The sequence below is a fragment of the Kitasatospora sp. NPDC032757 genome (genome assembly GCF_055579305.1).
This window is the reverse complement of the sequence record NZ_JBVINN010000048.1, coordinates 1-56,035: the sequence shown is the minus strand read 5'-3', so window position 1 is coordinate 56,035 and position 56,035 is coordinate 1. Positions and strand designations below refer to the sequence as shown.

The following is a 56,035-nucleotide window of genomic DNA, read 5'->3' as shown; positions in this document are numbered from 1 at the left end:
CGTCCTCGACCGCCTCCAGATCGCCGTTCTCCAGCGCCTCGTACAACGCCCGGTTGGCCTCCAGTACGGCCTCCCGGTCCGCCTCTCCGGCTCGTTGACCCGCGGTCTCGCCACTCACCCTGCCGTCACCTGCCACAGACCCTCCCGTTTCACCCGCCCTCCGTGCCCGTCGTCGGGCAGGAGGGGCCCAACCGGGCCGCGCGCTGCCAGGCCGCGACCACCCGGACGGCATCCGCCGTGCCGGCAACGTCGTGCACCCGCACCGCCCAGGCGCCGGCCCGGGCCGACAGCACCGACACCGCAGCGGTCGCGTCGTCGCGCTCCCGGGCCGGGCGCAGCTCCCCGGTTTCCGGGTCGGCGAGCAGCGTACCCAGGAACCGCTTGCGCGATGCGGCGACGAGGACGGGACGGCCGAGCCCGGTGAGCGCGTCGAGCCGGCCGAGCAGTGCCCAGTTGTGCTCGGCGGTCTTGGCGAACCCCAGGCCCGGGTCCAGGATCAGCTGCTCCTCCTTGACGCCGGCCGCCAGCAGCGCGTCCACCCGGGCGGTCAGCTCGCCGACCACGTCGGCCACCACGTCGCCGTAGACCGCCAGCTCGTCCATGGCGGCGGACTGCCCGCGCCAGTGCATCACCACGAACGGGGCGCCGGTCTCGGCCACCACCCGGGCCATCGCCGGGTCGGCCAGGCCGCCGGAGACGTCGTTGATGATCCGGGCGCCGGCCGCCACGGCCTGCTCGGCGACGGAGGCGCGCATGGTGTCGACGGAGACCACCAGCCCGGCGTCGGCCAGTTCGCGGACCACCGGCAGCACCCGGCCGAGCTCCTCCTCCTCGGGCACCCGCTCCGAGCCCGGGCGGGTGGACTCGCCGCCGACGTCCACCAGGTCCGCGCCGCGGGCCCGCAGCGCGAGGCCGTGCGCGATGGCGCGGGCGGGGTCGTGCCACATCCCGCCGTCGGAGAAGGAGTCGGGGGTCACGTTGACCACGCCCATCACGGCGCAGCGGTCGAGCCGCGGTAGTCCGGCCGGCAGGGAGAAGGACAGCGAATCGCTCATACTCCCCATTATCGAACCGGCCATTATCGAACCGGGCCCCCACCGGATGTTTCCCGGTGGGGGCCCGATCAGTGGTGCGGCGCGGCTCAGGCGGCCTCGGTGACCTCCGGGCGCGGCGGCGGCATCAGGCCGTGCCGCTGCGGCTTGCGGCCGAAGCGCGGCATCCCGAGCGTGATGAAGGCCTCGGCCTGCATCGCGGCGAAGCCGATCCGGGGCAGGTCGCGGGTGTTCGGGAAGACCAGGAAGCGCGGCTCCCACTCGGGCTGGAACTTGGCGTTGAACTTGTACAGCGACTCGATCTGGAACCAGCGCGAGAGGAAGACCAGCAGCCCGCGCCAGGCCCGCAGCACCGGCCCGGCACCGATCCGCTCACCGCGGGCCAGCGCCGAGCGGAACATCGCGAAGTTGAGCGAGACCCGGCGGATGCCCATCGCCGGCACGGCCTGCAGCGCGGCCACGATCAGCAGCTCGTTCAGGCCCGGGTCGGCGGCGCGGTCACGGCGCATCAGCTCCAGCGAGATGCCGTCCGGCCCCCACGGCACGAAGTGCAGCACGGCCTTCAGGTCGTCGCCGCTCTCGCCCTCCTCCGGCGCCTTGTGGGCGGTGACCACCACGCAGGCGTCGTCGCCCGGGTCGCCGAAGCGGCCCAGCGCCATCGAGAAGCCGCGCTCGGTGTCGGTACCGCGCCAGCGGGCGGCGGCGTCGGCGATCCGGTACCTCTCGTCCGCGGTGAGGTCGGCGACCTTGCGCACCTGGCAGGAGTAGCCGTTGCGCTCGATCCGCTTGACCATCTGCCGGACGTTGCGCATGGCCCGGCCGGAGAGCGAGAAGGTGCTCGTGTCGACGATCGCCTCGTCGCCGAGCTCCAGCGCGTCCAGCCCCGCCTCGCGGGTCCAGACCTCGCCGCCGACCTCGCTGCAGCCCATCACGGCCGGCACCCAGGCGTGCTCGCGGGCCTCGGCCATGAAGACCTTGATCGCGCCCGGCCAGGCCTCGACGTCGCCGACCGGGTCACCGGAGGCGAGCATCACGCCGGAGACCACCCGGTACGAGATCGCCGCCTTGCCGGTGGGCGAGAACAGCACGCTCTTGTCGCGGCGCAGCGCGAAGTAGCCGAGCGAGTCCCGCTCGCCGTGCCGGTCGAGCAGCCCGCGGACCTTCTCCTCGTCCTCGGCGGTCAGCTCCGGCTTGGGCTTCTCCGGCCGCAGCGCCAGGTACGCGGTGGTGAAGGCGGTGATCAGGCCCATCCCGCCGAGCAGGTAGGCGACGAGGTCGGAGACCCTGTCCGAGGTGTAGCCGACCGGGCCTTCGAAACCGAACAGCCCGTACCCGACGTGCTCCAGGCGGTGGAACAGACCCGGGTGGCCGATCTCGTACTTGGTCCGGGTGGAGACGATCAGCAGGCCGATCAGCACGCTGATGGTGCCCATCACGGCAAGGTTGACCACGGCCCGCCAGCGGGTGCGCGGGTCGGCCTTGGCGTAGAACTCGCGCCGGTGGACCAGCATCACCGCGAACAGCACCAGCGAGACGACCGCCGGGCCGATCTGGTGCCAGCGCAGGATGTGCAGCGCCGCGCCGACCGGCAGCAGCACGCAGACCGCGCGCCAGGCCCGCTTCTTGCGGCGGCGCAGAGCGTGGGCGAGCAGCACCAGCAGCAGGCCGACCATGAGCGTGCCGGCCGTGGCCAGGGTGGTGGTGCCGCCGGGCAGCTGCCCGGTGAAGTCGTGCACCCTGGTGTGCCGAAGCCTGGGGAACACCGCGCTGGCGATGTCCACCAGCCCGATCAGGAGGCACGCGTAGCCGACCGCACCGGGGAGCCAGGCCCTCGGGACGGCGGCCGCTTGGGTACGAAGCGTCTGCAGGCCGCGGCGGCGGGGCGGCTGCTCGGGGCTCGGCTCAACGGACACGGGAACGCTCATGGAAGCTCAGCGTAGAGGCTGCGGAGCGCAGTCCTGTCACTCCGGGGGAGGAGTTGTGATGGACCTTCATGCCTTTTCCTTCATCGGGCAATGCGCACACCAAAAATCCGGAAACAGAAGGTAAACCGGTGTTCGGCGTGCGCTGCGATTGAGCCGAGGGTGGGAGCCGGGGCCCCGCACCGCGTGGCGCGACGAGCCCCCGCATACGCGGTACGTACGGTGGACGCCGCATTCTAGGGCGCCGGTTGCGTGGGATCACCCCCGGCCTCCTGGCCTGCCCCGACGTCCGGACAGCCTAGCCGCGATGGCCGGAACTGACGGGCCGCCAGACGATGAAGCCTGCCCGACAGTGTCCCAGCGGAAGGCCGACGGCATGGAACTGACCAGCGACGCGTTGGTGAACTCGCTGCTCGCACTCGGCGCGGCGGCCCTGCTCGCCACGCTCTGGCTCTGGCCCCGGCTGGCCCGCCAGCGCCCCTTGCCGGTGATCGGCCGGGTCGGTCTGATGACCGTCACTCAGGTCTCGGTGCTGGCGGTGCTGGCGCTCTCGGTCAACAACTCCTTCGGCTTCTACACCTCCTGGGACGACCTGCTCAGCCCCGGCGGTGCCAAGCTGGCGCTCACCAGCAACGAGAACCACCACGGCGGCACCCCGGTCTCCGACGCGCTGGTCCAGCCCAGCAACGAGGGCGGCATGGAGGAGATCACCGACCTGCCCAAGGGTCCGCAAGAGGAGGTCGGCAAGGTCGAATCCGTCCAGGTCACCGGCAAGGAGACCGGCCTCTCCGACCAGATGTTCGTCTACCTCCCGCCGGAGTACTTCGACCCGAAGCTCGCCATGGTGCGCTTCCCTGTCCTGCTGGGCATCTCCGGCTTCCCCGGCACCAGCCTGAACCTGATGAAGGAGCTCCCCGTCCCGCAGACCGCCTGGGAGCTGCGCAAGGCCGGCAAGATGGCGCCCGCGATCATCGTGATGGCCCGGCCGACCGTCGCCCCGCCGCGCAACACCGAGTGCGTGGACGTCCCCGGCGGGGCGCGCACCGAGTCCTGGTTCGCCAACGACGTGCCCGAGGCACTGCGCGCCACCTACCGGGTCAGCCATTCCGCCTCGTCCTGGGGCGTGCTCGGCTTCTCCACCGGCGGCAGCTGCGCGATGCGGCTGGCGATGCGCTATCCGGAGGTCTTCGGCAACGGGGTGGGCATGCACGGCGACTTCAAGGTGGCCGAGGACCAGTTCACCGGCGGCAACCTCTTCGGCGGGGACAAGGGGCTGGCCGACCAGAGCGACCTCAACTGGCGGCTGCAGAACCTCCCCGCGCCGAACCTCTCGCTGATGGTGATCAGCAGCCGCAAGGAGGCCGACTACCCGGAGACGGTGAAGTTCGTCGAGCTGGCCCAGCAGGTGTCGGCGGCCAACCCGCAGTTCAAGGTCGAATCGCTCTACCTGGACGACGGGGGCCACAACTTCGACAGCTGGCGCCGCGAGCTGCCCGCCGCCCTGGAGTGGATGGGCGCCCGGCTCACATGGACCTGACCCCCGCCCGGCACCTCGCCGCCGGGTGAGTGATTACCGGCCGGTCGGGTGAGGCGTCCGGCGCCCCGCGGGAACGTATCGCGGCCGCCCGGCCGCCCGGCCGGCGCCGGCCCGGATCCGAGCAGGAGGCTCCATTGCTCAGCACCCGATCGCTCTTCAACGAGATCTATCGGAACGACGAGGCCTACCAGTTGTTCTGCAGCATCGCGGCCGGTGGCGAGGACCAGGGCGGCTGGGAGAACGAACGGATCACCGCACTCACCCGGGACCCGGTCCTCGCCTCCAAGATCGCCCGGCACGGCGCCGACGAACGCAAGCACGGCAGGATCTTCACCCAGCTGCTGAACAAGCGCGGCCTGCCCAGGGTGGACGTCCCCGCCGAGGCCGACTACTGCATGCTGCTGGAGCGCCAGGGCGTCGGCCTCTCGCACGAGCGGCTGAACAGCGACGTCCCGCTCGCCGAACGCGAGATCATCACCTACCTGGTGCACAGCCGGGTGACCGAGCAGCGCGCGGCCGAGCAGATGCACCAGCTGGTCAAGGTGTACGGGGACAACCCCGACCTCGGCCGGGCGATGCGGATGATCTCCGCCGACGAGGACAACCACCTCGCCTACTGCCACGAGGAGCTGATCCGGCTGGCCGCCGAGGGCCACGGCCCGTACATCCGGCACACCCTGGAGACCAGTGCGCGCGGCGAGATCCGAACCCACCGGGACGTCGGCCTCGCGGTGACCGTCCGGATGGCGAAGATCCTCCGCTGGCCGCGCTGGCAGCTGGCCGTGGTCACGGCCGGCGTCCACGCGCTCTACCTCTACGACCTGGCGTTCGGCTGGCGGCGGATGGTGAGGCTGCGGATGCCCGAACGCCGCAACGCCCTGGGCACCCCGGCCCCGCCGCACGCCGGGCAGGGGGCGCTCTGAGCCTGCCCTGCCCCTGCCCCTGCCCGTGCCCTGCTGCTACCGCCCGATGATGAGACTCATCGCCTCGGCCCGGGTGGCCGGGTCACGGAGCTGGCCGCGCACGCAGGACGTGATGGTCTTGGCGCCGGGCTTGCGGATGCCGCGCATCGACATGCACATGTGCTCGCACTCGACCACGACGATCGCCCCGCGCGGTTCGAGGATCCGCATCAGCGCGTCGGCGACCTGGCTGGTGAGCCGCTCCTGCACCTGCGGGCGGCGGGCGTAGACGTCCACCAGCCGGGCCAGCTTGGACAGACCGGTGATCTTCCCGCTGGCCGAGGGGATGTACCCGACGTGCGCCACGCCCCGGAACGGCACCAGGTGGTGCTCGCAGACCGACGTCAGCTCGATGTCCTTGACCAGCACCATCTCGTCGTGGCCGAGGTCGAAGGTGGTGGTGAGGACGTCCTCGGGCTCCTGCCAGAGGCCCGCGAATATCTCCTTGTAGGCCCGGGCGACCCGGGCCGGCGTCTCCAGCAGGCCCTCGCGGTCCGGGTCCTCCCCCACGGCGAGCAGGAGCTCGCGAATGGCGTTCTCGGCCCGCTTCTGGTCGAAGGTCCCGACGGCGGGCGGACCGTCGAACGTCACCGGGTCGATCATGCGGGCCTCGCTAACTAGTGGGAACGACTGGCTGAACAGCACGGATGCCGCGCCTCCAGGGTACAAACCCCGGTGACGCGGCATCCATTCCGTACTGTCCAGGCGCTGGATCAGCCCTCCGTGGGCGGCTCCGCCGGCAGCGGCGGGAGCTTCACCACGTCCACCGGAGAGGTGTCGGTGGCGGCGGCGCCGTTGGTGAGCGCCAGCTCCTTCGGCGACTGCACCGGCGGCCGGGTGGACGGCGTCCGACGGGACGAGCCCGTCCAGGCCGGCCGGGCCGGGCGCTTGACGATGGTCGAGAAGATCTCGGCGATCTGCTCCTTGTTGAGGGTCTCCTTCTCCAGGAGCTCCAGGACCAGGTTGTCGAGCACGTCGCGGTTCTCGACCAGGATCTCCCAGGCCTCGTTGTGCGCGTTCTCGATGAGCTTCTTGACCTCTTCGTCGACCAGCCCGGCGACCTCTTCCGAGTAGTCGCGCTGGTGTCCCATCTCACGACCGAGGAACGGCTCCGAGTTGTCCGAGCCGAACTTGATCGCGCCGAGGCGCTCGGTCATGCCGTACTGGGTGACCATGGCCCGCGCCGTGGCGGTGGCCTTCTCGATGTCGTTCGAGGCGCCGGTGGTCGGGTCGTGGAAGACCAGCTCCTCCGCCGCACGCCCGCCCAGCATGTAGGCCAGCTGGTCGAGCATCTCGTTGCGGGTGGTGGAGTACTTGTCCTCGTCCGGCAGCACCATGGTGTAGCCGAGGGCCCGGCCGCGGGACAGGATCGTGATCTTGTGCACCGGGTCGCTGTTGGGGCACGCCGCCGCCACCAGGGCGTGGCCGCCCTCGTGGTACGCGGTGATCTTCTTCTCCTTGTCGGACATGATCCGCGTGCGCTTCTGCGGACCGGCCACGACGCGGTCGATCGCCTCGTCCAGGATGTTGTTGTCGATCAGCTTCTTGTCCGAGCGGGCGGTCAGCAGAGCGGCCTCGTTGAGGACGTTCGACAGGTCCGCGCCGGTGAAGCCGGGGGTGCGCTTGGCGACGGCCGAGAGGTCGACGTCGGGCGCGATCGGCTTGCCCTTCTGGTGCACCTTGAGGATGTCCAGCCGGCCCTGGAGGTCGGGGCGCTCGACCGCGATCTGACGGTCGAAGCGGCCCGGGCGCAGCAGCGCCGGGTCCAGGATGTCGGGGCGGTTGGTCGCGGCGATCAGGATCACGCCGCCCTTGACGTCGAAGCCGTCCATCTCGACCAGCAGCTGGTTGAGGGTCTGCTCGCGCTCGTCATGGCCGCCGCCGAGGCCCGCACCGCGGTGCCGGCCGACGGCGTCGATCTCGTCGACGAAGACGATCGCCGGGGCGTTCGCCTTGGCCTGCTCGAAGAGGTCGCGGACACGGCTGGCGCCGACACCCACGAACATCTCGACGAAGTCGGAGCCGGAGATCGAGTAGAACGGCACCCCGGCCTCGCCCGCGACGGCGCGCGCCAGCAGGGTCTTACCGGTACCGGGCGGGCCGTACAGCAGCACACCCTTGGGGATCTTGGCACCGACCGCCTGGAACTTGGCCGGCTCCTGCAGGAACTCCTTGATCTCGTGGAGCTCCTCGACCGCCTCGTCCGCACCTGCGACATCCGAGAACGTGGTCTTCGGGGTGTCCTTGGTGAGCAGCTTGGCCTTCGACTTGCCGAACTGCATGACGCGCGAGCCGCCGCCCTGCATCTGGTTCATCAGGAACAGGAAGACGAGCACGATGATCACGATGGGCAGCATCGACAGCAGGAGGCTGACGAAGGTGCTCTGCTTCTCCGGGCTGACGGTGTAGCCGTCGGAGAGCGTGCTCTGGTCGTTGTCGTTGATCTGGGCCTGGAGCTTCTCGGCGAGATTGACACCCTGGTCGCCGATGTACGAGGCCTGGAACTTGCTGCCGGACGGGGGCTTGCCCGTGCCGGCGTCGGACAGCTTGGCGCCGTCCTTCAGCTGGATCTTGATCGTGTTCGAGTCACCGGTGGTGATCTGCGCCGACTTGACCTGCTTGGCATCGATCGCTGCGACGACCTGCCCGGTGTCCACCGTCTTGTAGCCGTTCGAGTCAGAAACGACCTGCATCAGCACGATGACGGCGAGGACGGCCAGCACGATCCACATGATCGGCGCACGGAAGTATCGCTTGACGTCCATCCATGCGGGGCGTTGCCGCCCCGTCCCTCCTGCCACTCAACGGCGCCGCGGGGCTCGAGGGCCGCCGGCGCATCCGGTCTGTGCTCATGTGAAGAGCGGTTTTATTGGACCGTACCGCAGTCCGACCCACCCGTGGCGGGAGCACAGCGACACGACGTATTTCTATTTCCCCTCGATCCAACGGGCGGGAACGGCGTACTGTTCCCGCCCGTAGCCCGAACGGGGCCCCGGGACCGTTTTTTCTCAGCCGCCGTAGACGTGCGGGGCGAGGGTCCCGATGAAGGGGAGGTTACGCAGCTTCTCCGCGTAGTCGAGGCCGTAGCCGACCACGAACTCGTTGGGGATGTCGAAGCCGACGTACTTGACGTCGATCTCGACCTTGGCCGCGTCCGGCTTGCGCAGCAGGGTGCAGACCTCCAGCGAGGCCGGGCCGCGCGAGCCCAGGTTGCCGAGCAGCCAGGACAGGGTCAGGCCCGAGTCGATGATGTCCTCGACGATCAGGACGTCCCGGCCGGCGATGTCGGTGTCGAGGTCCTTGAGGATCCGCACCACGCCGGAGGACTTGGTGCCCATCCCGTACGAGGAGACCGCCATCCAGTCCATGGTGACCTGCGAGTGCAGGGCACGGGCGAGGTCCGCCATGACCATCACGGCCCCCTTGAGGACGCCGACGATCAGCAGGTCCTTGCCTGCGTAGTCCCGGTCGATGCGCTCGGCCAGCTCCAGGAGCTTGGCGTCGATCTCGTCCTTGCTGATGAGCACCTTCGCGAGGTCAGCGCCCATGTCGTTCTGGTCCACCGGGGATACGTCCTCAAACGTTCGGGGTCTGGATGGCCGGCGGCCCGGCGCCCCGGGAGCATGCCTGCCCGTCAGTCGCCCTGCCGCCGAAAGACCAGCGTGCCACACCTGCGGGTGGCTTCGACGCCCCCGGGTAGGTGCAGCGGCCCCTGGCCGCGCCAACCGGTGACCAGCAGGTCGATCGTTTCGAGGTGGCGCGCGAAGAGGTCCCCCGCCGGGCAGCCCGCCCGCAGCGCGGCCCGGCGCAGCACCCGGCGGCGTACCGCGGGCGGCAGTTCGGCCAGCTTGGCGGCGTCCAGCGTGCCTTCGCCCGTCCGGAGGTCGCGCTCGGCGAGCGCGGCCCACTGGTCCAGCGCGTCGGCGTCGTCCCGGAACAGCCGGGCGGTGCGGGCCAGCGCCTCGACCACGCCGCCGCCGAGGTGCTTCTCCAGCACCGGCAGCACCTCGTGGCGCACCCGGGAGCGGGTGTAGGCGGGGTCGCAGTTGTGCGGGTCGTCCCAGACCGGGATCGCCTGGGCGGAGCAGGCCTGGCGGGTGGCGGCCCGGTCCAGCTCCAGCAGCGGGCGGCGGTAGCGGCCCTTCTGGGCCGGCATCCCGGCCAGCGAGCGGGAGCCGGAGCCGCGGGCCAGGCCCAGCAGCACCGTCTCGGCCTGGTCGTCGCGGGTGTGGCCGAGCAGGACGGCGACCGCTCCGTGGCGCTCGGCGGCCTCGTCCAGGGCCGCGTAGCGGGCGTCCCGGGCGGCGGCCTCGGGGCCGCCGGCGCGGCCGACCCGGACCGGGACGGCCTCGACCGGGTCGAGGCCGAGCGAGCGGAGCCGCTCGGCGACCTGGGCGGCGCGGTCGGCGGAGCCGGTCTGGAGGCCGTGGTCGACGGTGACGGCGCCGACCCGCAGGCCGATCTTGGGGGCTTCGAAGGCGGCCGCGATGGCCAGCGCCATGGAGTCCGCGCCGCCGCTGACGGCGACCAGGACCAGCGGCGAACCGGGCGCGGCCGGGGTGCGCGGAAGCCCGGAGGGGTGGCGGTGGGCGTTGCCGATCAGGGTGGTCCCGACGGCGGCGCCGACCAGCGGTGCCCCGCTCGGGCGCTCGCGGGGCTCGCGCACGGGCGCGGTGAAGGTGGTGCCGGCCTCGGCGGCGAGGTCGGTGAGCGTGCGGCGTACGGCCAGGCGTATCGCGGCGACAGCGGGGTGTGGGCCCACGGCGGGCGGCTCCTTGGCGGAGGGGGGACAGGACGGCGGTGGGCGCGGCGGGGACCGCGCATCCGTGAGCACCCTGTTACCGGGCGCTCACAGATGGTGGCAGAAAGGAGGCACCCGCTACGCCACCCGCGCCACCGGTACGACCACCGTCCCACGTTCGGGTGAATGGAGAAACGTATCTTCACCCGCCATCTGCACGACTGGACCACTCGTGCGAACGGGTTTGACCGCCCTCGACCGCCCTCGGCGTGTCCCGCGCGATGTGGCTCGCCGCGATGGGGCTCGCCGCGCCGCGCGCGTCAGCGGGCGACGCGGGCCACCCAGGCCGCCGGGTCGTGGATCTCGTCCTTGGTCGGCAGCGTGTTCGGCGACGTCCAGACCCGGTTGAAGCCGTCCATACCGACCTCGTCCACCACGCCGCGCACGAAGACCGCGCCGTCCTGGTACTGGCGGAGCTTGGCGTCCATGCCGAGCAGCCGGCGCAGCACCAGGTCCAGCCGGTTGGCGCCCCGGTCCCGGCGCTGCTGGAACTTCTCCCGGATCTCCGCGACGCTCGGCACCACCGCCGGGCCGACGCCGTCCATCACCACGTCCGCGTGACCCTCCAGCAGCGACATCACGGCCGTCAACCGGCCCAGGATCTCGCGCTGTGCGGGCGACTGGACGATCTCCAGCAGACCGGTGGAGGCCTGTCCGGCGTCTCCGCGGCCGCCGAGGCCCGGCAGGCCGCCGCCGAGCGAGCCGGCCGCGTCCCGCAGCCGGTCCAGCAGCGCACCCGGGTCGACGTCCGTCTCGGACAGGAAGGACTGCACCTCGGACTGGATGTGGTCGCGCAGCCACGGCACCGCCGTGAACTGGGTGCGGTGGGTCTCCTCGTGCAGGCAGACCCAGAGCCGGAAGTCGGCCGGGTCGACGTCCAGCTCCCGCTCGACGTGCACGATGTTCGGCGCCACCAGCAGCAGCCGGCCAGGGCCGGGGCCGTCGGGTCCCAGCCGGGGCTTGTCGAACAGCGCGGCCGGGCTGTCCGGCGCCTCCAGCGAGGGCTCGGCCGGGGCGAAGGTCTCGTACTGGCCGAGCACCTTGGTGGACAGGAAGGCCAGCAGGGCGCCGACCTCGATCCCGGTGGCCTTCTCCCCCACCGTGCCGAGGACACCCGCGGCCGTGCTGCCCGCCCGGCGGGCCTGGAGCTTCTCCACCAGCGGCTGGACGATCGTGCGGAAGCCCGCCACGTTGGCCCGCACCCAGCCGGGGCGGTCCACGATCAGCACCGGGGTCGCGGCGGCCTCCGCGAGGCTGCTGGAGCGCATGCCGGTGAACGCCCGGACGTGCTCCTCGGCCTCCAGGGCGTGCCGGCGCAGCTCGGCCACGACGGCCGCCGCCTCGGCGCGGCTCACCTCCGGCCCGGGCCGCACCAGCCTGGTCGCGGTTGCGACCGCGAGATTCCAGTCGACCATGTCAGCACCGCCGCTCGCGCTCGTCATGCCCTCACCGTACGTGCTCCCGCCCATCGGGGGGAGCCACAGGTACCGACGGCCTGCGGGGCGGCACCGGACGAGGACCGCGCGAACGGCGCCCGGCCGCCGGGATCGCGCCCGGCGGCGACCTGCCGGGCCGTCAGTGGCAGCCGCAGGCGGCGAGGCGGGCGACGATGCGGTCCATGGCCGCGCGGGCGGTGTCGGCGGGGGCGGTGGTCCTGGTCATCACGGCGAAGGAGAGCAGCCGGCCCTCGGCGTCCACCACCGTGCCGGCCAGGGTGTTGACGCCGTTGAGAGTGCCGGTCTTGGCGTGGACCAGGCCGGCCGCCTCGGCCGCGCCGGAGCCGGAGCCGAAGCGCTTGCCGAGGGTGCCGGTGAAGCCCGCGACGGGCAGGCCGGTGAGCACCGGACGCAGCGTCGGGTGCTGGTCCGAGGCGGCCAGCGAGAGCAGTTGGACCAGGACGGCCGGCGGGATCGCGTTGCCCGTGTGCAGTCCGCTGCCGTCGTTGAGGGACACCCCGGTCATCGGCACGCCGAGCCGGGCGAGTTCCTGGGTGACGGCGGTGGCGGCGCCCTCGAAGCTGGCCGGCTGGTGGGCGGCGAGCGCGGCCTGACGGGCGATCGCCTCGGCGAGGGTGTTGTCGGAGGTGGTCAGCAGCCGTTCGACCAGGCGGGCGACGGTCGGCGAGTCCACCCGGCCGAGGACGGGCGCGGTGGCGGCCGCGGGGGCGGCGGCGGGCTTGGCCCTGCCCTCGACGGTGACGCCCTGGGCCTTCAGCGCGGCCGCGAAGGCCTCGGCGGCCGCGCCTGCCGGGTCGGCGACGCGGGCGGGCGCGTCCTCCCTGCTCTTCGGGTCGACCTTGCCCTCGTCCACCATCAGCGAGGTGACGAGCGCGATGTTGGTGGCGTCGTGGTTCTTGTGCTGCGGGCTGCCGGAGTACAGCGAGAGGTCGTAGTCGAGCTTGACCGTGGTGGTGCCGGTGGCCTTGAGGGCGGCGGCGGTCTGCCGGGCCAGCGCGTCCAGCGAGGCGGGGGCGGTGTCCGCGTCGGCGGGCAGACCGGCGATCTGCACCTGGTCGGCGGGCAGCGCGGTGAGGGTGGGGTCGCCGCCACCCACGAGGGTGATCGTGCCGGGGTCCGCGCCCTTGACGACCCGGGTGGTCAGCCGGGTGTCGCCCGGGATCAGCGAGAGCGCGGCGATCGTGGTCGCCAGCTTGGTGGTGGAGGCGGGCGTGGCGGGGGTGTTCTCCCCCGAGCCGTAGAGGAGCCGGCCGCCGGCGGTGTCCGCGACGGCGAGGCTGACGGTGCCGAGGTTGCGGTCGCCGAGCACGGTGGCGAGCGCCTGCTGGAGGCCCTGGCCGGTGGGCAGCCCGGCGGTCGGCCCGGCCTCGGCGGAGGCCAGCACGGCCCCGGCGGCGGCGGGGGCCGGGTGGCCGGTGGCCGGCGAGGCGGGGGCACCGGTGGCGGTGGTGGGGTCGGCGGCGGGGGCCACCGGCCCGTTGCCGGCGCCGGTTCCGGCCGGGCGGGGCGTCTCGGTGGCACCGGTGCGCCCCTTGCCCTTGCCCCCGTTGCTGCCCTTGTCGCCCTTGTCGCCGCTGCTTCCGCCGCCGCCCTTGTCGCCGTGTCCGCCGTCCCGGTCGTCGCCCTCGCCCCGGCCGGTGGCGCTCTGCCCGCCGGGCGGCGGGGACGGCTGCGCGTACGCTCCACCGCCCGAGGTGAGGACCGCCCCGGCGACCAGCAGTGCCACCCCGAACAGCCCCGCGGCCGTCCCCCTGCGGCGGTACCCCGCCCCGACCCCTGCGCCCACCGACCGGCCCCTTTCCTGAGCACTCACTCCCGTAGGAGACACTTGGATTCTGTCAGTCCCTACCTTGGAGGAACCGTTGGAATTCGACGTCCTTATCGAAATCCCTAAGGGCTCTCGCAACAAGTACGAGGTCGACCACGAGACCGGTCGCCTTCGTCTTGACCGGATGCTGTTCACCTCGACCCGGTACCCCGCCGACTACGGCTACGTCGAGGGCACCCTCGCGGACGACGGCGACCCGCTGGACGCCCTGGTCATCCTCGAGGAGCCGACCTTCCCCGGCTGCCTGATCAAGTGCCGCGTCATCGGCATGTTCAAGATGACGGACGAGGCCGGCGGCGACGACAAGCTGCTCTGCGTCCCGGCGACGGACCCGCGCTGGGAGCACCTGCAGGACATCCACCACGTGTCGGAGTTCGACCGCCTGGAGATCCAGCACTTCTTCGAGGTCTACAAGGACCTGGAGCCGGGCAAGTCGGTCGAGGGTGCCAACTGGGTCGGCCGCGCCGAGGCCGAGGCCGAGGTCACCGCGTCGATCAAGCGACTGGCGGAGCAGGGCGGTCACTGAGCCGACGTACCGATCTCGTTCGCCCAGGGCAGTTCGAGGTAGGTCGAGGCAGTCGGAGGCCGGGGTGCGCGGAATGGTCCGCGGGCCCCGGCCTTCGCCGTGTCCGTGTCCGGGACCGGGGCCGGGGTGTGGGTCCGGGGCTGAGTCCGGAGCGTGCGTCCCGGTCCGGGTCTGGGGTCCGGCCTGTGCCCGGCGTTGCCGACACCCTGTCGGCATGATGGGGACTTAGGTCAGGCTAACCGTAAATTAGTCGGGCCGATTTCGATCCCTTGAGGCCGCATGCCCACGCCCGAGCAGCCCGTCCCGTTCTCCGCCGTGCTCCGTACCGCCAGCAGCGAGGAGCACGAAGCCGCGGAGCAGTCCTCGTTCTGAGCCAACTGCTCGGCGGGCGCCTCGGGATCGAGGCCTACGCCGGACTCACGGGCCAGCTCTGGTTTGTCTACCGGGCCCTGGAGGGCCGGGCCGCCGAGCTGGCGGAGCACCCGGTGGCCGGGCCGTTCATCGACCGGGCAGAGGACCTGGGGCTTCGAGCGCAGGGGCGACGGCGTGCGGTTCTACGCCTTCGAGGAGGTCGACAACCCGGCCGCCTGCAAGCGGGACTACCGGGCCAAGCTGGACGCTGCCGGGCTGGCGCTGGACGAGGTCGGGCGCCGCCCGGGTGGTCGAGGAGTGCAAGCGGGCCTTCGAGCTCAACGGTGCGATCTTCCGCGACCTGGATGCGCGTTACCCGCTGACTGCATAAACGTTTCGTGCTGCGGGTGGCCCGGGCCCGCGCGGCCGCCGGGGACGCCGTGGTCGTGGTGCTGCACGACCTCTCGCCGGCGGCGGCCTACGCGGACCGGGTGGTGCTGCTGAGCGGCGGCGCCACGGTCGCGGCCGGTCCGGTGGGCGAGGTGCTGCGCGCACCGCTGCTCAGCGAGGTGTACGGCCACCCGGTCGAGGTACTGCCGCACCCGCGCACGGGCGTCCCGCTGGTGCTGCCGGAGCGGGGCTGAGGCCACGCCCCCACCGGCACGGCCCCCGCCGGCTCAGCCTTCGTCGTCCAGCCGGAAGCCGATCTTCAGGCCGACCTGGTAGTGCTTGATCCGGCCGTCCTCCAGGTGGCCCCGGACCTGCGTCACCTCGAACCAGTCGAGGTTGCGCAGCGTCCGGGACGCCCGCTCGACCCCGTTGCTGATGGCGGCGTCGATGGACTCGGTCGAGGACCCGACGATCTCGGTCACCCGGTACACGTGCTCACTCATGGCGGACTCCCTCTCTGCGACGGCCCCCGGTCCACCGTGCACCGCCTCCGGTCGCTCCGCACCCCGGCGGCCGCCACAGGGAGTCCGCCGGGCGCGCCCGGGTCCTAGAACGCCGCCCGGACCTCGCCCACCGGCACGCCGCCGCCGAGCAGCGGGGCCGCGCCGATCCGGTCGATGGAGTCGTCCGCCGCCACCACGCCGAGCCGGCCCAGTGCGGCCGCGAGGACCGGCCCGCGGGCCCGCTCGGCACCGTCGTCGATCTTGAAGGCGAGCGCCCGGCCGTCCGGCAGCGCCACCACCTGGACCGCCTCGGCGCCCATCTTGGAGAGCGCACCCGGCACCGCACGCATCAGCCAGGTGTCGGCCCGGCGGGTGCCGGCCACGTACTCGGGGTGGGCACGCATCGCGTCGGCCACCCGGCGCTGCGGGGTGCCCTCCTCGGCGAGCACCAGCGCGCGGTAGCCGCGGGCCAGGCCGGTCAGGCTGACGGCCAGCAGCGGCGCGCCGCAGCCGTCCACCCCGGCGTGTGCCGGCGTCTCGCCGGTGGCCTCCTGGAGGGCTTCGCGGGCGAGCTGCTGGACCGGGTGCGCCGGGTCGAGGTAGCTCGCGGTCGGCCAGCCGTTGGCGGCGCAGGCGGCCAGCCAGCCGGCGTGCTTGCCGGAGCAGTCCATCAGGATCGGCGCGCGCTCGCCGCCGGACTTCAGGAGCAGTTCCGCCTCGGTCTCGTCCAGCGGCAGGTCCGCCGGGGTCTGCAGGGCGGACTCGTCCAGCCCGGCACCGGCCAGGATCCGCCTCACGCCGTCGCGGTGAAACGATTCTGCCGAGTGGCTGGACGCGGCCAGCGCCAGCAGCTCACCGCCGATCGCCAGCCCCGCCTTCAGCGTGGCCACCGCCTGGAACGGCTTGGCGCACGACCGCGGGAAGACCGGGGCTTCGGGAGCGCCCAGGGCGAACTCGACCGAGCCGTCGGCGGCGAGCAGCACCAGCGATCCGTGGTGCCGGCCCTCGGTGAAGCCCGAGCGTATGACCTCGGCGAGGACGGGCAGGGCGGCGGAGTGGGACATGGCGGAAGCCTTCCGGGGGCGAGGGTGAGCCGGGGCGAGCCGGGCCGCCCCACCCCCGGACGCCCTCACCCGGTCAGAGCGGGCCGCCCGCGAGCAGGTCCTCGACCCGCGCTTCCCCATCACGGTACCTGCGGGTGATCTCGGCACTGCAGCCGTCCGCCGTCCGCAGCAGCCGCTGCCGCCGGCCGGACACCTCGCGCTCGTGTGCCCGCAGCCGGTCCAGCGCGGCCAGCAGCTCCGCCTCCGGGTGGGCCGCCAGGTCGGCCAGCTGGACATCGCCCATCAGCTCGTCCGCCTCCAGCTGGGACTGCTGGCCGCGCGGCGGCCCCAGCGTGACGTGCCGGGCGGAGCGCCGCACCGTGGACGGCGCGTCGGTGAGGATGGCCGGCAGCCGGTCCAGCAGGGCTCCGCCCACCGGGATCTCGCCCCCCGCCGCCGTGCGGACGGCGGTGCCCGGCCGGCGGTCCAGCTCGGCCCGGAGGATGTCCATCCGCCCGTGCAGCAGCCGCCGCAGATAGGAGAGGTCGGCCTCCTGTTCCAGGGTCTCCCGGCGCAGGGTCCGCAGCTGCGCCAGGCCCAGCCGCTCCAGCTCGGGCTCGCCCACCTTGCCCGCCGCCGGGCGGGAGGTGTCCCCCGCCGGCTCCGTGCCCCCGGGCACCCGCCCGGACCGGTCCTGCGCCGCGCTGCTCGCGTCCATCAACCAACCACCTGCCGTCGTCCGATCCCGCCCGCTCGCGGCACCCCGTCGCCTGCCGCAGGTCCGGCCCGTTCCCCCGGCGGGCCGTCGCGCGCACCCGCCGCGCGTACCCGTCCGTTGGCACGCCGGGGCGCCCCCGAAGGTTCCCGCCCCCGGGTGGCGCCACCCGCCGGGGCGACACCACCAGAACGCCTGACCTATCGACTCGACCGCCCGGCCGAACCGGGCCCGGTGCGGCGGACCTCTGGCGCCCCGGACCCCTCGTACGGTTCCCCAGCGTGCCACCCCGCCCACCGCCGGTGCACCGCCCGTGCACCCGAACGGCCCCCTGGCGAACGGGGGTGGCTGATATGACCAAGGCTTTCCGCAGGAAGGGCGGCGCCCGAAGAGGCGCAGGCGCGCACCACCCGGCGCGCACCATGGCCGCACGCGCCGGGTCTCACTCCTCCTGCCCCCGAGACCGCCCCGAGGCCCTCCTCCCGGGCCTGCCCCGCGGCCTCTCCCCCGAACCCTCGCGGACCACCCGGGGGCCCTGCGGGCGGCCCGGCCCGCTCCGGCACAATGGCCGCATGCGAGCAGTGGTGCAGCGAGTGACCGAGGCCCGGGTGACCGTGGCCGGCGAGACCGTCGGCGCGATCGAGGGGCCAGGGCTCTGTGTCCTGGTCGGTGTCACGCACGACGACACCCCTGCCAAGGCCGCCCAGCTGGCCCGCAAGCTCTGGACCCTGCGGCTGCTGGAGGCGGACGAGAACGGCGTCGAGCAGTCCTGCTCCGACCTGGCCGCCCCGCTGCTGGTGATCAGCCAGTTCACGCTCTACGGCGACGCCCGCAAGGGGCGCCGCCCCACCTGGAACGCCGCCGCCCCCGGGCCGGTCGCCGAGCCGCTGGTGGACGAGGTGGTCGCCGGGCTGCGCGCGCTCGGCGCCAAGGTGGAGACGGGCAGGTTCGGCGCGGACATGCGGGTGGCGCTGGTGAACGACGGCCCGTTCACCGTGCTCGTCGAGGTCTGAGACCTACTGCGGGACGATGACGTCCTGCGTCCCCGGCACCGTCCCGGCCAGCAGCACCGCGTCCACCGGGACGTTCCGCTTGACCACGGCCAGCGCGACCGGGCCCAGCTCGTGGTGGCGCGCCGAGGACGTCACGACGCCCAGCGCCCGGCCGTCCGGATCCGAGGCGAGCCGCACCTCCGTCCCGTGCGGGGGCAGCACCTCCTCGGTGCCGTCCAGGTGCAGGAAGACCAGGCGGCGCGGCGGCCGGCCCAGGTTGTGCACCCGGGCGACCGTCTCCTGCCCGCGGTAGCAGCCCTTCTGCAGGTGCACCGCGGTGGTCAGCCAGTCCACCTCGTGCGGGATGGTCCGGTGGTCGGTCTCGAAGCCGAGCCGGGGCCGGTGGCCCTCGATCCGCAGCGCCTCGTACGCCCAGATCCCGGCCGCCGGGCCGTAGCCCTCGGTCAGCTTCGCCAGCTCGGCACGCGGCAGGAAGAGGTCCCGCCCGTACGACAGCTCGCGGACCGCCGCCGCGCCATCCGCCGGGGCGGTGGAGCCGGCCGGCAGGTACACCACCGCATAGTCGGCGGTGGCGTCGGCGACCTCGACCCGGTAGAAGAACTTCATGCTCTCCAGGTAGCCGATCAGCGCCTGCTGAGTGCCCGGCTCGACGTGCGCCCAGGTGGTGGTGCCGTCGTCGACCAGGTAGAGCGCGTGCTCGACGTGCCCGTTCGGGGAGAGCACCAGCGCCTCGGTGGCCTGCTGCGGCGGCAGCGCGCTGACGTGCTGGGTGAGGAGCAGGTGCAGCCAGGCCAGCCGGTCGTCGCCGGTGACGGTGAGCACGCCGCGGTGCGAGAGGTCCACGAAGCCGGTGCCCTGCGCCAGGTTGCGTTGCTCGCGGAAGATGTCACCGTAGTGGGCGGCTACGCCCTCGTCGGTTCCCTCGGCGGGGACGGCACCGGGCAGCGCAAGCAGCGGGCTCTTCATACCGGCCAGCTTACGACTGGTCCCCGGCGCGCTTGGCGGTGCAGTCGGCGCAGCGGCCGAAGATGGCGAAGTGCTTGAGGTCGGTGTCGAAGCCGTGCTGCTCGCGCAGGCTCTCGATCAGCGGCCGGGCGATCTCGGTGCCGGTCTCGGTGACCTTCTCGCAGTCCCGGCAGACCAGGTGCAGGTGGTGGTGACGGCCGGCCAGGTGGTACGTCGGGGCGCCGTGGCCGAGGTGCGCGTGGGAGACCAGTCCCAGCTCCTCCAGCAGCTCCAGGGTCCGGTAGACGGTGGAGATGTTGATGCCGCTGGCGGTCTGCCGGACATGGCCGAGGATGTCGTCCGGGGTCGCGTGGTCGAGGACGTCGACCGCCTCCAGCACGAGCTGGCGCTGGGGGGTCAGCCGGTAGCCGCGTTCGCGCAGGTCGGCCTTCCAGTCGCCGGAGAGCTGCCAGTCGGTGGTGCCGGTGTCCGCCACGGTGCTGTCCCTGTCAAGGTCGGGGGTCCTGAGGCAAGTGTAGGGACCGGCCGGGGGCCGGTCCCTACCCATGAGCTCGATGAGCCGATGCGATCAGCGGAAGAACGCGATGCCGTCGTCCGGCAGGTCGTTGATGTCCTTGATCAGCTGCGCCGGGCTCAGCACCTTCTTCAGCTGCGCCGACATGTACGGGCGCAGCGGCACCTCGGGAGCGGCCTTCTCGCCGACCCAGAGCAGCTCCTCGTTGACGAAGCCGTACAGGCGCTTGCCGCCGGAGTACGGCGCCGAGCCCTCGATCCGGGCCACCGCGTCGGTGGAGACGTCGATCTGCGGCTTGCCGTCGGCCAGCTCGCCGTACCAGATCTCGACGGTGCCGTCGTCGCGCACGGAGGAGATCTCGATCCCGCGGGCGCCGCTGGTGCCGTGGTGGTTGCTGGTGATGCGCCAGAACGCGTGCTCGTTCTCCAGCGGACGGACCTTCTCGCCCTCCTCGTTCAGCACCCAGGTGCGGGAGCGGAACTCCAGGAGGGGCCGGCCGTCGTGCCGGATGACGATCTCCTGGCCGAAGTTGCACTTCTCCGTGCCCGGGAAGTCGTAGACGCCCGCGCCCTCCCAGGTACCGAGGAGGAAGGCGAGCGGGACGACGTCCCTGTGGAGGTCAGAGGGGATCTCGATCATGTTCCTGGTCGCTGTCGTCGGTATGGGACTGCTTCAACCGTACGGCAGCCGGCTCAGCGCTGGCCCTGGTACAGCTTCATCACCGAGAAGATGGCGAACCAGGTGATCAGCACGGCCATGAGGGCCAGCAGACCGTCGAAGAAGATTTCCAGACCGGACACGGGGGGCTCCCAGGGCGGCGACAGTGTGGTGGATTTTGCTCGCGCTCACTCTATCCGCCGGGTGTCGACGGGTCTCGGTGAGCCCCACCACGTCGGCGATCTAGGGTGTCGGCATGTCGTCGAACGCATCGCAGAGCGCGAAGAAGCTCGTCATCAAGGTCACCGCCGGGGCGGACGCGCCGGAGCGCTGTTCGCAGGCCTTCACGGTGGCGGCGGTCGCCGTCGCCAGCGGGATCGAGGTCTCGCTCTGGCTGACCGGGGAGTCGTCCTGGTTCGCGCTGCCCGGGCGCGCCGCGGAGTTCGAGCTGCCGCACGCGGCGCCCCTGCCGGACCTGCTGGAGTCGATCCTGGCGGCCGGCACCGTCACCCTCTGCACCCAGTGCGCGGTGCGGCGCGGGATCGAGCAGAAGGACACCGTCGAGGGTGTCCGGATCGCGGGCGCCCAGGTCTTCGTCAGCGAGATCATGGCCGACGGTGTGCAGGCGCTCGTGTACTAGGAGCGCTCTCGCGGTCACCAGGAGCGGTCCTCCCGGTCCGGGCGGTCCCGGTCGTGGCCGGGGTCGTCCCACTTCGGATCGTCCCAGCGCGGGTCGTTCCACCAGTCGTCCTCCGGGTCCCGCTTGTTGGCGAAGACCGCGGCGGCAGGCGGGATGACCATCGCGACCACGCACATGGCGATCGCGGCCGGCACGGACCAGAACCGCACCACGCCCCAGGCCAGCACGAACAGCCCGAGGCAGACGGCCATCATGGCGAAGTAGTAGCGGTGGCGCCGGCGTCCCTGCACGGTTCCACGGTATGCCCGAGGGCCCCTGCTCGGCAGGGGCCCTCGGTGCTGTTTCGCGGGGGTGGATCAGACCGCGATCGCGACCTCGGTCAGGTTGCCCTGGGAGGCGACCACCTGGCGGTCCACGGTCTGGCCCGGGACCAGCGCGCGCAGGGTCCACCTGCCCGGGCGGGCGAAGAACCGGAACTGTCCGGTCGCCGAGGTGGGCACCTCGGCCGTGAACTCGCCGCCCTCGTCGAGCAGCCGGACGTAGCCGTTGACCGGCTCGCCGTCTCGGGTCACGGACCCCTGGATGATCGTCTCGTTCGCCACGTCAACTCCTGCCAGGTCCGGGCCGCCGGCCTTCGCACCGCACATGTCTTGTCTTCCCTTCTGACTTACGGTTCGAGCCGGAGGCTCAGTTGCCGAGCTCGATCGGCACGCCGACGAGGCTGCCGTACTCGGTCCACGAACCGTCGTAGTTCTTCACGTTCTCCTGGCCGAGCAGCTCGTGCAGCACGAACCAGGTGAGCGCGGAGCGCTCGCCGATGCGGCAGTAGGCGATGGTGTCCTTCGCGAGGTCGATCCCCTCGGCCTCGTACAGGGCCTTGAGCTCGTCGTCGCTCTTGAAGGTGCCGTCGTCGTTGGCGTTCTTGGCCCACGGGATGTTGCGGGCGCTCGGCACGTGGCCGGGGCGCTGCGACTGCTCCTGGGGGAGGTGGGCCGGGGCGAGCAGCTTGCCGGAGAACTCGTCGGGCGAGCGCACGTCGACCAGGTTCAGGTTGCCGATGGCGGCGACCACGTCGTCACGGAAGGCGCGGATCGAGGAGTCGACGGCCTGCGCCTTGTACTCGGTCGCGGCGCGGGCCGGAACCTCGGAGACCAGGTCGCGGGAGTCCAGCTCCCACTTCTTGCGGCCGCCGTCCAGCAGGCGGACGTCGCCGTGGCCGTACAGCTTGAAGTACCAGTAGGCGTACGAGGCGAACCAGTTGTTGTTGCCGCCGTAGAGCACCACGGTGTCGTCGTTGGCGATGCCCTTGGCGCTGAGCAGCGCCTCGAAGCCGGCCTGGTCGATGAAGTCGCGGCGGACCGGGTCCTGGAGGTCGGTCTTCCAGTCGATCCGGACGGCGTTGCGAATGTGGTTCTTGTCGTAGGCGGAGGTGTCCTCGTCGACCTCGACGATGGCCACCTTCGGGTCGTCCAGGTGGGCCTGGACCCAGTCGGCGTCGACCAGGACGTCGCTGCGGCTCATGGTGATGTTCTCCATCCGGGGGCGGTTTGCGGAAGGTGCTGCTGCTGGGGGTACTGCGGGTCGCCCGGCGGCGGCCGGTCCGAATTCTTGTCCGAATACTGGGACGAGAGGGGGTGCGCGGTGCGGCCGGGCAGTGGTCTGCGGTGGGCAGCGGCGACGGTCGGCCCCAAAGCCGGGCCAGGTCACCAGGGGAATCGGCGGCGGGCTTCAACAGCCCTGCCAGGACGCCGAGTTAGCGCATTCGACACAGACAGGCGGCCACGCGGCACAGGTCTACCGCCCGCCGCTTCGTGAGGTCCGTCTGTCGCTTCATGCCGACGATGCTAGGGACACCGGATGCCCGCTGTCATTAGCGTATCGAATCCTGAGACCAAATGATCCGAATGTTGAGATTTGGCCATTCACCCGATGACGGGAACCGGCCAGGGGCCGTCAGGAGGTCCGCACAGGGGCAGGAACGACACCGCTCCGCGGCCGGCGCTGGACAGCGCGTCTCGCGGAGCGGAACGAAGCGGACCGGATGTGCGGCTCCGGTCAGCCGATGACCTTGACGTGGTTGCCGTCGAAGGTCAGCTGGAGGCCCTCCTCCTGCGGCGACACCGAGGCCAGCTTGAGCCCGGCCGGCAGAGCGGCCAGGGTGAAGCTCACCGGCTCGACCTGCTGGTTGGCCAGGCCCGCCAGCATCCCGGCCATGCCGCTGAGCTTGAAACCGTCCGCCGTGACGGTGTTGCCCTGGCTGTGCACCGAGCCCTCGCCGATCGGGAGGGGGCCCAGGGAGGCCTTGATCCTGCCCGGGCCGCCGTAGGAGAGGCTCAGCCGGGTGCCGGAGCCCAACGGGAGCTTGCCCGCGTTCGGCACCATCTGGGACGCCGGCGGCAGCAGCTGGGCCAGGTCCGCGTACGAGATCAGGCCGGTGCCGGTGCCGCTGTCGACGGTGGCACTGGTCATGCTGTCGCTCACCTCGACCCCGGCCAGCTTGGCCTTGAAGGAGTGCAGCGCCACCTGGTGGGTCCCGTCGCCGACGGTCAGGCCGTCCGCCGAGATCCGGACGTCGTCCAGCTTCATCGACAGCACCTGGGTGAGGAACGGGAAGCCCTCGATCGACACGTCCGGGCGCTGGCTCATCCGGCCGCTCTTCACCATCTGGTCGGCGGCCTCGTCCTCGGCCACCCCGACGGCGATCCGGTCGGCGCCCACCAGCAGCCCGCAGAGCACCGCCAGGCCGATCGTCGCCTTCAGCCAACCGCGCATCGCTCTCCCCCGTCGTCGCCTGCCGCTGTCGTCCTGCTGTTCGTCGTTCTCGTCCCGCACTGATCGTCGTTCTCGTCCCGCACGCCCCACGGGGCAGCTCCCCGCACGACGGTACGACGCCCCGCCCCGGAGCATGGTTCCGGGGCGGGGCGTCGCAGCGGCGAGCGGCCGGGGGTCAGCCGGCCAGCAGACGGGTGGCGATCCAGACCAGCGGCGAGGCCACCGCCAACGGCAGCGCCACGCCCGCCGTCATGTGCACGAAGCGGGACGGGAAGTCGTACCCGGCGACCCGGCGGCCGACCAGCGCGCCGAGGCCCGCGAGGACGCCCAGCGCCGGCGGCGCGCCCACGACCAGGCCGAACACCACGGCCGCGACCAGGCCGAGCACCCACCCCACCGGCACCGGGCCCAGCTGCTTGGGGCCGGGCAGCGGCGCGGCCGCCAGCACGGTGGCCAGCGCGACCGCGCCGACCGCCGCCGGCACCCAGTCGGCCAGCAGCAGCGTGGTGCAGAGCACCGTCACCACGGTGGCCGAGCCGAGCACGGTCAGCGCGTAGAACCGCTCCTTCGGGTCCGAGGGCCGGAACGTCTGCAACACCAGGACCAGCAGGAAGAACCCGCCCAGCGTGCCCGCCACGGCCGCCGCGCCGCCGTCCGAGTCGGCCAGCAGCACCGCCACGTCGGCCGTGAGGCCGGCCAGCGCGGCCAGCGCGATGCCCTGGCGGGCCGGCCACATGCCGTTGAGGCGGAACCAGCCGGCCGCCGTCAGCACCTGGAGCGCCGCGACCACCAGGGCCAGCGCGACCTGCCCGAGCGCCGCTCCGCCGGCCAGCAGGGCCGCGACGGCGGCGGTGATCAGGGCGGGCTGCAGGCCCGGGTCGATGATCGGCGAGCCCGTCCGGGGTGCCCGCGCGGGCGCCGCGGTGGGGCCGGTGGGCGCCGCGACAGCCGGGACCGGCTGCGCCGGGACGGCGGCGTACGGCGCGCCGTGGGCGGCGGGGGCGGCCGGGCGCTTGAGCGTCATGGTCGGCGGGTCGAAGGCCTGGGCCTGCACCTGGGCCTGGGCCTGGGCCTGGGCCTGGGCCGCGGTCGGCATCGCGCCCGACACCACCACGGGCGGCAGCAGCGTTGTGGCCGCCGCATCGTCCATCGGCGGGACGGGCGGAAGCAGGGCCGTCGCGGCGTCGTCCGCGGACGGCTGCCCGTACGGGGGCTGCCCGTGGTGCCGGTGCTGCCCGTGCTGCGGCCGGCCGTGCTGTTCCTGCCCCGGCTGACCGTACTGTTCCTGCCCCGGCGCGTACCCCTGGCCGGGGGCGTGCGGCTGGGCCGCGTGCCCCTGCTGCGCATACGGCTCCGGCGCGTACGCCTGCTCCGGCCTGTACGCCTGCTGCTGCCCGTACGGGGGCTGCGGGTACGGCTGCTGCGGGTGCTGCTGCGCCTGCGGGTACGACTGCTGCTGCGGGTACTGCTGCTGTGCCTGCGGGTGCGGCTGCTGCTGCCGGCCGTCCGGGCCGCCGTTCACGTGGTTCGGATCCGTCACGCCGCTCACCCTCCCGCGAACGGCGGGAGCACCTCGACCGTGCCGCCCTCGGTGAGGGCCACGGTCGCGTGGTCGCGCCCGCCGACCGGCGAGCCGTCCACCAGGTAGGAACAGTGCCCGAGCAGCCGGACGAGCTTCGGCCGGTCGGCGTGCCGCTGCCTGGCCGCGGCCAGCGCCTCCGCCAGGGTCGCCGCCTCGTACGGCTCCTCGGCCAGCCCGGCCTCCGACTTCGCCGCCGCCCAGTAGCGGATCGTTCCGCTCACCGTGGCGGCGCCCGCCGGCTCCGTGGTCGCACCCATGGCAACCCCTCTCGTCGTCCTCGCCCCGGCCCGGACACCCCGGCCGGGTCGCCACCGGAGCGTCCGGACACCACCCGAAAGGTGTACGCGCACGGTGCCGCCGATGTGCGTCCCATGATGGCGTGTCCGCCGCCGCGACCGGCAACCGCCCTGGCCCGGCGGGTGCCGGCGGGCCGCCGGAGCTGTGGCCAGGCTCACCCCGGACACGCCCGGAATGAGCGAACCGCCGCTTTCGGGGCCTCCCGGCGCGGGGGCCGGTCGGCTATCCTCGTGCCCTGAGGGATCCGGGCAGAGTCGCCCCCGGATCCTTTTGTGCTTTCAGGACGCCAGTACGGACGTTCTTGCGATTCGTCGGCCCACCCCCGGCGCACCGCAGGAACGGCCCCGCCATTCGCGGCACAACGACGTGCCCGGCCCGGCAGGGGCGTACGGACACCCGGCGCCGGGCCGCCGCCCGGAACGGGACAGACCGGAAGGTTCGCGGGATGAGCAGGGCAGAGACGGTGCCTCAGGGGTTGCGGGACCCCTGGTGCGAAAGCCGCTCCGTCGTGCGCGCCGGCGAGTCCTCCGGTGGGCACCCGGCGTCCTTCACCCCCCACCCGTCGCCCGCCGCCGCCTCCTTCCTCGGGCGTGCCGCGCGCGACACCTCCCTGCACGAGCGCCATCCGGCTGTGGCGGCAGCCGCAACGCGACCGCGACGACCCGGAAAGGGGACTAACCGGGTATGAGTTCTCTGCTCCTCCTCACCAACGCACTGCAGCCCTCAGCGGAGGTGCTGCCCGCCCTCGGCCTGCTGCTGCACAACGTCCGGGTGGCACCGGCCGAGGGATCGGCCCTGGTCGACACCCCCAGCGCCGACGTCATCCTGGTCGACGGCAGGCGCGACCTGCCGCAGATCCGCAGCCTCTGCCAGCTGCTGCGCTCCACCGGCATCGGCTGTCCGCTGATCCTGGTGGTCACCGAGGGCGGCCTGACCGCCGTCACCGCCGAATGGGGCATCGACGACGTCCTGCTGGACACCGCCGGCCCCGCCGAGGTCGAGGCCCGGCTGCGGCTCGCCCTCGGCCGGCTCCAGGTGGTCACGGACGACAGCCCGATGGAGATCCGCAACGGCGACCTCTCGGTCGACGAGGCCACCTACTCCGCCAAGCTCAAGGGCCGGGTGCTCGACCTCACCTTCAAGGAGTTCGAGCTGCTCAAGTACCTCGCGCAGCACCCCGGCCGGGTCTTCACCCGGGCACAGCTGCTCCAGGAGGTGTGGGGCTACGACTACTTCGGCGGCACCCGGACGGTCGACGTCCACGTCCGCCGGCTGCGCGCCAAGCTCGGCGTCGAGCACGAACAGCTGATCGGCACCGTGCGCAACGTCGGCTACCGCTTCGTCGTGCCCGAGAAGCCGGACAAGGGCGAGCGGCCCGACCTGGCCCAGCGCGCCTCGGCCCCGCTGGAGGCCTGACCGCAGGCCGGGCGGGAAACCCCGCCCGGCCTGTCCGCATTCGCCCCGGACTGTCCTGCGGGCATCGCCCGGTAGCCGAGCTCACACTGCCCGGGCGGACGCCACACGCGTAGACTCCCCCCGTGGCCAAAGTGACGCGCGACGACGTAGCCCGACTGGCTGGGACCTCGACCGCGGTCGTCAGCTACGTCATCAACAACGGGCCGCGCCCGGTCGCGCCCGCGACCAAGGAGAAGGTCCTCGCGGCGATCGAGCAACTCGGCTACCGGCCGAACAGCGTCGCCCAGGCCATGGCCTCCCGCCGCACCAACCTGATCGGCATGGTCGTCCCCGACGCCCGCCAGCCGTTCTTCGCCGAGATGGCGCACGCCGTCGAACGCGCCGCCTCCGAACGCGGCAAGCTCGTGCTGATCGGCAACTCCGACTACGTGGACGACCGAGAGGTGCACTACGTCCGCGCCTTCCTCGGCATGCGGGTCTCCGGCCTGATCCTGGTCAGCCAGGGCCCCTCGCAGCGGGCCGCCGAGGAGTTCGCCGCGATGGAGGGCGCCAAGGTGGTGCTGCTGCACCGCCGCCCCGAGGCCATCGACGACGTCGCCGTGGTCACCGACGACGTGGGCGGCGCCGAGGCCGTCGTCCGCCACCTGCTGGAGGAACACGGACACCCGTACGTGGCCTGCTTCGGCGGCCCGGTCGAGTCCCCCGCCCCCGGCGACCCGGTCATCGACCACGTCGAGGGCTGGCAGCGCGCCATGGACGCCCACGGCCTGCCCACCGAGCCGTACCTGATCGACGCGCCCTTCCACCGCTACGGCGCCTACGAGGTCGCGCTCGGCGTGCTGCGCTCGGAGAAGCGCCCGCCGGCCATCTTCTGCTCCACCGACGACCAGGCGATCGGCGTGCTGCGGGCCGCCCGCGAGGTGGGCCTGCGCGTACCGGAGGACCTCGCGGTGACCGGCTTCGACGACGTGCCCGAGGCCGCCCTCGCCGACCCGCCGCTCACCACCGTCGCCTCCGACCGCGACGCGATGGCCCGGGCCGCCGTGGACCTGGTGCTGGACGACTCGCTGATGGTGCCGGGCTCGGACACCGAACGGGTCCGCAAGTTCCCGTCGCGCCTGGTCATCCGCCGTTCCTGCGGCTGCGACCCGACCGGGGCGCCGACCCCGGCCTGACCAGGCTTTATGAGAAGTCAACGGGCTTCTCGGGGCCTTCTGAGCCCGCTCTCATCGGATCCTCATCCAGCGGGCGGACGTTGGTCGACATGAGCGATCGGCAGCAGCACCACGGCGAGCAGTACGACGGCCCGTACGAGTACGGCACCGGGCACCCTCAGGCGTACCCGGGCCCCGCCCAGGGCCAGGTCATCCCGGGCACCGTCCTCGACAGCGCGACCGGCGGGCACCAGGCCTTCGGGCACCCCACCGCCGAGACCCCCTCGGTCGGGACCCCGCCCCCTCCCCCGCCCGCCGGGCCTCCCATGCCCCCCGCCCCGCCCGAGGGCGGCGGGCCCTCCACGCCCGACGGCCGGGCCCGGCGAGGCCTCCTCCGCGGCCGGCTCGCCCTGGTCACCGCCGTCGCCGCGGTCGCCGCCGTCCTCGGCGGGGTGACCGGCGGCGCGATCGCCGCCGGCGAGCACGGCTCGGCCGGCCGCACCGCCACCGTCGCCAGCCCCGTCTCCGCCCGCTCGGACGGCAGCGCCGACGTCGCCGCCATCGCGTCCGCCGTCTCACCGAGCGTCGTCCAGATCACCGTGAGGACCGCGAACGGCACCTCCACCGGCACCGGCGTGGTCCTCACCAAGGACGGCCGGATCCTCACCAACTACCACGTGGTCTCCGGCGCGGCCGACGGCGGACAGGTCACCGTCACCTTCAAGGACGGCTCCACCGCCGGGGCCACCGTCACCGGCACCGACAAGGCCCTGGACGCCGCCGTGATCACCGCGAGCGGCGCCGGGAACCTCACCCCCGCCACCCTCGGCGACTCCTCCGCCGTCTCCGTCGGCGACCCGGTCGTCGCCATCGGCAACCCGGAGGGCCTCACCGGCACCGTCACCTCGGGCATCATCAGCGCCCAGAACCGCGAGGTCACCGTCCAGGTCGACGAGGGCACCACCAGCGGCAACGGCGGGTTCGGCTTCCCCAACCTGCCCGGCCTGCGCGGCAGCACCCCGCAGGGCGGCGGCGAGACCGCCACCTACAAGGCCTTCCAGACCGACGCCGCCCTCAACCCCGGCAACTCCGGCGGCCCGCTGATCAACGCCGGCGGCCAGGTCATCGGCATCAACTCGGCGATGTACTCGGCGAGCGGCTCCAGCTCCACCGCCGGCACCAGCAGCGCCGGCAGCGTCGGCCTCGGCTTCGCCATCCCGATCAACGACATCAAGCAGGTGCTGCCGAAGCTGCAGGCCGGCCAGAACGTCTAGACGGACAATTACTCCGGGCAGGTCCCCGCACCCGCCCACCGCACGCCCCCGCAGGCCCCCCGCACGCCCCGCCAGCAGGCTCTCCGACGATGAGAAAGGGCAACCGCCCATGACCCCGTCCGCCGACGACCGCACCCCCGCCGAGCCAGGACAGGCCACCGCCCGGCTCCTCGTGGTCGACGACGAACCCGCCCTCCGGGACGCCCTGGAGAGCAGCCTCGCCTTCGAGGGCTACGAGGTGGCCACCGCGACGGACGGGTACGAGGCCCTGGAGTCCGTCGAACGCGACAAGCCCGACCTCGTCCTGCTGGACATCATGATGCCCCGGATGGACGGCCTCACCGCCGTCCGCCGGATGCGCTCGCGCGGCGACACCGTCCCGGTCCTGATGCTCACCGCCCGCGACGCCGTCGGCGACCGGGTCACCGGCCTCGACGTCGGCGCCGACGACTACCTCGCCAAGCCCTTCGAGCTGGACGAACTGCTCGCCCGCGTCCGCGCCCTGCTCCGACGCAACGCCCTCGCCACCGAAGCCGCCGCCCGCGCCGCGGCCGTTGAGGACGACACCGAGGTCCTCGCCTTCGCCGACCTGCGGATGAACACCGCCACCCGCGAGGTCACCCGCGCCGGCAAGCCGGTCGAGCTCACCCGCACCGAGTTCATGCTGCTGGAGATGTTCCTCTCCCACCCCCGCCAGGTACTCACCCGCGAACAGATCCTCAAGGCGGTCTGGGGCTTCGACTTCGAGCCCTCCTCCAACTCCCTGGACGTGTACGTGATGTACCTGCGCCGCAAGACCGAGCAGGGCGGCATGCCCCGGCTCATCCAGACCGTACGCGGCGTCGGCTACGCCCTCCGCCCGGCCGCCGGCACCCCGGCGTGAGCGGGCGCGGTGAGCCGGCCGTGAGCAGGGGCGCGTCACGCGAAAGGGCCTCCGGGCGGAGCGAGGAGGGCGCGTGAGCGACACCGCCACCCCACCGCCGCCGCCCCTCGCCCCGCCCCGCGTCCCCCGCCGCCAACGCCTCGTCCGCTGGTACCGCGCGCAGTCCCTGCGCAGCCGGCTCACGTTCCTGACGGCCGCGGCAGTCGCGGTGGCCATCGCGTTGTCGGCGCTGGCGTGTTGGTTCATCGTGGAGAAGCAGCTGTACGACCAGGTGCGAAACGACCTGCGGAGTGCACAGTTGCCGCGAGTCCGGCTCCCGGCATTCTGTCCGGCCACCCCGGAGGACGCCCTGAAGCAGGCCGCCCTCGCCTTCCCGCGCGACGCCGCCTCCCAGGATCCGCCCGGCTTCGCATTCCGGGATACCCAGTTCGTCGTTACCGACCCAGCGGGAGTCTGCCTGCCACCCGGCGCCACCAGGGCCATCGCCCTCCAGCCCGATGACGCCAAGGTCCTCCAGCTCCCACCGAACAAATCGATCTTCCGCAGCGGTCACTACACCAACGGCGCGCCCGCCATGGTCCGGATCTTCTGGGTCACCGCCAACGCGCCCACCGGGCCGCCCGTCCTGGTGATGGTGGCCGCGCCCACGCAGCCGGCCGCGGAATCCCTGCAGAAACTCGCCATCATCCTCGGCGGCGTGGCCGTCGGCGGCATCATCCTCGCCGGCCTCGCGGGCCGGCTCGTCGCCCGGTCCGCGCTCAAGCCCGTCGACCGGCTCACCGACGTGGTCGAGCACATCGCCCGGACCGAGGAGGTCGGCACCACCATCCCCGTGCAGGGCAGCGACGAGATCGCCCGGCTCTCCGCCTCCTTCAACTCCATGAGCACCGCGCTCGCCAACTCCCGTGACCGCCAGACCCGGCTGATCGCCGATGCCGGGCACGAGCTCCGCACGCCGCTGACCTCCCTCCGCACCAACGTCGATCTCCTCATCCGCAGCGACGACACCGGCCGCCCGCTGCCGCCCGCGACCAAGACCAAGCTGCTCGGCAACATGAAGGCGCAGATGCAGGAACTCACTCTCCTGATCGGCGACCTGCTCCAGCTCTCCCGCCCGGACTCGCCGAAGCCGGTCCGCAGCCTGGCGGTCGTCGCCCTGCACGAGATCGCCGAACGGGCGGTCGCACGGGCGAAGTTGCGCGGCCCCGGGCTGGTCTTCGAGACCGCGGTCGCGCCGTGGTTCGTGCGTGGCGATGCCGCCGCCCTCGAACGGGCGGTGATCAACCTGCTGGACAACGCGGTCAAGTACAGCCCGCCCGGAGGCACCATCGAAGTCGGCCTCCAGCGGGGAGTGCTGACCGTCCGCGACCACGGCCCCGGCATTCCGCCGGACGAGCTTCAGTACGTCTTCGACCGGTTCTGGCGTTCGCCGTCCTCGCGGCAACTCCCGGGCTCCGGCCTCGGGTTGTCGATCGTCGCGCAGAGTGTGCGGGAGTCCGGCGGCGAGGTCTCGCTCGGTCCGGCCCAGGACGGCGGGCCGGGCGCCCTCGCCACCGTCCGGCTGCCGGGAGGGCCAGCGCCCACGTAGCCGGGGCCGCAGAACGCAGAACGGGCGGGGCGCCCCGACAGCGCCCCGCCCGTCCCTGCCGGCCTCGGTCAGTCGATGTCGCTGCCCGGGCCGAGGACCTTGATCCGGTCCTGCGCCGGCGCCTTCAGCGGCGAGGTCGCCGAGCTGTGCGCGGCGAGGTAGGCGGTGAAGACGTCCAGGTCCGAGGCGCCGACCAGCTTGTCGGTGCCGGCCGCGAAGGCCGGGAAGCCGTCGCCGCCGCCGGCCAGGAACTCATTGGCCGCGGCCCGGTACTTGCCGGCCGGGTCGATCGGCGCGCCGTTGAGGCGGATGGAGTCCACCAGCACCCGGTCGGCGCCGGTCTTGCGCATGTCCAGGGTGTAGGTCAGCCCCTTGGACGACTGGAGGATCTTCGGCGCGGCGCCGTTCGGGCCGCTCACCTGCTGCTGGAGCAGCTGGATCAGCTGGGCGCCGGTCAGCGTCTTGACCTGCATCATGTTGGTGAACGGCTGGACGGTGAACGCCTCGCCGTAGGTCACCACGCCATCGCCCTCGGCGGCGCTCGCCTTGTAGACCAGGTCGGAGCGAATGCCTCCGGGGTTCATGAACGCGACCTGCGCGCCGCCCTTGTCGGCGGGGGCGAGGCCCTCCAGCTGCGCGTCGGCGATCACGTCACCGAGCGGCTTCTCCAGGTCGCTGCTGCCGCGGCCGTTGAGGTCCGAGGCGATGAAGCCGACCGGGCGGTTGGCGATCGGCGCGGCCAGCTTGGAGTAGTGCGCGATCAGCTCCGTCATGTCCGGGGCCTTCGCGACGTTCTGGCGCACGACGTGGTTCTCGGCCTTGACCGACGGGCGGACGATGGTGCCCGTGGTCTTGTCGAGCTTCAGGTCGATCTCGGTGTAGAGCCGGCCGAAGGAGGCGGCGCTGGTCACCGAGCGCGGCACGCCCTGCGGGTCGGGGATGGTGCAGGCGTAGGCGTTGTGGGTGTGACCGGTGACGATGGCGCCGATCGCCGGGTCCAGGTTCTTGGCGATGTCGACGATCGGACCGGAGATGCCCTGGCCGGCGGTGCCGCAGTCGTAGTTGTAAGTGGTGCTGGCCGGGTAGCCGCCCTCGTGGATCAACGCGACGATCGAGTTGACGCCCTGCTTCTTCAGCTCGGCCGCGTACTTGTTGATCGTGGCGACCTCGTTGCCGAACTTCAGGCCCTTGACGCCCTCGGCGGTCACGATGTTCGGCGTGCCCTCCAGGGTGGCGCCGATGAAGCCGACCTTCACGCCCTGCGACTTGGTCACCCAGTACGGGGCCAGGAGCGGCTTGCCGGTCTTCTCGTTGGTGACGTTGGCGGCGAGGTAGTTGAAGTTGGCGCCCTTGAACTTGCGCCCCTCCTCGTGGCAGCCGTCCACCGGGTGGCAGCCGCCCTCCTGGAGGCGGATGAGCTCCTTGGCGCCCTCGTCGAACTCGTGGTTGCCGACCGCCGTGACGTCCAGGCCGAGCTTGTCCATCGCCTCGATGGTCGGCTCGTCGTGGAAGAGCGCCGACGTCAGCGGGGAGGCGCCGACGATGTCACCGGCGGCGACGGTGATCGAGTCGTCGGCCGGGATCCGGGCCTGGCGCAGCGCGGTGGCCAGGTACTCGACACCGCCGGCCGGGGTGGAGACGACCTGCCCGGTGGCCGGGTCGATCTCCTTGATGGTGCCGGACGAGCCGGCCGGGGGCTCCAGGTTGCCGTGGAGGTCGTTGATCGCCAGCAGCTGGAGGTTGACGGTCTTGTGCCGCTTGGCGTCCGCGGCCTGGGCTGCGGTCGGCACGGCCACCGTGCCGACGAGGCCGGCTGCGGCGACCGCGGCCAGCACCGCACGTCGGGATCTGACGGTGAACATTCTGAGGGGTCCCCTGCACCTTGAGAGAGCGCCCGGCTGCGGACGAAGGTCCGGGCGGGCGACGGTGTCGTTGCGCGAGTGCAGCCTAGAGTCAACGCGCGTAGCTGTCAGGACCCTGAACGTAACGACAGGGTTACCTACTGACGAATCGTCGACGGACGTCCGGCCGCGCGGAGCCTGCCGGGCGGGCCGGCCCGCCCCCTCCGACGGCGGCCCCGGGAGTGGTCCGGACCGCCCCGCATCCTTCGAGGCGCCGGTCAGACGCCCGGCTCGGCCGCCAACTGCCGCTCCGCACGCACCCGTTCGGCCACCGCATCCTCGGTCATCGCGCGGTCGGTATAGACCAGTGGCCGCTCGGCCTCGGTGATGATGTGCTTCACCACCTGGACGTTGCCGTTCACGTCCCAGACCGCGATGCCCGGCGAAAGTGTGGGGATGATCTCCACCGCCCAGCGGGGCAGACCCAGCACCCGGCCGGTGGCTCTCGCCTCCTCGGCCTTCTGCATGTAGATGGTCCGGGTGGAGGCCATCTTGAGGATCGCCGAGGCCTCCTTGGCCGCCGCGCCGTCCACCACGTCGGACAGGTGGTGGACCACGGCCACGAAGGAGAGGCCGAGCCGGCGCCCGAACTTCAGCAGTCGCTGGAACAGCTGGGCCACGAAGGGGCTGTTGATGATGTGCCAGGCCTCCTCGACCAGGAAGATCCGCTTCTTCCGGTCCGGCCTGATCCAGGTGTGTTCCAGCCAGACCCCGACGATCGCCATCAGGATCGGCATCGCGATCGAGTTCCGGTCGATGTGCGACAGGTCGAAGACGATCAGCGGCGCGTCCAGGTCGATGCCGTCCGTGGTCGAACCGTCGAACATGCCGCGCAGGTCACCGTCGACCAGACGGTCCAGCACCAGCGCCACGTCCAGGCCCCAGGACTGCACCTCGTCCACCGCCACGCCCAGCGAGTCCACCGAGGACAGCTCGGGGCTGCGCAGGGTGTTGATGATGTCGTCCAGGACCGGCTGGCGATCCGTCACGGTCGCGATCACATGGCCGTGCGCCGCCTTCAGCGCGAAGCCGGCCCGTTCCTCCAGGCCGCGTCCCATCGCGACCTCGATGATGGTGCGCAGCAACGACAGCTGGCCGGTCTGGGTGATCGCCGGGTCCAGCGGGTTGAGCTTCACCCCGCCGTCCCGGGCCGCCATCGGGTCGAGCCGGATCGACTTTATGCCCAGGGCGTTGGCGATCAGGTTCCACTCGCCGACCCCGTCCTCGCCCTGCGCGTCGAGCACCACCACCTGGCGGTCGCGGAACCGCAGCTGGCGCAGCACGTACGTCTTCTCCAGTGCCGACTTGCCGTTGCCGGACTCGCCCAGCACCAGCCAGTGCGGGGCCGGCAGCTGCTGCCCGTACAGCTGGAAGGGGTCGTAGACGTACCCCTTGCCGCTGTAGACCTCGCGGCCGATGATCACACCCGAATCACCCAGCCCCGGCGCGGCGGTGGGCAGGTAGACCGCCTGCGCCTGGCCGGTGGAGGTGCGCACCGGCAGGCGGGTGGTCTCCACCTTGCCGAACATCAGGCTGGTGAACGCGTCGGTGAGGTTGCCGATCGCCATACGGGGCCTCCAGGTGGATCAGCGGCGGATGCCGGTGGCGAACGGCAGGGTGTTGACGAAAGCGCGGTGGTGCTCGCGGTCGCACCACTCCAGCTTGAGGTAGCTCTTGCCGGCCGAGGCACGGATGGTCCGCTTGTCGCGGGCCAGCGCCTCGGGGCTGCGCGAGGACACCGTGATGTAGCCGACCAGGTTGACCCCGGCCGCGCCGGACGCCAGGTCGTCACCACGCTGGTCGACCCGGCCGGTGTGCGCCAGGTCGCGCGGGTCGACCGTACGGTTCATCTTGGCGGCGCGGCTCGCCTCCGCCTCGTCGTTGGTCTTCTCGGTGAGCATCCGCTCGATCGCGACGTCGGTGGGCTCCAGGTCCATCGTCACCGCGACCGTCCGGATCACGTCCGGGGTGTGCACCAGCAACGGGGCGAGGAAGTTGACGCCCACCGGGGTCAGCGGCCACTCCTTGATCCAGGCGGTGGCGTGGCACCACGGCGCCCGGGTCACCGACTCCCGGGTCTTCGCCTGCAGGAACTGCGGGTGCGTCGCGTCCAGCTCCGCCGGCCAGGCATTGCGGCGGGACATCGCCTGGATGTGGTCGATCGGGTGGTCCGGGTCGTACATCGAGTGCAGCAGCGAGGAGAGCCGCGCCTGGCCCAGCGGCTGGCGCACCCGGATGTCCGCCTCCGCCAGCCGCGCACAGATGTCGGTCAGCTCCCGGGCCATCACCGCGGCCAGGCCCTCGTCGTCCCGGGCCCGACGCCCGGTCGCCGTCCGGCCCATCGCGTGCGCCTCGGCCGCCAGGTCACGGGTGTAGTGCATGCAGGCCACCAGGTACGCCCGGTGCTGCTCCGAGGAGGTCGACACCATCGACTGCAGCTGGTCGTACGAGTCCTGCAGCCAGCGCGGCGCGTCGTGGTCGCCGCGTCGCTCCACGTCCTTGGCGTGCGCGTCCGGGTCGGCCGGCAGCGTCCGGGCGAGGATCTGCAGCCGGGTCACGAAACCGTCCCCGTTGGCGACGTGCTTCAGCAGCGTGCCGAACCGGTCGACCAGCGCCTCCTGGTCCTCCGAGTCGCGCAGACCGACGCCCGGGCCCTCGATCTCGATCGCCGCCGTCACCGTGCGCCGCTCCAGGTGCATCAGCACCCCGACCTCGTCCGGCCCGAACGGCGCCGCCAGCCAGCGCAGCCGCCCGACCCCGGGCGGCGGCCCGACCTCGACCTCGCGGCCGTCCAGCCGGGTGCCGGCGTCCATCGCGTCCGACTTCCACACCGCCCGACCGCTGCGGACCGTCCGGCGGTAGGTGCGGTTGATCTCCACCCACTTGTAGAACGTCCGGCGCCGGTACGGCACGTAGACCGCCGCGATCGCCAGCATCGGCAGGCCGACCAGGCCCGCGATGCGCAGCGGCAGGACCGGCATCATCAGGCCCCAGAGCATGCCGAGGAACGCCCCGAAGATGATCAGAACGATCTCGCCGGACTCCCGGTTTCGGCCGATCGGCGCGTTCGGGCGGGCCTTGCCGATCAGGTAGGTGCGGCGCTGGTGCACGTACGGCTGGGCGTACTGGGCACCGTACTGACCGAGTGGTTCGCTGCTCACTTACCCGTCACCCTCCCTTCGCTGGATTGCTGTCGCGGATCGGAACCGACGCCGGCGGTGCGGCCTGCGGCGGCGGCGCCGGGGTGCGCGCGGCATGGGCGGCGATCCCCGGCGCGACCGAGCCGCCGCCCGAACCCGCACCGCCCCCGCCGGCGCCCTGCGGGCCGCGGTCGCCGTGCGTGCTGATGCCCTGCTTCACCAGGTTGGCGGTCCCGTTGATCATCGCCGAGCCGGCCGACACCGCGTTGGCCCGGGCGTTGCGCATGCTCATGATCTCGTCGCCGAAACCCGGCACGAAACGGTAGACCGAGGCGCTCGCGAAGATCGACAGGAAGAGGATCGCCAGCCCCGACAGCACCCGCGCGAAGTCGTCACTGGCCCCGGCACCGGTCGCCACCGCGCCCGCCAGCCCGAGGATGATCACGATGATCGGCTTCGCCAGGTCCACCGCCAGCATCACCCCCGCCCAGCGGCGCACGTGCTTCCACAGCTGCTTGTCCACCAGCCCCGCGTACACCGCCGTCCCCAGCAGCGCGCCCACGTACAGCATCGCCGCCCGGATCAGCAGTTCCACCCAGAGCACCGCCGCCGCCAGCACGGCCACCAGCGACACGATGATCAGGATCAGCGGGCCGCCACCCATCGACCCCTTCTCCAGGGTGTCCGCGAACCCGCCCAGGTACGTCCCGGTGTCCGACTTCGTCCCCACCGCGATCGCCTTGGTGACCCCGTCCGTCGCGCTCACCACGGTGTAGAGGATCAGCGGCGTGAACGCCGACGCCACCACGGTCAGCCACAGGAAGCCGATCGCCTCCGAGACCGCCGTCGTCAACGGCGCCCCGCGCACCGCCCGCTTCGTCACCGCCAGCAGCCAGAGCACCAGCGTGATGATCGTGGACGCGGCGAACACCACCGCGTACTGCTGCAGGAACGACGCGTTGGTGAAGTCCACCTGCGTCGTCCCGTCGATCGCCCCCGACAGACTCCGCACCACCCAGGCCGCCGCCTGCGCACACCCCTTCGCCAACGACCCGAGCGGGTCGGTGACACCGCCAACGGTCGAGCTCCCGGGGATGGATCCGCTGCCGCCGGGCTTGGACGCGCAGTAGACACCGCTACCGGGAAGTGGCAGCACATCGCAGTCGTTCCCGCTGGGCGAAGCTGTCGGGCTCGGACTGGGCTCCGCCAGTGCCCGCGAGGCCAGGGCCAGGGAGGTGACTTGAAGAGTGACCAGCACCCCCAGCACCCCACCGAACCGGGACAACTTCCTCGCGACTGCATCAACGGGCATAGCGGAAACCCCCGAACTGCTGGACGGCGCCGGTGATCTCCTCGGCGGTGGCGGCCTGTTGGTCGCCCGGCATCGGGGCTGGGCCCTGCCGGCTTGCGTAGTCGGTGAGCTTCCAGTCGCCGCCCGTCCAGTGGAGGGTCAGGGTGAGGGTGAACCAGTTCTCCGTGACGGGCTGGACGGAGCGTTCGCCTGCGAGGCCGGTGAGGCCGGTGCACCAGACCTCGACCTTGGTGTCGCTGTCGCTGTAGCCGACCGACTTGGTGCCGGCCGGGACGGTGCGGCTGACGAAGGTGAGGCCCTTGGGCGCGTGGCCCTGGGCGTCGAGACCGTAGCGGGTGGCGGTGTCGCCGCCGAACCCCTGGTCCAGGCGGCTCTGGAGGGCTGCCGTGGCGGACGGGTCGGTGATGGTGGCGACGATGGCGTGGCGACTGTCGGTGCGGAACATGTCGGCGGAGCCGATGGCGACCGCGTAGTTGGCGGCGGCCGACTGTGCGCCCTGGTCGGTGTGCGGGAAGCCGCTGCCGATGCCGTTGGTGGTGGTGCTGACGGGCTGGTCGCCGCTGGGGGCCGGTCCGGCGCCGGAGGCGGCGGTGGGGGCTGCGTCGGCGGAACGCCCGGCGGTGCTGCCGGGGTCGGCCTTGCCGCGGTTGGCGATGGAGATGGCGACCACGAGCAGGGTGACGACCGCCAGGACGGTCAGCAGGGTGCGCAGCGGCCTGGACTGACGGGTGGTCGGCTGGGACGAGGGCTGTTCACCGACCGGCAGCCGCGTACGGGTGTGCGGCTGGTCGTCGGACAACGGCACGGCGGCCCTCCTGGTGCGGGGAGCCGGGCGGCTCCGGGGCCCCTCCGCCCGTGGGCGGGCGCGGAGGGCGGGGTGATGGGTGGACTCCCGGCGGGGACTCCGGCGGATCGTGACGGCCGGACGGCCGGGCGGGCTCACCGCCTGTCTCGTCCGCCCTGTCCGATCGTCAGATGGCCATGCCGTACACAATGGTGAACAGAGTGCCGAGTGATCCAATGATGAACACGCCGGTCAGCCCGGCGATGATCAGCCCCTTGCCCTGTTCGGCACCGAAGCTGTCGCGCATGGCGGTGGCGCCGATGCGCTGCTTGGCCGCGCCCCAGACGGCGATGCCGAGGCAGGCCAGGATCGCCACGGCCATGACGACCTCGACCATCACCCGGGCCTCCGACCCGAGGCTCGCGAACGGGCCCCAGTCCGGGGCGATCCCGCCGATGATGGTGTCGATATTCGGCTTCTTTGGTGGGTCCTCGGCCAGGTGGCCGATCGCGATGCTGTTCACGCTGCTCAGGTTCATTTCCATCTCACCGCCCGATCAGGCAAATTCAAGGGCCCAGACCCCGCCCGCGCGAAGGGTCGGTACCTATTCTTGGCCAGATCTGATGTCGACTTGGCTGCTTCTCGCGGATTGGTCGTGAGGTATGGGACACGTACGCGAGGATGTCCACCGTACGAAGGATAGCGCTCACTCTTTGTATCTCTGATGATTGCGGTGAGCAACGCCTTCCGGGACACTTCGACTGACGATTCGTCGGGATGGTGCTGATGGTACTCCGGAAGGCCGGTACGGCCGCCGCCACTGCGGGAGTTGTCGCGGTCGGCTTCGTCTGCATGGTCACGGTCGCGACGTATGCGGCGAGTGGTGCGCCGCAGCAGTCGGCCAATCGCTCCGCACTCTCGCCGGGCACCGTTCCGGCGGCCTACCAGGCTCCGATCCAGCAGTGGGGCGCGCTCTGTCCGGAGATCTCGCCGCCGATGCTCGCGGCGCAGCTGTACCAGGAAAGCGGTTTCGACCCGCGTGCCCGGTCGGGCGTGGGCGCACAGGGAATGGCTCAGTTCATGCCGGAGACGTGGGGAACATACGGCACGGACGGCAACAATGACGGCAAGAAGGACGTCTGGGACCCGATGGACGCGATCGCCTCGGCGGCCACGTTCGACTGCGCCCTCGCCAAGGACGTCTCCAAGGTTCCCGGCGACCGCCAGGCCAACCTGCTGGCCGCCTACAACGCCGGCCCGTACGCGGTGACCAGGTACAACGGGGTGCCGCCGTACAAGGAGACGCAGGGCTACGTGAAGAACATCCAGGCGATGGCCCGCAGCTTCACGGCGCCGACGGCGCCGGTGGAGGTCTCCCAGCAGTCCTCCGGCGCGATCTACTTCGCGCAGACCAAGCTCGGGACCCCGTACCTGTGGGGCGGCGAGGGGCTGCCGTCGCAGAACGGGCGGTTCGACTGCTCCGGGCTCACCCAGGCCGCGTACGCCAGTGTGGGGATCACGCTCCCCCGGGTGGCCAACGACCAGTGGTACGCCGGGCAGCACCCCTCGCGCGACCAGCTCCGCCCGGGGGATCTGGTGTTCTGGGCAACGGACCTGACGGATCCGCGGAGCATCCACCACGTCGGCATCTACGTCGGCGGCGGGTACATGATCAACGCGCCGCACACCGGTGCGGTGATCCGCTACGACAAGATCGACACCCGGGAGTACATCGGTGCCACCCGGGTGACCTCGGACGGCGCGCAGGCGCTGCCGGGGCGCAACGCGGACGGCAGCATCACCGCCCCGAGCCGCCCGGGCACCACCGCTCCGGAGACCCCGACCCCCACGCCGCCCCCGCCGGCCCCGGCCGCCCCCTCGGCCGTCGCCGCCCTGGGGGCGCCCGCCGCCGGCCCGGCGTCCCGGGCGGCCGTCGCGGCCGGCCCCGCCCCGACAGGTCCAGGTCAAACGCCTGCAAAGAGCTGACCCTCCCCGGACCGCCGGGTGTGCGGGCACTGTGGACGCTGAGTCAAGTTTCGATAACCGCATGTTTCCGTGGAACGCTGTAGCCCGGTCATGACGTTGTGTCCGATGGCCCCGCGTCACCTTCCCGGACAGGAAGGGGCGGGCGGGCCACGGCCGGAACGACCAGGTGCTGCGGACCAGAAGGAGGTGCGGCGTGTCGACGCCGCTTGCCGACACGACCAACCCCGACCTCGGCCTGCTCTACGCCGTCAACGGCCTGGCCAAGCGCTCCCCGGAGTGGCTGGACCACCTGGTCTCCTGGATCGGTGAGTACGGCATCCTGATCGGCCTGGCCCTGCTCGGCCTGGTCGGCTGGCTGCAGGCCAGACGCCGCCCGGACGCGCCGGTGGCCGTCGCGGGCCTGCTCTGGGCACCGCTCTCGGTCGCCATCGCCGAGCTGGCCAACCTGCCGATCGCCGCCATCGTGGACCGCCCGCGCCCGTTCGTCGACCACACCGGGCTGGACGTGCTGGTGGACGGCAAGGCCGGCACGCACTCCTTCGTCAGCGACCACTCGACGATGTCGATGGGCATCGCGGTCGCGCTGTTCCTGGTGAACCGCCGGCTCGGCTGGATCGCCGGGGGGCTCGCCCTCCTGCAGGGCTTCTGCCGGATGTACATGGGCGTCCACTACCCGACCGACGTGATCGGCGGCTTCGCGCTCGCCACCGCGGTCGTCCTGCTGCTGGCACCGATCGCGATGGCCGTGCTGGTCCCGCTGTGCCACGCACTGGCGCGGACCGCGGCCGCCCCGCTGATCCGGGCCCCGCAGAGCGGCCCGCGCGGCGGACGGCGGCGCGGCGGCGGGCGCGGCCCCGTCCGGGCCGACGAGCAGCCGCCGGAGTCCGACCTGGCGGCCTGAGGCCGGCCCCGAACGCCGGTGCCGTCTCCCTTCCCGGAACGCCGTCCCCGACGGCTAGGAGCCGCCGGCGCCGTTCTCCACCAGGTGGTCAGCGGCCTCGCGTCTGCTCAGGTCGCGGGAGCGGCGGGCCGGTGAGAACCAGCCGCAGCTGCAGGTCGCGAAAGAGAAGGAACCGCGCTCGCTGATCGCGACACGGTGCTCGGGCATCGGGGTGGTGCCGGGGTCAGCCGGCAGCTCACTGTGCACGTGCCTCACGGTAACCCGCCGGGACCCCGGCGCGCGACGCCCGCTGCGCGCCGGGTTCCGCGTAACCCCCCGGACCTCAACTCGTTTGCCCGGCAAGAGCTCTGCCCACCCGGTGGTGGTGGCCGGCGGGGCAGTCGGGCCCGAGGGGGTTGTCGCGAGATGAAGATCACCGGCGTGCAGCGCAGCGGCCGGCGGCCCGGCCGCCCGCTGCCACACCTGCGGTCGGCGGCCGGAGCCGTCGCCCTCGCCGCCGCCCTCACCGGGCTGGCCGGCTGCTCCGGCGGACCCGGGGCCTCCGACGGCTCCGCCGACCGGAAGGCGGCCGCCCCCGACCAGCTCTCCGCAGACCCGGTGACGGCCGTCCGCAACGCCGCCGACATCACCGGTCGGACGGGCTCCGCGCACACCACCACCGAGCTGGTCACCGAGTCAGCCGACAAGAAGGCCGTCTTCACCGGCACCGGCGGCTACGACTACGTGAAGCGGATCGGGCGGCTGGAGGTGACGGTGCCGCCCGGCGCGGCGACCACCGGGAAGATCGTCGAGGTGGTCCTGCCGGGCACCGTCTATCTGCAGAACAGCGGCGCCAAGGTGCCCGAGGGCAAGTGGGTGAAGCTGGACGTGCGCCAGCTGCCGGACGGCAACCTCGTCTCCAGCGGCGCGACCGACCCGGCCTCCGCCACCGGCGCGCTGCGCGGGGCACAGAAGGCGGACCTGGTCGGCACCGAGACGGTCGGCGGGGTTGCGCTGAAGCACTACCGCGGCACCCTCGACCTGACCAAGGCGGCCGAGGCCACCGGCGGCCGGGGCGGGGACGGGCTGCGGATGGCGGCGCAGACCTTCACGGTCAAGGAGGTCCCGTACGACGCCTGGCTGGACGAGCAGGGCCGGCTGCACAAGGTGGTCGAGGTGTTCGCCTTCGCCGGGGTCGCCGGCTCCAAGGAGGCGAAGGACCAGGTGAAGGTGACGTCGACCACCTCGCTGGCCGACTTCGGCAAGGCGGTGGAGGCGGCCGAGCCGCCGGCCTCCGACATCTACGCGATGAAGCACACGGAGAGCCCAAAGTAGCGGGGCGCAGGGGCGCCGCCGGCGTCGGTGGGCCGCCCGGAGCGGTCGGGCCCACCCGTTTCGGCGGCGCCGAGATGGCCCGTCCGTGCCATGTGGGCGGGCTCCGAAGTGCCTAGGCTGGACGTCGGGTGGCTGCCGCCCGGGCTGGCGGGGCACTGAAGGGGTGGTGCAGGTGGTGTCGTCCACGGGCGGCCGCAGCGGCGGCCACGACAACGCGGCCCTCGACGAGATCGACCTGGCCGGTGAGCTGATGATCGCCGCCACGGCCAGCACCGACGACCGGCTGCCGACCGAGCGGATCGACGAGGTGCTGCTGGACCGGCCCGACGGCGGGGTGTCCGCCGACGGGCCGCCGGAAGCGGGGGGCCAGGACTGAGAGTGGGCGCCGGTACCTCCGCCGTGCGGGAGCGCCCGGGGTGCGGCTGCGCGGGGTGCGGCTGCCCGGGGTCTCAGCTGCGCAGCAGCCGGGCGATCGCGGCAGTGGCCTCCGCAACCTTGGCGTCCAGCTCGGTGCCGCCCTCCTCGGCGGCCGCGGCGACGCAGTGCCGCAGGTGTTCCTCCAGCAGCGAGAGCGCGAAGGACTGCAGGGCCTTGGTGCTGGCCGAGACCTGGGTGAGCACGTCGATGCAGTAGACGTCCTCGTCGACCATCCGCTGGAGGCCGCGGATCTGGCCCTCGATCCGGCGCAGCCGCTTGAGGTGGGCGTCCTTCTGCGCGCTGTACCCGTGCGGCCCGTGGCCGGCGTGCTGGTCGGCCCGGTGGTCGGCCGCCTCCGCGGCGGCCGGCACCGGCTGGTCGCCGCCCGGCTCCGCCCCGGCCGCGTGGTCCGGCTGGGTGCGCGCTTCCGTCGTGGTCATCGGCCCGCCTTCGTCTGAGTGCCTCGGTGGCTGCGTCGGCCTCCAGTGTCCAACACCGGGGCCGGTCCCGGTGTTCCTGCGGCGCAAGTCCGCAGGCCCGGAGCGCACCGGAGAGGTGTCCGGGCGGCTCCGAATGGGGTGTGCGGAGGGTTCCCCATTCCGGGCCGACACCGCGGTCTTCCGCCCGCACGCCGGGGGCAATCCGGGCGAGGTTCCGTCAGACTGGGGGCTCGTGTCCGCACATGGGCGTGCGGGTCGGGTCCACTGCTGCGGCAGGCAACCGGAAGGGGAGGTTCCGGCTCCTCCCCCACCACCCCGTTTGCACGATTGCGCTTGGTTGCACCTAGCATCGTTCAGTCCCTACCCCGCACATCGGAGATTTCCGTGCGTTTTAGCCTGACCCCGAAGGAGACGAGCTTCTACGACATGTTCGCCGCGGCAGCGGAGAACCTCGTCGTCGGGTCGAAGCTCCTGCTGGAACTGCTGGGATCAGACGTGTCGGCCCGCGCGGAGATCGTCGAGCGCATGCGCGCCGCCGAGCACGCCGGGGACGACACCACCCATGCCGTCTTCCACCAGCTGAACTCGTCCTTCATCACGCCCTTCGACCGCGAGGACATCTACAGCCTCGCCTCGTCGCTGGACGACATCATGGACTTCATGGAGGAGGCCGTCGACCTGGTCGTCCTCTACGACATCCAGACCCTGCCCAAGGGGATCGAGCAGCAGATCGAGGTGCTGGCGCGCGCCGCCGAGCTCACCGCCGAGGCGATGCCGAACCTGCGCACCATGTCCAACCTCACCGAGTACTGGATCGAGGTCAACCGCCTGGAGAACCAGGCCGACCAGATCCACCGCAAGCTGCTCGCCCACCTGTTCTCCGGCCAGTACGACGCCATCGAGGTGCTCAAGCTCAAGCAGGTCGTGGACGTCCTTGAGGAGGCGGCGGACGCTTTCGAGCACGTCGCCAACACGGTGGAGACCATCGCCGTCAAGGAGTCCTGACCCTCGTGGACATGGCAGCACTCATCGCCGTCCTCGGCGTTGCGTTCTTCTTCACCTACACCAACGGCTTCCACGACTCGGCGAACGCCATCGCCACCTCGGTCTCCACCCGGGCGCTGACCCCGCGGGCCGCGCTCGCGATGGCCGCCGTGATGAACCTGGCCGGCGCCTTCCTCGGCAGCGGCGTGGCGCACACCGTCTCCAAGGGCATCATCGAGACCCCCACCGGCAGTCAGGGCATGGCGATCCTCTTCGCCGCCCTGGTCGGTGCGATCACCTGGAACCTGATCACCTGGTACTTCGGCCTCCCGTCCTCCTCCTCGCACGCGCTGTTCGGCGGCATGGTGGGCGCGGCGCTGGCCGGCGGCACCGAGGTGATCTGGAGCGGCGTCCTGGACAAGATCGTCATTCCGATGATCCTCTCGCCGATCGTCGGCCTGGTCGGCGGCTTCATCGTGATGCTGGCGATCCTCTGGGTCTTCCGGCGGGCCAACCCGCACCGCGCCAAGCGCAACTTCCGGGTCGCCCAGACCGCCTCGGCCGCCGCCATGGCCCTCGCGCACGGTCTGCAGGACGCCCAGAAGACCATGGGCATCGTGGTGATGGCCCTCACCATCTCGGGCCACCAGAGCACCGACGCCATCCCGGTCTGGGTGAAGATCTCCTGCGCCACGATGCTCTCGCTGGGCACCTACGCGGGTGGCTGGCGGATCATGCGGACCCTCGGTCGCAAGATCATCGAGCTGGACCCGCCGCAGGGCTTCGCGGCCGAGGCCACCGCCTCGACCGTCATGTACATCACGTCGTTCGTCTTCAAGGCGCCGATCTCCACCACCCACGTGATCACCTCGGCGATCATGGGCGTGGGGGCCACCAAGCGGATCCGCGCGGTCCGCTGGGGCGTGGCGAAGAACATCGTGCTCGGCTGGTTCATCACGATGCCGGCGGCCGCCATCGTCGCAGCGCTGGTGTACTGGTTCATCCACCTGTTCTGGGGCTGAGCCTCCGGACGCCCCTGGATCTGACAAGGGCCCGCCCCCACATCTCGGGGGCGGGCCCTTCTTCATACTTCGCGGCGGCACCGCCATGCAGCACCGCGAAGCAGTCTGTGGGTCGGGGGCTCCTCGGGAGGAGCGGCCCGACTAACCGAAGCGGCCCGAGATGTAGTCCTCGGTCGCCTGCACGGACGGGTTGGAGAAGATCCGCTGGGTGTCGTCCAGCTCGATCAGCTTGCCCGGCTGGCCGACCCCGGCCAGGTTGAAGAAGGCGGTGCGGTCGCTGACGCGGGCCGCCTGCTGCATGTTGTGCGTGACGATGACGATGGTGAACTGGGACTTCAGCTCGCCGATGAGGTCCTCGATGGCGAGGGTGGAGATCGGGTCGAGCGCGGAGCAGGGCTCGTCCATCAGCAGGACCTGCGGCTCGACCGCGATGGCGCGGGCGATGCAGAGGCGCTGCTGCTGACCGCCGGAGAGGCCGGCGCCCGGCTTGTTCAGCCGGTCCTTGACCTCCTTCCAGAGGTTGGCGCCCTTGAGGGACTTCTCCACCACGCCGTCCAGGACGGACTTCTTGCGCACGCCCGCGAGCTTCAGCCCGGCGACCACGTTGTCGTAGATCGACATGGTCGGGAACGGGTTCGGCCGCTGGAAGACCATGCCGACCGAGCGGCGGACGGCGACCGGGTCGACCGTCGAGCCGTAGAGGTTCTCGTCGTCCAGGAGCACCTTGCCCTCGACGCGGGCACCCGGGATCACCTCGTGCATCCGGTTGAGGGTGCGCAGGAAGGTGGACTTCCCGCAGCCGGAGGGGCCGATGAAGGCCGTCACCGAGCGGGGTTCGATGCTCATCGAGATGTCCTCGATGGCCTTGGTGGTGCCGTAGAAGGCGGACAGTCCGCTGACGTCGATGCGCTTGGCCATGATCTTTCGTCTTCTCTCGCCCGCGGCCGGGGGCCGCTGATGAATTCTGTGTCGTACGTCAGTCGGAGGCTCAGTGTCCGCCCTTGGGCGAGCGCCAGCGTGCGATGCCCCGGGCGATGAGGTTGAGCCCCATCACGAAGGCGATCAGCACCAGCGCGGCACCCCAGGCACGGGCGTAGCCGTAGTCGTTGTTCACCACGGCGTACTGCTGCCAGATGTACATCGGCAGCGACTGCTGCGGCCCGTCGAACGGGTTGCTGTTGATGTAGTCCGCACCGAACACCAGCATCAGCACCGGGGCGGTCTCACCCGTGATGCGCGCGACCGCGAGCATCAGACCGGTGGTGATACCGCCGATCGCGGTGGGGAGGACGATCCGCAGGATCGTCTTCCACTTCGGCACACCGAGCGCGTACGAGGCCTCGCGCAGCTCGTTCGGGACGAGCTTCAGCATCTCCTCGGTGGAGCGGACCACCACCGGCATCATCAGGATCGCCAGTGCGAGGGCGCCCGAGAAGCCGGAGTAGTTGAAGCCGAGGGCGATGTTCCACAGGGAGAGGATGAACAGACCGGCGACGATCGACGGGACACCCGTCATGACGTCGACGAAGAAGGTGACCGCCTTGGCGAGCCGGCCACGGCCGTACTCGACCAGGTAGACGGCGGTCAGCAGACCGATCGGGGCGGCCATCGCGGTGGCCAGCAGGACCTGCTCCATGGTGCCGATCAGCGCGTGGTAGATACCACCGCCGGGGCCCGCTTGCAGGACACCCTTCATGGAGTGCGACAGGAAGTAGCCGTCCACCACCCCGGCACCCTGCTGGATGGTGTAGACGGTCAGCGCGGCCAGCGGGACCACGGCCAGGATGAAGGCGACCCAGACCACCGAGGTGGCGAACCGGTCCTTGGCCTGGCGGCGGCCCTCGACCCGGGCCGCGAGCCCGTAGCTGATCGCCAGGAACAGCAGCGCGGAGATCAGGCCCCACTGCAGGTGGCTCTCCAGGCCGCCGAGCACGCCGATCGCGCAGCCGAGGGCGATCGAGCCGGCGGCGACGGCGGCCGGGGCCCACTTGGGCAGCCGGTTCGCGGTCAGCGGGTGGCCGACCGGGCGGGCGTCCGCCGGAACCGATGTCATAGCGGCGCTCATGCGTTGGCCCCCGAGTACTCCTTGCGGCGGGCGACGATCAGCCGCGCGGCACCGTTCACCAGCAGGGTGATCACGAACAGGACGAGGCCGGAGGCCATCAGCGCGTCCCGGCCGAAGGGCTGGGCCTCGCTGAACTTGAGCGCGATGTTCTGCGCGAAGGTACCGCCGCCCGGGTCCAGCAGGTGCAGCGAGAGGACGTTGTTGGAGGAGAGCACCACCGCGACCGCGATGGTCTCGCCGAGCGCACGGCCGAGGCCGAGCATCGAGGCGGAGATGATGCCCGGGCGGCCGAACGGCAGCACCGCGGTGCGGATCATCTCCCAGCGGGTCGCGCCGAGCGCGAGTGCCGCCTCCTCGTGCATCCGCGGGGCCTGCCGGAAGACCTCACGGCTGACCGCGGTGATGATCGGCAGGATCATGATGGCCAGCAGGATGCCGACGGTGAACAGGGTGCGCGGCACGGTGCCGGTCCGGGACTGGTCGAAGACGTACGTCCAGCCGAGGTACTCGTCCAGCCAGCTGGTCAGCCCGTACAGGTGCGGCACCAGGAAGAGTGCGCCCCAGAGGCCGTAGATGATGCTGGGCACGGCGGCGAGCAGGTCCACCAGGTAGGCGAACGGCTGGGCGATCCGGCGCGGCGCGTAGTGCGAGATGAACAGCGCGATGCCGATGGCCACCGGCACGGCGATCGCCATCGCGATGACCGCGCTGACGATGGTGCCGAACGCGAGGACGGCGATGCCGAAGACCGGCTTCGGGGCGTCCGGCGTCCACTCGAAGGTGGTGAGGAAGTTGCCCTCGTTCTTCCCGAGGGCGATGCCGGAGCGCCAGGCCAGGAACCCTGCGATGGCGGCCATGACGACCAGCAGCAGGATGCCCGAGCCTCGCGCGGCATTCATGAAGATCTTGTCGCCGAGCCGGCTGTCGCGCTTGCGGCGTTCCCTGCCTCGCGGGGCGGCAGGGGAGGATGAAGTCATTGGTCTACTCCGGTCTGGTGGTGCTGCCCCGAGGGGGCGGCACCCTGGCGGCGGTGCCCCGGACGTGCTTCTTCGGACGTGCTTCCCGGTGGGGGCGGCCCCGGCCCCCCTCGTTCACGGGGCCGCCCCAAGCCGGGGGTGCTACTGGGTCAGGCCAGCGTCGGGATGACGGCGTTGACCTTGTCGGTCAGCTCCTTGGGGAGCGGCACGTAGCCCTTCTCGCCGATCGCCTTCTGGCCGGCGTCGCTGATGCCGTAGGACAGGAAGGCCTTCAGGGCGTCGAGGGTCTCGGCCTTGTTGCCCTTGTCGCAGACGATCTCGTACGTCACCAGGACCAGCGGGTAGGAACCCTCGTCCTTGGTCGCGTAGTCGAGGGTCAGCGCCAGGTCGCTGCCGGTGCCCGCGATCTTCGCCTTGGCGAAGGTGGCGGCGGCGTTGGCGGCGGTGGCCTCGACCGGCTTGGAGGCGCCGGTGTTGATGGCGGCGCTCTTCAGGTTGTTGGTCTGGGCGTACGCCAGCTCGGCGTAGCTGATCGAGTTCTTGACCTGCTTCACCTGGGCCGCGACACCGGCGGAGCCGTTGGCACCCTGGCCGCCCTTGCCCGCCCACGCCTTGGCCGGCGGGTAGGACCAGGCGCCACCGGAGACCTTGGCGAAGTACTTGGTCAGGTTCTCGGTGGTGCCGGAGTCGTCCGTGCGGTGGATGGCCTGGATGTCGGCGTCCGGCAGCTTGGCGCCCGGGTTGAGGGCGGCGATCGCCGGGTCGTTCCACTTGGTGATCTGCGAGTCGAAGATCTTGGCGGTGGTCGGGCCGTCCAGGACCAGGTTGTCGACGCCGTCCACGTTGTAGACGAGCGAGACGAGACCCGCGACGAGCGGCAGGTTGATGCCCTGGCCGCCGGTGCAGACCTTCTTGCTGTCCTCGACCTCGGCCGGCTTCAGCGCCGAGTCGGAACCCGCGAACTGGATCTTGCCCTGGTTGAACTGCTGGACACCGGCACCCGAGCCGCCGCCGCCGTAGTTGACGGAGGAGTCCTTGCAGGCCGCACCGAAGTTGGTCTTCAGGACGTCGATCGCGGTGCCCTGCGCGGTGGAGCCCGCGGACAGCAGGGCGGCGGGCTTGCTGCCACAGTTGATCGCGGCCGCGGCGGAGCCGCTGGAGCCGCTGCCGGCGTTGGTGTTGTTGTTCTCGTCCGAACCGCAGGCGGCGAGCGACAGCGAGCTGACGAGCGCCATGGCACCGATGGCGAGGGCCTTGGAGCGGCCGTTCCGCTGGAGCTTCACAGGGATGTCCCTTTCTGTGGCATTGCCCGGCGCGCAGGCCGTACGAAGACGGCGGAGCGCGGGTTTTGCTGTGGTCCGGGGCCCGTGCGGCCCTCCGGTATCCCCGAAGTTAGGCCGGGTAAGTGACACGACAGCCGGTCGGAAGTGAACGGCGAGTGAACCTCGAACGGATGGCAGGAAACTACGTCAGGTAGTAACGGTTGCGTCACGGCAAGGGTGCGGGGAGATCACTTCCACTGTTCCTTCACCGACGGCCGGCCCCGCCCACCGGCCACCGGCCGGGCGCCCAGCAGCTCCAGCAAGGCGTCCACCAGCACCCGGTCCCGCTCGTGCGTGAGCCGCGCCCGCGCCTTCCCGGCCGGCAGCCAGTCCAGCCGGTCCACCTCCCGGCTCGGCCGGAACGCCCCGGCGGACGGCACCGCCGCCCAGTACCTGACCTCCTTCGGCCGCCCCTGCGCCAGGTAGTGCTGGGCCGGCAGCTCATCCCCCAGCACGCAGCTGAACCCGGTCTCCTCGCGCACCTCGCGCAGCGCCGCCTCGACCACGCCCTCGCCCGGGTCGAGCTTGCCCTTGGGCAGGCTCCAGTCGTCGTACTTGGGCCGGTGGATCACCGCGATCCGCGGCCGCCCCAGCCGGCCGCTCTTCTTGGGCCGCCCGGGCAGCCAGAGCACCGCGCCCGCCGCCAGGACGACCGGCGACCGCCCGCCGCCGGGGCTGCTGCTCGTGAAGGGGCCATCGGCCTGCTCGGTGCTCAGGCGGTTGCGCAACTCATGCCATCCGGGGTGCGGGGTCGGACCCCCAGCCCTCGGCCGGGGGAATCTCCAGCCCACCGTCCAGGCCGGACGGGAGCTCGGGCCACCGGTGGCCGAAGGCGTACCGCGCCGCCTCCACCTCCAGTCGTTGATCAGCATGCACCACGCCGAGCACGTACGCCGTCGCGGGCGTGATCCTCGGCGTCCGTGCCGCGGTGGCCGCGGTGACCGCGGCGTCCGCCGCCTCCTGGTGCCGGCCCAGCACCTCGTCCAGCTCGTCCAGCTCGACGGCCGGCCGGCCGCACACCTCCAACGCGTACCGGGCCCGCTTCACCAGGATCCGCACCCGGTGCCACGGGGCGTCGTCCGCCGCGAGCGCCGCGTCCGCGTCCACCGCGCCCCGGGCCGGCGGTACTGAGCCGAGCCGGCGCAGCCCGTCCCCGCCGTACGGGGTGGCGGCCCGCTGCAACGGCAGCTGCCGGGCGCTCGCGGCCAGCGCGGTGAACGCCGCCCCCGCCTGCGGCAGCAGCACCGCCGCGGCCCGGCCGCCCGCCGCGTCCAGCATCGGCGCCTCGGCGACCAGCAGCGTCATCCGGTCCGCCAGCGCGTGCAGCCGCGCCGAACGCAGCTCCTGGAGCACCGACGTGTGCGCCCTGGTCCGGGCCAGGGTCAGCTGGCGGTCGAGCAGCGCCCGCGCCTTCGGCACCCCGGCGTGGCCGGCGAGCATCCCCGCGCCGTCCGCCTCGCTGCCGCTCAGCGCGTCCAGCGCACCCAGCAGCCGGGCCGAGCGGCGGACGTACCCCGGCTCCAGCGCCAGCAGGTTGAGCAGCCAGCGAAGCTCGGTGCGCGACTCCTGCGCCCAGGTCTGTTCGAACGTGCCGCCGAAGGTGTGCAGCAGCCCGCCGATCCGCCGCACCGCCCGCAGCAGGTCGGCCGTGCCGACGGACGGGACGACGGCCGTCCCCGGTCTGGCGCCGACCTCGCCCACCGCCTGCGGCAGCGCGCGCAGGAACACGCCGGCCTGGGCGGTGAGATGGCTGGAGAGGATGTCCCCGGCGGTCGCGGTGGAGGCCGCCAGGGCCGTCATCGGCGCATCGGTCATGACTAGCTAGATCCCCGTTCCCCCGGGGCCGTCCCCCGGGGCTGGTGGCCGACCGCTGCGGCGGGTCCCGACCGCTCAGCGGCTCGCATCAGTGGCTCGCATCAGTGGCACGCATCAGTGGCCGCCGCCCTCGCCGGCCTCGGCCTCGGCCTCGGTGGCCCGCGTCGGTGGTCGTGGCCGGGCGCCGCGGCAGCGGCGCACCGTCACCGGGCCGCGGCGGCCCGGCGGCGCTGGCGCGAGTCGATGAGCAGGTCCTGGACGTGCCGCAGCGACTTCCCCTCCGCGTCCTGGGCGTGGCGCGTCCACGCCCCGTCCGCCCCCAGGTGCCAGGACTCCGTCTCGTCCGACACCCCGAGGTCGATCAGCCCGGACAGCTCGGCCCGGTGCGCCGGGTCGGTGATCCGCAGCAGCGCCTCGATCCGGCGGTCCAGGTTGCGGTGCATCATGTCGGCGCTGCCGATCCACACCTCCGGATCGCCGTTGTTGCCGAACACGAAGATCCGCGAGTGCTCCAGGAAGCGCCCGAGGATGCTGCGCACCCGGATGTTCTCGCTCAGCCCGGGCACCCCCGGGCGGATCGCGCAGATCCCGCGCACCCAGACGTCCACCGGCACGCCGGCCCGGGAGGCCCGGTACAGCGCGTCGATCACGGCCTCGTCGACGATCGAGTTGACCTTGAGCTTCACGTACGCCGGACGACCGGCGCGGTGGTGGGCGATCTCGTTGTGGATCCGCGAGATCAGCCCGTCCCGCAGCCCGCGCGGCGCGGTCAGCAGCCGGCGGTACGACTCGCGGCGCGAGTAGCCGGAGAGCCGGTTGAAGAGGTCCGAGAGGTCCGCACCGACCTGCGGGTCCGAGGTCAGCAGCCCGATGTCCTCGTACAGCCGGGCGGTCTTCGGGTGGTAGTTGCCGGTGCCCACGTGCGAGTAGCGCCGAAGGGTGTCCCCCTCCTGGCGGACCACCAGCGACAGCTTGCAGTGCGTCTTGAGCCCCACCAGACCGTAGACGACGTGGCAGCCAGACTCCTCCAGCTTGCGGGCCCACTTGATGTTGGCCTGCTCGTCGAAGCGAGCCTTGATCTCGACCAGGACGAGCACCTGCTTGCCGGACTCCGCCGCGTCGATCAGCGCATCCACGATCGGCGAGTCACCGGACGTCCGGTACAGCGTCTGCTTGATCGCCAGCACGTCCGGGTCGCCCGCGGCCTGCTCGAGGAAGGCCTGCACCGAGGTGGAGAAGCTGTCGTACGGGTGGTGCAGCAGCACGTCCCGCTCGCGCATCGCGGCGAAGATGTCCGGCTGGGAGGCCGACTCGACGTCGGTCAGCCCGCGCGCCGTACCGGCCACGAACTTCGGGTACTTCAGCTCGGGACGGTCCAGGTCGGCGATGCCGAACAGGCCGGTCAGGTCGAGCGGACCGGGCAGCGGGAAGACCTCCGCCTCGGTGATGTTCAGCTCCCGCACCAGCAGGTCCAGGATGTAGGGGTCGATCGACTCCTCGACCTCCAGCCGCACCGGCGGACCGAAGCGCCGCCGCATCAGCTCCTTCTCCAGGGCCTTGAGGATGTTCTCGGTGTCGTCCTCCTCCACCTCGAGATCCTCGTTGCGGGTCACCCGGAACGCGTGGTGCGCCAGCACCTCCATGCCCGGGAAGAGCTCCTCCAGGTGCGCCCCCATCACGTCCTCCAGCGGCACGTACCGCTGCGGCGACGCCTCCAGGAACCGGGCCAGGGACTGCGGGACCTTCACCCGGGCGAAGTGCTTGTGGCCCGAGACCGGGTTGCGCACGACCACGGCGAGGTTGAGGGAGAGCCCCGATATGTACGGGAAGGGGTGCGCCGGGTCCACCGCCAAGGGGGTGAGCACCGGGAAGATCTTCTGCCGGAACAGGGTGTGCAGGCGGGCCTGCTCCTTCTCGGCCAGCTCCGGCCAGCGGACCAGCTCGATGCCCTCGGCGGCGAGGTCCGGCAGGACCTCCTGCTGGAAGGCGGCGGCGTGGCGGGCCATGAGCTCGCGCGAACGGGTCCAGATCAGATCCAGGACCTCGCGCGGCTGAAGGCCCGAGGCACTGCGCTGGGCCACTCCGGTGGCGATCCGGCGCTTCAGGCCGGCCACCCGGACCATGAAGAACTCGTCCAGGTTGCTCGCGAAGATCGCCAGGAACTTGGCCCGTTCCAGCAACGGGATCGCAGGGGCCTCGGCCAGCTCCAGGACCCGCTCGTTGAACGCGAGCCAGCTGCGCTCGCGGTCCAGGAAGCGGCCCTGGGGCAGCTCCTCCTGGTCCTGTCCGTCGGCGGCCGGCAGCTCCGGCGGTATCCCCAGGGCACTGGACATTCTGGCCGGAGGCGACAGCGGGGCAGAGACGGGGCGGGGGATGCTCATGGGCTCCAGCTCCTCCAGCAGGACGGCGTCCGGACGCGACAGGCTCTGCGGGCCCTCGTTCTCGCCCAGCGCCAGCGCCCACCCGCCCGGCGCGGTCAACACGGGACCGGCCGGCAGGCGTCGCCGACGCTGCACGAACGAGACACTGCGGACTTCATCCTGTGATCTTCGCGGCAGCAATTGAATCCACGGTAAACACCGCATGGCCAGGAGGAAAGCTGAGTCGGTCGGGGCCGGGGCCGGACCGGCGTCGTACGACCGGCCGGTTGCCTCCGGCCCCGGCTCTCCGCTATGCCCCGCTCGGCTCCTGGTGCGTGCGGTACTCGGCGCGGTACATCAGGTCCACCTCGTGAATGATGAACCCCAGTCGTTCATATACCCGCACAGCGGCCGGATTGTCGGCATCGACGTAGAGAAGTACGGTCGCCAGCCCCCGCTCACCCGGGCCGCCGCCGGTCAGGTGCCGCAGGCCGGCCGCGGTCAGCGCCCGGCCGAGGCCGCTGCCCTGCTCCGCCGGGTCCACCCCGACCACGTAGACCTCGCCCAGCGCCGGCTCGGTGGTCGTCGCCGGGTGCACCTTGGTCCAGTGGAAGCCCACGACCTTGCCGTCACGGGTGGCGAGGAAGAAACCTTCCGGGTCGAACCAGGGCTCGGCCAGCCGGTCGGCGAGGTCCCGCTGCGTCCAGGCGCCCTGCTCCGGGTGGTGGGCGAAGGCCAGCGCGTTCAGCCGCAGCCACTCCGCGTCGTCGACGCCGGGACGGAACGTCCGCAGCTCGACCCCGTCGGGGAGCGCGACCTCCTCGGTCTGCGGCCCGGTCCGGCGCATCTGCCGCAGTTCCCGGACCAGCTCGGCGCCGTACCGCTCGGCCAGATGGCGGGCGGCCGGGTGGCCGCCGTGCACCCAGAAGTCGACGTGGTCCCGGCCGGCGCGGTGCGCCTCGGCGAGAACCGCGTCCACCAGCGGGCGACCGTAGCCCCGGCCGCGCACGGCCGGAACGACCACCAGCTCGGCGGAGGGGTTGGCATCACCGGCCTGGGGGACCTCGAGCTGGCCGTAGCCGGCGATGTCCTTGGCTTCACGGCCTTCGTGCTGGACGAGGTGAACCACCCCGGGGCGGGCGGAGTCGGATGAACGCAACCGGAGCCGCCCCTGCTCGGAGACCGCCTCCCGGCCGTCCACCGCCTGAGCGTCCGCCAGGACGCGCAGTGCGCCGTCCCGCACATCCGGCGAAAGCACCTCACGGGCGACCACCGCGCCCTCGCCGGTCGCCGGCGTTCCGTCGTAGACCCGTTCCTGCTGAGCGTCCTGATCGTCCATGCCCTGACGATACGTCAACCGGAAACGCAAAGAACCCCCGATCCGTGACGGATCGGGGGTTCTTTGTGAATGATTGTTCGGCGGCGTCCTACTCTCCCACAGGGTCCCCCCTG

General features: G+C 72.0%; 54 protein-coding genes and 2 pseudogenes (1 of these 56 cut by a window edge). 18 read left to right on the top strand and 38 right to left on the bottom strand.

All coding sequences use genetic code 11. The features are described 5' to 3' along the window. From ACZ5WK_RS34855 to ACZ5WK_RS34845, 3 genes are all read right to left on the bottom strand, one after another. Positions 1-118: the 5' portion of a nuclear transport factor 2 family protein gene (locus ACZ5WK_RS34855; protein WP_380328914.1), read on the bottom strand. Its footprint begins 365 nt before the window's first position; 118 of the gene's 483 nt are visible here — the first part of the coding sequence; it begins with the start codon at positions 116-118; the stop codon falls past the left edge of the window. 31 nt (positions 119-149) lie between these two features. Next, positions 150-1,055 carry a dihydropteroate synthase gene (gene folP, locus ACZ5WK_RS34850; protein ID WP_465553655.1) on the bottom strand — a complete coding sequence of 302 codons (906 nt, stop codon included), beginning with the start codon at positions 1,053-1,055 and terminating at the stop codon, positions 150-152. 86 nt (positions 1,056-1,141) lie between these two features. After that, positions 1,142-2,977, bottom strand: a complete 1,836-nt coding sequence (locus ACZ5WK_RS34845) for a phosphatidylglycerol lysyltransferase domain-containing protein (protein WP_465553653.1) — start codon at positions 2,975-2,977, stop codon at positions 1,142-1,144. A 349-nt stretch (positions 2,978-3,326) separates the two neighbouring features. Between ACZ5WK_RS34845 and ACZ5WK_RS34840 the strand changes: the two genes are divergently transcribed. Next, a complete protein-coding gene (locus ACZ5WK_RS34840) occupies positions 3,327-4,511 on the top strand; it encodes an alpha/beta hydrolase (protein ID WP_465553651.1) in 1,185 nt (394 codons plus the stop codon). A 134-nt stretch (positions 4,512-4,645) separates the two neighbouring features. After that, positions 4,646-5,434: a ferritin-like domain-containing protein gene (locus tag ACZ5WK_RS34835; RefSeq protein WP_465553649.1), complete on the top strand. Its 789-nt coding sequence runs from the start codon at positions 4,646-4,648 to the stop codon at positions 5,432-5,434. Between the two features lie 36 nt (positions 5,435-5,470). Here ACZ5WK_RS34835 and folE read toward each other — a convergent pair whose 3' ends face one another. The 6 genes from folE to dacB form a co-directional block, all read right to left on the bottom strand. Further along, positions 5,471-6,076, bottom strand: a complete 606-nt coding sequence (gene folE, locus ACZ5WK_RS34830; RefSeq protein WP_465553669.1) for a GTP cyclohydrolase I FolE — start codon at positions 6,074-6,076, stop codon at positions 5,471-5,473. A gap of 110 nt (positions 6,077-6,186) precedes the next feature. Then, positions 6,187-8,238, bottom strand: coding sequence for an ATP-dependent zinc metalloprotease FtsH (gene ftsH / locus ACZ5WK_RS34825; protein ID WP_465553647.1), 2,052 nt, complete (start codon positions 8,236-8,238; stop codon positions 6,187-6,189). Between the two features lie 243 nt (positions 8,239-8,481). Next, positions 8,482-9,036, bottom strand: a complete 555-nt coding sequence (gene hpt / locus ACZ5WK_RS34820) for a hypoxanthine phosphoribosyltransferase (protein ID WP_030059589.1) — start codon at positions 9,034-9,036, stop codon at positions 8,482-8,484. A gap of 71 nt (positions 9,037-9,107) precedes the next feature. Beyond that, positions 9,108-10,235 carry a tRNA lysidine(34) synthetase TilS gene (gene tilS / locus ACZ5WK_RS34815; RefSeq protein ID WP_396325400.1) on the bottom strand — a complete coding sequence of 376 codons (1,128 nt, stop codon included), beginning with the start codon at positions 10,233-10,235 and terminating at the stop codon, positions 9,108-9,110. A gap of 299 nt (positions 10,236-10,534) precedes the next feature. Continuing rightward, entirely contained in the window at positions 10,535-11,716 is a 1,182-nt protein-coding gene (locus ACZ5WK_RS34810; RefSeq protein WP_465553645.1) for a zinc-dependent metalloprotease, read from the bottom strand. Between the two features lie 133 nt (positions 11,717-11,849). Continuing rightward, a complete protein-coding gene (gene dacB / locus ACZ5WK_RS34805) occupies positions 11,850-13,517 on the bottom strand; it encodes a D-alanyl-D-alanine carboxypeptidase/D-alanyl-D-alanine endopeptidase (RefSeq protein ID WP_465553643.1) in 1,668 nt (555 codons plus the stop codon). 76 nt (positions 13,518-13,593) lie between these two features. On the opposite strand from dacB, the gene ACZ5WK_RS34800 reads away from it, so the two are divergent. From ACZ5WK_RS34800 to ACZ5WK_RS34790, 3 genes and pseudogenes are all read left to right on the top strand, one after another. Further along, the gene (locus tag ACZ5WK_RS34800) at positions 13,594-14,085 is read left to right on the top strand and encodes an inorganic diphosphatase (protein WP_148643392.1); all 492 of its coding nucleotides are present in this window, start codon (positions 13,594-13,596) and stop codon (positions 14,083-14,085) included. A 279-nt stretch (positions 14,086-14,364) separates the two neighbouring features. Continuing rightward, positions 14,365-14,827, top strand: a pseudogene (locus ACZ5WK_RS34795) (biliverdin-producing heme oxygenase). Further along, positions 14,823-15,080, top strand: a pseudogene (locus ACZ5WK_RS34790) (hemin ABC transporter ATP-binding protein); the annotation flags it as partial. The pseudogenes ACZ5WK_RS34795 and ACZ5WK_RS34790, both read left to right, overlap by 5 nt. Before the next feature lie 33 nt (positions 15,081-15,113). On the opposite strand, the gene ACZ5WK_RS34785 reads toward ACZ5WK_RS34790, so the two are convergent. The 3 genes from ACZ5WK_RS34785 to ACZ5WK_RS34775 all read right to left on the bottom strand — a co-directional run bounded on the left by ACZ5WK_RS34785 (position 15,114) and on the right by ACZ5WK_RS34775 (position 17,090). Continuing rightward, positions 15,114-15,329: a dodecin gene (locus tag ACZ5WK_RS34785; RefSeq protein ID WP_396325403.1), complete on the bottom strand. Its 216-nt coding sequence runs from the start codon at positions 15,327-15,329 to the stop codon at positions 15,114-15,116. Positions 15,330-15,433: 104 nt separating this feature from the next. After that, positions 15,434-16,393, bottom strand: a complete 960-nt coding sequence (locus ACZ5WK_RS34780) for an asparaginase (protein WP_465553640.1) — start codon at positions 16,391-16,393, stop codon at positions 15,434-15,436. A gap of 73 nt (positions 16,394-16,466) precedes the next feature. Beyond that, positions 16,467-17,090: an RsiG family protein gene (locus ACZ5WK_RS34775; protein ID WP_465553638.1), complete on the bottom strand. Its 624-nt coding sequence runs from the start codon at positions 17,088-17,090 to the stop codon at positions 16,467-16,469. 569 nt (positions 17,091-17,659) lie between these two features. Here ACZ5WK_RS34775 and dtd point away from each other — a divergent pair. After that, a complete protein-coding gene (dtd, locus tag ACZ5WK_RS34770) occupies positions 17,660-18,100 on the top strand; it encodes a D-aminoacyl-tRNA deacylase (RefSeq protein ID WP_465553636.1) in 441 nt (146 codons plus the stop codon). A gap of 3 nt (positions 18,101-18,103) precedes the next feature. On the opposite strand, the gene ygfZ is transcribed toward dtd, so the two are convergent. From ygfZ to ACZ5WK_RS34755, 3 genes are all read right to left on the bottom strand, one after another. Then, positions 18,104-19,066, bottom strand: coding sequence for a CAF17-like 4Fe-4S cluster assembly/insertion protein YgfZ (gene ygfZ / locus ACZ5WK_RS34765; protein WP_465553634.1), 963 nt, complete (start codon positions 19,064-19,066; stop codon positions 18,104-18,106). A gap of 10 nt (positions 19,067-19,076) precedes the next feature. Further along, the gene (locus ACZ5WK_RS34760) at positions 19,077-19,541 is read right to left on the bottom strand and encodes a Fur family transcriptional regulator (RefSeq protein ID WP_396325409.1); all 465 of its coding nucleotides are present in this window, start codon (positions 19,539-19,541) and stop codon (positions 19,077-19,079) included. 93 nt (positions 19,542-19,634) lie between these two features. Further along, entirely contained in the window at positions 19,635-20,219 is a 585-nt protein-coding gene (locus ACZ5WK_RS34755) for a heme-binding beta-barrel domain-containing protein (RefSeq protein ID WP_465553631.1), read from the bottom strand. Positions 20,220-20,493: 274 nt separating this feature from the next. Here ACZ5WK_RS34755 and ACZ5WK_RS34750 point away from each other — a divergent pair, with 274 nt between their 5' ends. Next, positions 20,494-20,877, top strand: a complete 384-nt coding sequence (locus tag ACZ5WK_RS34750; RefSeq protein WP_396325411.1) for a DsrE family protein — start codon at positions 20,494-20,496, stop codon at positions 20,875-20,877. A 14-nt stretch (positions 20,878-20,891) separates the two neighbouring features. Here ACZ5WK_RS34750 and ACZ5WK_RS34745 read toward each other — a convergent pair whose 3' ends face one another. From ACZ5WK_RS34745 to ACZ5WK_RS34715, 7 genes are all read right to left on the bottom strand, one after another. Continuing rightward, complete coding sequence (locus tag ACZ5WK_RS34745; RefSeq protein ID WP_396325412.1) at positions 20,892-21,167, bottom strand: DUF3099 domain-containing protein; 276 nt, start codon at positions 21,165-21,167, stop codon at positions 20,892-20,894. A gap of 66 nt (positions 21,168-21,233) precedes the next feature. Continuing rightward, positions 21,234-21,524, bottom strand: coding sequence for a DUF1416 domain-containing protein (locus ACZ5WK_RS34740; protein ID WP_465553628.1), 291 nt, complete (start codon positions 21,522-21,524; stop codon positions 21,234-21,236). A 40-nt stretch (positions 21,525-21,564) separates the two neighbouring features. Beyond that, on the bottom strand, positions 21,565-22,398 hold the full coding sequence (locus ACZ5WK_RS34735) for a sulfurtransferase (RefSeq protein WP_465553626.1): 834 nt from the start codon (positions 22,396-22,398) through the stop codon (positions 21,565-21,567). A 232-nt stretch (positions 22,399-22,630) separates the two neighbouring features. Beyond that, positions 22,631-22,711, bottom strand: a complete 81-nt coding sequence (locus ACZ5WK_RS34730) for an Ms5788A family Cys-rich leader peptide (protein ID WP_350517234.1) — start codon at positions 22,709-22,711, stop codon at positions 22,631-22,633. Positions 22,712-22,932: 221 nt separating this feature from the next. Beyond that, positions 22,933-23,649, bottom strand: coding sequence for an LmeA family phospholipid-binding protein (locus tag ACZ5WK_RS34725; RefSeq protein WP_396325414.1), 717 nt, complete (start codon positions 23,647-23,649; stop codon positions 22,933-22,935). Between the two features lie 175 nt (positions 23,650-23,824). Beyond that, positions 23,825-25,189, bottom strand: coding sequence for a hypothetical protein (locus ACZ5WK_RS34720; RefSeq protein WP_465553624.1), 1,365 nt, complete (start codon positions 25,187-25,189; stop codon positions 23,825-23,827). A 5-nt stretch (positions 25,190-25,194) separates the two neighbouring features. Further along, complete coding sequence (locus ACZ5WK_RS34715; protein ID WP_396325416.1) at positions 25,195-25,488, bottom strand: MoaD/ThiS family protein; 294 nt, start codon at positions 25,486-25,488, stop codon at positions 25,195-25,197. Between the two features lie 724 nt (positions 25,489-26,212). Here ACZ5WK_RS34715 and ACZ5WK_RS34710 point away from each other — a divergent pair. From ACZ5WK_RS34710 to ACZ5WK_RS34690, 5 genes are all read left to right on the top strand, one after another. Further along, positions 26,213-26,944: a response regulator transcription factor gene (locus tag ACZ5WK_RS34710; RefSeq protein WP_465553621.1), complete on the top strand. Its 732-nt coding sequence runs from the start codon at positions 26,213-26,215 to the stop codon at positions 26,942-26,944. Positions 26,945-27,066: 122 nt separating this feature from the next. Beyond that, positions 27,067-28,119, top strand: coding sequence for a LacI family DNA-binding transcriptional regulator (locus ACZ5WK_RS34705; protein WP_465553619.1), 1,053 nt, complete (start codon positions 27,067-27,069; stop codon positions 28,117-28,119). Positions 28,120-28,208: 89 nt separating this feature from the next. Then, positions 28,209-29,372, top strand: coding sequence for a S1C family serine protease (locus ACZ5WK_RS34700; protein WP_465553617.1), 1,164 nt, complete (start codon positions 28,209-28,211; stop codon positions 29,370-29,372). A 109-nt stretch (positions 29,373-29,481) separates the two neighbouring features. Continuing rightward, entirely contained in the window at positions 29,482-30,255 is a 774-nt protein-coding gene (locus ACZ5WK_RS34695) for a response regulator transcription factor (protein ID WP_396325420.1), read from the top strand. Between the two features lie 73 nt (positions 30,256-30,328). After that, positions 30,329-31,843: a sensor histidine kinase gene (locus ACZ5WK_RS34690; RefSeq protein WP_465553615.1), complete on the top strand. Its 1,515-nt coding sequence runs from the start codon at positions 30,329-30,331 to the stop codon at positions 31,841-31,843. A 68-nt stretch (positions 31,844-31,911) separates the two neighbouring features. Here ACZ5WK_RS34690 and ACZ5WK_RS34685 read toward each other — a convergent pair whose 3' ends face one another. The 6 genes from ACZ5WK_RS34685 to ACZ5WK_RS34660 form a co-directional block, all read right to left on the bottom strand. Further along, positions 31,912-33,705, bottom strand: coding sequence for a bifunctional metallophosphatase/5'-nucleotidase (locus tag ACZ5WK_RS34685; RefSeq protein ID WP_465553613.1), 1,794 nt, complete (start codon positions 33,703-33,705; stop codon positions 31,912-31,914). A 257-nt stretch (positions 33,706-33,962) separates the two neighbouring features. Further along, positions 33,963-35,312: an ATP-binding protein gene (locus ACZ5WK_RS34680; protein WP_465553611.1), complete on the bottom strand. Its 1,350-nt coding sequence runs from the start codon at positions 35,310-35,312 to the stop codon at positions 33,963-33,965. Between the two features lie 18 nt (positions 35,313-35,330). Continuing rightward, a complete protein-coding gene (locus ACZ5WK_RS34675; protein ID WP_396325424.1) occupies positions 35,331-36,905 on the bottom strand; it encodes an SCO6880 family protein in 1,575 nt (524 codons plus the stop codon). Positions 36,906-36,912: 7 nt separating this feature from the next. Next, positions 36,913-38,196, bottom strand: a complete 1,284-nt coding sequence (locus ACZ5WK_RS34670) for a hypothetical protein (RefSeq protein WP_465553608.1) — start codon at positions 38,194-38,196, stop codon at positions 36,913-36,915. Beyond that, positions 38,186-39,001 carry a DUF8175 domain-containg protein gene (locus tag ACZ5WK_RS34665; RefSeq protein WP_465553606.1) on the bottom strand — a complete coding sequence of 272 codons (816 nt, stop codon included), beginning with the start codon at positions 38,999-39,001 and terminating at the stop codon, positions 38,186-38,188. Before ACZ5WK_RS34665 ends, ACZ5WK_RS34670 begins: the two co-directional genes overlap by 11 nt. Before the next feature lie 166 nt (positions 39,002-39,167). Then, complete coding sequence (locus tag ACZ5WK_RS34660; protein WP_241002623.1) at positions 39,168-39,518, bottom strand: hypothetical protein; 351 nt, start codon at positions 39,516-39,518, stop codon at positions 39,168-39,170. 239 nt (positions 39,519-39,757) lie between these two features. Between ACZ5WK_RS34660 and ACZ5WK_RS34655 the strand changes: the two genes are divergently transcribed. Further along, complete coding sequence (locus ACZ5WK_RS34655) at positions 39,758-40,966, top strand: C40 family peptidase (protein WP_465553604.1); 1,209 nt, start codon at positions 39,758-39,760, stop codon at positions 40,964-40,966. Between the two features lie 193 nt (positions 40,967-41,159). Next, the gene (locus ACZ5WK_RS34650) at positions 41,160-41,867 is read left to right on the top strand and encodes a phosphatase PAP2 family protein (protein ID WP_396325428.1); all 708 of its coding nucleotides are present in this window, start codon (positions 41,160-41,162) and stop codon (positions 41,865-41,867) included. A gap of 54 nt (positions 41,868-41,921) precedes the next feature. On the opposite strand, the gene ACZ5WK_RS34645 is transcribed toward ACZ5WK_RS34650, so the two are convergent. Next, complete coding sequence (locus ACZ5WK_RS34645; protein WP_465553602.1) at positions 41,922-42,113, bottom strand: hypothetical protein; 192 nt, start codon at positions 42,111-42,113, stop codon at positions 41,922-41,924. A 159-nt stretch (positions 42,114-42,272) separates the two neighbouring features. Here ACZ5WK_RS34645 and ACZ5WK_RS34640 point away from each other — a divergent pair, with 159 nt between their 5' ends. Together ACZ5WK_RS34640 and ACZ5WK_RS34635 are read left to right on the top strand one after the other, a co-directional pair. Then, positions 42,273-43,181 (top strand): SCO4651 family lipoprotein, encoded by a 909-nt coding sequence (locus tag ACZ5WK_RS34640; RefSeq protein WP_465553600.1) that lies wholly within the window; start codon positions 42,273-42,275, stop codon positions 43,179-43,181. A 172-nt stretch (positions 43,182-43,353) separates the two neighbouring features. Then, positions 43,354-43,557 (top strand): hypothetical protein, encoded by a 204-nt coding sequence (locus ACZ5WK_RS34635; protein WP_465553598.1) that lies wholly within the window; start codon positions 43,354-43,356, stop codon positions 43,555-43,557. A gap of 73 nt (positions 43,558-43,630) precedes the next feature. On the opposite strand, the gene ACZ5WK_RS34630 is transcribed toward ACZ5WK_RS34635, so the two are convergent. Continuing rightward, on the bottom strand, positions 43,631-44,038 hold the full coding sequence (locus ACZ5WK_RS34630; RefSeq protein ID WP_465553596.1) for a metal-sensitive transcriptional regulator: 408 nt from the start codon (positions 44,036-44,038) through the stop codon (positions 43,631-43,633). A 384-nt stretch (positions 44,039-44,422) separates the two neighbouring features. Here ACZ5WK_RS34630 and ACZ5WK_RS34625 point away from each other — a divergent pair, with 384 nt between their 5' ends. Then, entirely contained in the window at positions 44,423-45,043 is a 621-nt protein-coding gene (locus ACZ5WK_RS34625; protein ID WP_329489086.1) for a DUF47 domain-containing protein, read from the top strand. A gap of 5 nt (positions 45,044-45,048) precedes the next feature. Beyond that, the gene (locus ACZ5WK_RS34620) at positions 45,049-46,044 is read left to right on the top strand and encodes an inorganic phosphate transporter (protein WP_465553593.1); all 996 of its coding nucleotides are present in this window, start codon (positions 45,049-45,051) and stop codon (positions 46,042-46,044) included. A gap of 141 nt (positions 46,045-46,185) precedes the next feature. On the opposite strand, the gene pstB is transcribed toward ACZ5WK_RS34620, so the two are convergent. The 8 genes from pstB to mshD form a co-directional block, all read right to left on the bottom strand. Next, positions 46,186-46,962 carry a phosphate ABC transporter ATP-binding protein PstB gene (gene pstB / locus ACZ5WK_RS34615; RefSeq protein ID WP_465553591.1) on the bottom strand — a complete coding sequence of 259 codons (777 nt, stop codon included), beginning with the start codon at positions 46,960-46,962 and terminating at the stop codon, positions 46,186-46,188. A 70-nt stretch (positions 46,963-47,032) separates the two neighbouring features. Continuing rightward, the gene (gene pstA / locus ACZ5WK_RS34610; RefSeq protein WP_465553589.1) at positions 47,033-48,109 is read right to left on the bottom strand and encodes a phosphate ABC transporter permease PstA; all 1,077 of its coding nucleotides are present in this window, start codon (positions 48,107-48,109) and stop codon (positions 47,033-47,035) included. Next, entirely contained in the window at positions 48,106-49,086 is a 981-nt protein-coding gene (gene pstC, locus ACZ5WK_RS34605; RefSeq protein WP_465553587.1) for a phosphate ABC transporter permease subunit PstC, read from the bottom strand. Before pstC ends, pstA begins: the two co-directional genes overlap by 4 nt. Positions 49,087-49,235: 149 nt before the next feature. Continuing rightward, positions 49,236-50,369: a phosphate ABC transporter substrate-binding protein PstS gene (pstS, locus tag ACZ5WK_RS34600; RefSeq protein WP_465553585.1), complete on the bottom strand. Its 1,134-nt coding sequence runs from the start codon at positions 50,367-50,369 to the stop codon at positions 49,236-49,238. Between the two features lie 227 nt (positions 50,370-50,596). Beyond that, positions 50,597-51,055, bottom strand: coding sequence for an NUDIX hydrolase (locus ACZ5WK_RS34595; protein ID WP_396325444.1), 459 nt, complete (start codon positions 51,053-51,055; stop codon positions 50,597-50,599). A gap of 82 nt (positions 51,056-51,137) precedes the next feature. After that, positions 51,138-52,223 (bottom strand): CHAD domain-containing protein, encoded by a 1,086-nt coding sequence (locus tag ACZ5WK_RS34590; RefSeq protein ID WP_465553583.1) that lies wholly within the window; start codon positions 52,221-52,223, stop codon positions 51,138-51,140. Positions 52,224-52,426: 203 nt separating this feature from the next. Further along, positions 52,427-54,604, bottom strand: coding sequence for an RNA degradosome polyphosphate kinase (locus ACZ5WK_RS34585; protein ID WP_465553668.1), 2,178 nt, complete (start codon positions 54,602-54,604; stop codon positions 52,427-52,429). 289 nt (positions 54,605-54,893) lie between these two features. Further along, a complete protein-coding gene (gene mshD, locus ACZ5WK_RS34580) occupies positions 54,894-55,922 on the bottom strand; it encodes a mycothiol synthase (protein WP_465553581.1) in 1,029 nt (342 codons plus the stop codon). Positions 55,923-56,035 lie beyond the last annotated feature (113 nt).

Excerpts from the sequence above, each read along its gene's own strand:
- folP (WP_465553655.1), bottom strand. The coding sequence starts at position 1,055 with ATGAGCGATTCGCTGTCCTTCTCCCTGCCGGCCGGACTACCGCGGCTC.
- ACZ5WK_RS34845 (WP_465553653.1), bottom strand. The coding sequence starts at position 2,977 with ATGAGCGTTCCCGTGTCCGTTGAGCCGAGCCCCGAGCAGCCGCCCCGC.
- folE (WP_465553669.1), bottom strand. The coding sequence starts at position 6,076 with ATGATCGACCCGGTGACGTTCGACGGTCCGCCCGCCGTCGGGACCTTC.
- ftsH (WP_465553647.1), bottom strand. The coding sequence starts at position 8,238 with ATGGACGTCAAGCGATACTTCCGTGCGCCGATCATGTGGATCGTGCTG.
- ACZ5WK_RS34810 (WP_465553645.1), bottom strand. The coding sequence starts at position 11,716 with ATGACGAGCGCGAGCGGCGGTGCTGACATGGTCGACTGGAATCTCGCG.
- ACZ5WK_RS34785 (WP_396325403.1), bottom strand. The coding sequence starts at position 15,329 with ATGAGTGAGCACGTGTACCGGGTGACCGAGATCGTCGGGTCCTCGACC.
- ACZ5WK_RS34780 (WP_465553640.1), bottom strand. The coding sequence starts at position 16,393 with ATGTCCCACTCCGCCGCCCTGCCCGTCCTCGCCGAGGTCATACGCTCG.
- ACZ5WK_RS34775 (WP_465553638.1), bottom strand. The coding sequence starts at position 17,090 with ATGGACGCGAGCAGCGCGGCGCAGGACCGGTCCGGGCGGGTGCCCGGG.
- dtd (WP_465553636.1), top strand. The coding sequence starts at position 17,660 with ATGCGAGCAGTGGTGCAGCGAGTGACCGAGGCCCGGGTGACCGTGGCC.
- ygfZ (WP_465553634.1), bottom strand. The coding sequence starts at position 19,066 with ATGAAGAGCCCGCTGCTTGCGCTGCCCGGTGCCGTCCCCGCCGAGGGA.
- ACZ5WK_RS34755 (WP_465553631.1), bottom strand. The coding sequence starts at position 20,219 with ATGATCGAGATCCCCTCTGACCTCCACAGGGACGTCGTCCCGCTCGCC.
- ACZ5WK_RS34750 (WP_396325411.1), top strand. The coding sequence starts at position 20,494 with ATGTCGTCGAACGCATCGCAGAGCGCGAAGAAGCTCGTCATCAAGGTC.
- ACZ5WK_RS34740 (WP_465553628.1), bottom strand. The coding sequence starts at position 21,524 with ATGTGCGGTGCGAAGGCCGGCGGCCCGGACCTGGCAGGAGTTGACGTG.
- ACZ5WK_RS34735 (WP_465553626.1), bottom strand. The coding sequence starts at position 22,398 with ATGAGCCGCAGCGACGTCCTGGTCGACGCCGACTGGGTCCAGGCCCAC.
- ACZ5WK_RS34730 (WP_350517234.1), bottom strand. The coding sequence starts at position 22,711 with ATGAAGCGACAGACGGACCTCACGAAGCGGCGGGCGGTAGACCTGTGC.
- ACZ5WK_RS34725 (WP_396325414.1), bottom strand. The coding sequence starts at position 23,649 with ATGCGCGGTTGGCTGAAGGCGACGATCGGCCTGGCGGTGCTCTGCGGG.
- ACZ5WK_RS34715 (WP_396325416.1), bottom strand. The coding sequence starts at position 25,488 with ATGGGTGCGACCACGGAGCCGGCGGGCGCCGCCACGGTGAGCGGAACG.
- ACZ5WK_RS34710 (WP_465553621.1), top strand. The coding sequence starts at position 26,213 with ATGAGTTCTCTGCTCCTCCTCACCAACGCACTGCAGCCCTCAGCGGAG.
- ACZ5WK_RS34700 (WP_465553617.1), top strand. The coding sequence starts at position 28,209 with ATGAGCGATCGGCAGCAGCACCACGGCGAGCAGTACGACGGCCCGTAC.
- ACZ5WK_RS34695 (WP_396325420.1), top strand. The coding sequence starts at position 29,482 with ATGACCCCGTCCGCCGACGACCGCACCCCCGCCGAGCCAGGACAGGCC.
- ACZ5WK_RS34685 (WP_465553613.1), bottom strand. The coding sequence starts at position 33,705 with ATGTTCACCGTCAGATCCCGACGTGCGGTGCTGGCCGCGGTCGCCGCA.
- ACZ5WK_RS34680 (WP_465553611.1), bottom strand. The coding sequence starts at position 35,312 with ATGGCGATCGGCAACCTCACCGACGCGTTCACCAGCCTGATGTTCGGC.
- ACZ5WK_RS34670 (WP_465553608.1), bottom strand. The coding sequence starts at position 38,196 with ATGCCCGTTGATGCAGTCGCGAGGAAGTTGTCCCGGTTCGGTGGGGTG.
- ACZ5WK_RS34660 (WP_241002623.1), bottom strand. The coding sequence starts at position 39,518 with ATGAACCTGAGCAGCGTGAACAGCATCGCGATCGGCCACCTGGCCGAG.
- ACZ5WK_RS34655 (WP_465553604.1), top strand. The coding sequence starts at position 39,758 with ATGGTGCTGATGGTACTCCGGAAGGCCGGTACGGCCGCCGCCACTGCG.
- ACZ5WK_RS34640 (WP_465553600.1), top strand. The coding sequence starts at position 42,273 with ATGAAGATCACCGGCGTGCAGCGCAGCGGCCGGCGGCCCGGCCGCCCG.
- ACZ5WK_RS34630 (WP_465553596.1), bottom strand. The coding sequence starts at position 44,038 with ATGACCACGACGGAAGCGCGCACCCAGCCGGACCACGCGGCCGGGGCG.
- pstB (WP_465553591.1), bottom strand. The coding sequence starts at position 46,962 with ATGGCCAAGCGCATCGACGTCAGCGGACTGTCCGCCTTCTACGGCACC.
- pstA (WP_465553589.1), bottom strand. The coding sequence starts at position 48,109 with ATGAGCGCCGCTATGACATCGGTTCCGGCGGACGCCCGCCCGGTCGGC.
- pstC (WP_465553587.1), bottom strand. The coding sequence starts at position 49,086 with ATGACTTCATCCTCCCCTGCCGCCCCGCGAGGCAGGGAACGCCGCAAG.
- ACZ5WK_RS34590 (WP_465553583.1), bottom strand. The coding sequence starts at position 52,223 with ATGACCGATGCGCCGATGACGGCCCTGGCGGCCTCCACCGCGACCGCC.
- ACZ5WK_RS34585 (WP_465553668.1), bottom strand. The coding sequence starts at position 54,604 with ATGAGCATCCCCCGCCCCGTCTCTGCCCCGCTGTCGCCTCCGGCCAGA.
- mshD (WP_465553581.1), bottom strand. The coding sequence starts at position 55,922 with ATGGACGATCAGGACGCTCAGCAGGAACGGGTCTACGACGGAACGCCG.